We start from the raw sequence: 57671 nt of genomic DNA on the forward strand, positions 1-57671 counted from the left end.
AAAGCAAGTAACGTCTACTTCTGCACTTGGCTCTGTGAATGGGAAGTTGTGTGGTCTAAACTTAGTTTTTGTATGCTCACCAAATAACTTCTTAACGAACATATCTAAAGTTCCTTTTAATTGTGCCATTGTTACATCTTTACCAACTACAAGCCCTTCAACTTGATGGAACATTGGTGAATGTGTAGCATCTGGAGCATCAAATCTGAAACATCTTCCTGGAGATATTATTTTTATTGGTAACTCTTGACTCTTCATTGTTCTAACTTGAACTGGTGAGGTTTGAGTTCTAAGTAATAACTCTTCATTTATATAGAAAGTATCACTCATATCTCTAGATGGATGATCTTTTGGTGCATTTAATGCATCAAAGTTATTTTCTATAGTTTCAACTTCTGGACCTTCTGCTATAGAGAATCCCATTCCTATAAATATTTCATTTACTTCATCTATTATTTGAGATATTGGATGCTTTTTACCAACTTTAACTGGTCTTGATGGCATAGTTACATCTATAACTTCTTCTGCTAATTTTCTTTGTTTTTCTGCTAACTTTAACTCTTCTTTCTTTGAAGATATAGCACCTTCTATAGCCGCTCTAACTTCATTAGCAACTTTACCTATTACAGGTCTTTCTTCTGCTGATAATTTACCCATTTCTTTTAGGATTGATGTTATCTCACCTTTTTTACCCATGTACTTTACTCTTAAACTTTCAACAGCTTCTATACTAGAAGTATCTTTAATTTCATTTAATGCAGCTTCTTGTAAATTAAGTAATTTTTCTTGCATTATATTAATTCACCCTTTCGCAGTTTTTTGTATAAAAAAAGTCCTTCATCCCTATCTAGGGACGAAAGACTATTATTCGCGGTACCACCCTAGTAGCTTAATAATTAATAAATTATTAAACCACCTCTAATAAACTTAACGCGTTTTAACGTTAAAGCCTACTGTAATTTCAGCTTTAATACTCCAGAGGGAACTTCTTTTGAATACTTAGAAAGTACTCACAGCCTACGGTACTTATCTCTGTACTAAGTTAATTCAAAATACTTTTCTCTTTCATAGTATTTGATAATATTGTTTTTGCGTTTAATTATATCATACTATGTATAATGTTTACAAGGTGTTACACTAAGTATTTCTTTATTTCGTACATTAATATTGCAGAGCTTATAGCTGCATTTAATGATTCTGCATTACCATATATAGGTATTTTGACCAACATATCAGATTTTGATACTAGTTCATCATTTATTCCATTGGCCTCATTCCCTATTACTAAAGCTGTCTTGTAATTATATTCAACTGTGTTGTAGTAATTATTTGTATTTAAATAGCTTGATACTATATCAAAATTCTTTAATTTTAAAATTCTTAGAGCTTCTTCTTGAGTAGCATGTATTATATTCATATCAAATATAGAACCCATAGTAGATCTTATAACCTTTGGATTGTATATATCTACACATCCTTTTAATGCAATTATTGCATCTACGCCTGCAGCATCTGCTGTTCTTATTATTGTCCCCATATTACCTGGATCCTGTATTCTATCTAATATTAATACAAATTTATGCTCATCTTTTAAATAATCTTCTATATTTCTTTGTTTAAAGTTTACTACTCCTAAAATTCCTTGAGTGTTTTCCGTATCTATTAATTCATTGAATATTTTGTTAGTAGTTTTATAAATTTTTATATTATTAGTTTTTAGAGTATCTAAAAATTTAAGATGTTCTTCTTTATTTTCAAAATCTTCATTTATAAATACATAATCTAGACTAGCCTTACATTCTATTGCAAGAGTTAATATTCTATATCCCTCTATTATAAATTTAGATTCTTTATTTCTATTTTTAGTTTTAAGTAGTGATTTCGTATATTTTACTTTATTATTGTCTTTAGCTGTTATTATTGTAGGCATTATTACTTTCTCCTAATAAATTCTTCATTTTCTGATGCTATATTACTTATATGGCTATTTTGACCTATTACAACTAAAATACTACCTGCTTTTAATTCTTCATCTGGAGCTGGAGTAACATTTATGCTCTTACCTGTTTTTATAGCTAATACAGTTATCTCAAACCTAGCTCTTAAGTTTAATTCAACCAAAGTCTTTCCTACCCAACTATTTGGTGTTACTATCTCTACTATTGAGTAATCTGGATCTAATTCTATATGATCTAGTATATTATCAGAAACTAAGTTATGTGCAACTCTAACACCCATATCTCTTTCTGGGAATACTACTCTATCTGCTCCTATTTTATATTGAACTTTAGCTTGTAGCTCATCTTTTGCCTTACATACTATATGAGGTACACCCATTTCTTTTGCTATAAGTGTAGCCATTATAGATGCTCTTATATCCGAACCGATGGCAACTATTGCAACATCAAAGTTACCTAGCCCTAAAGATCTTAATGATTGCTCATCTGTTACATCTACTATAGCAGCATGAGTTACTTTATCTGCTATATTTTGTATAATTTCTTCACTTTTATCTATAGCCATTACTTGATGACCTAAAAGATGCATAGTTGTAGCAACTGATGCTCCAAATCTTCCACAACCTATAACTATATATTGCTTCATTTCCTTCGTCCTCTCCACACTTAAATTTTTCTTTACTATAAGTAAAGGTTATATTATCCAACTATTATCTTCCCTTCAGGATATCTTATAGGAGGATTTTTCTTTGTTTTTCTAGACATTATCGCCATAAATATTGTAAGAGATCCAACTCTTCCCATAAACATAAATAGCATTATAAATATCTTTCCTAATGTACTTAAATTAGGACTTCCACCTAGACTTAATCCAACTGTAGCAAATGCTGATACTACTTCAAAACCTGCTTCTATTAAGCTAAAGCTTGGGTCAGTTATAGTTATAATTATAGTTCCAGATAAAACAACGATTATACCTATAAGAAATATTCCTAATGATTTTCTAACTATTGATGTTCCAATTCTTCTTTCCCCTACTTCTATGTCTTCTTTTCCAAGTATAAATGATTTAACAGTTAGAACTAAAGTAGCTATAGTCGTAACCTTTACACCACCACCTGTAGATGCAGGAGCTGCACCAATAAACATTAGTATTATCATTATAAATAAACTATTCTCATGCATTGCTGTTAAATTGACTGTGTTGAATCCTGCTGTTCTAGTTGTTACCGATTGGAAGAACGATGCAAGCACTTTTCCACCAAATCCTAACTTTCCTATTGTTTTAGGATTGTTGTATTCTAATACTAAAATAAGTGACGTACCTACTAATATTAATGCCACTGTTGTAATTAATACTATTTTAGAATGTAAATTTAGTTTAGATAATTTTCTATTTTTTATTATATCTAAAATTACAGGGAATCCTAATCCCCCAAATATTATAAGTAATGAAATTGTAACACTTACTGTAAAGTTATTTACATAGTATGTTAATGATGTAAATTTACCTGAAACTGGCCCCATTAAATCAAATCCTGCATTACAAAAAGCTGAGATAGCATGGAATATACTATACCAAGTTCCTTTTAATATTCCAAATTGAGGTATAAATACTGTTGATAAAATTAATGCTCCTATACCTTCTATGGTAAATGTCATTAATAATACATACCTTGTTAACTTAACTAATCCTGATAAATCAAATTGATTCAAAGACTCTTGAATTAATAGTCTTTCTTTTAGATTTATTCTTTTTTTGGTTATAAGTGCAAATAGCGTGGTTATTGTCATAAATCCTAAACCACCAATTTGAATAAGTAGTATTATTACTACGTGTCCAAACCCATTCCAATAAGTTGCTGTATCTGCCATTATTAAACCTGTTACACATACAGCTGATGTTGAAGTAAATAAGGCATCTATAAATCCGATGCTTTCTCCGCTTTGTGTTGCTATAGGCAGATTTAGTAGAAGCGCTCCAATTAATATAACACTAGCAAACCCTAATACCATTACTTGAGTTGGCTGCATTTTATTTATAAGAGCAAAAAATCGCTTAAATATGGTGTTCATCTATATTTATGCCTCCTTCTCACTTTATAGCTAATAAGTTTTTTCTCATTAGACACATGCTTCTTTTCAATTATTACTATATTATATTCCAAAACCTATATAAAAACAATAAAGGATATGTAAATTAGCCTATTTAAAATATTCACAATTTATAGGCTTCCTTTACATATTTTTAACAAAACGTATTCAGATTATATAATTTTTTATTTTTTATAGAGTATAAAATCTATAATTTTATGGATATAAAAAAAGCCTTTGAATTTTATTCAAAGGCTTTTTATGAACTTAACTATTTAATTAAGCTAATTTTGACTTAGCAACTTCTACTAATTTAGCAAATCCTTGAGGATCGTTTATAGCCATTTCAGATAACATCTTTCTGTTAACTTCAACACCTGCTAATTTTAATCCGTTCATGAATCTTGAGTATGATAATCCATGAGCTCTAGTTCCAGCGTTTATTCTTTGTATCCAAAGTTTTCTGAAGTCTCTCTTCTTTAACTTTCTTCCTATATATGCGTTCTTTAACGCCTTCATTACGAATGTATTAGCTGGTCTGTATAACTTGCTTCTAGATCCTCTGAATCCTTTTGCAAGCTTTAATATTTTCTTATGCTTTTTACGAGCGTTCATTGCTTTTTTAACTCTTGCCATCTCTGTGACCTCCTTTGTTTTTCTCTTTTAAAATTTCTATTTTAATTTAATCCGATTTTTAGTATGGTAATAATTGTGCTATTCTTCTAGCATCACCTTCACTAACTATTCCTGCTTTTCTTAATTGCATCTTAGTTTTAGCAGCTTTCTTAGTTAATATATGTCTTCTGAAAGCTTTAGCTCTCTTTAATTTTCCACTTCCAGTTTTTTTGAATCTTTTAGCAGCTCCTCTATGAGTTTTCATTTTAGGCATTTTTATTTCCTCCTCTCAGTTTATCATCTATTTTTTTGGATCTATGATTACAACCATGTTATTGCCCTCAAATTTTGGTGGCTTTGCTGGTTCTCCAAACTCTTTTACTATATCTATAAACTTAAGCATTACTTCTTTTCCAAGATCTTTATGTCCTAATTCTCTACCTCTAAATCTTAGCTCAACCTTAACTTTATCTCCTTTTTTAAGGAACTTTATAGCGTTGTTAGCCTTAGTATTTAAATCATTTGATTCTATACCTGGTCTAAGTCTTACTTCTTTAACAGTTACAACTTTCTGCTTTTTCTTAGACTCTTTTTCTTTTCTAGCTTGTTCGTACTTATACTTACCATAATCCATTATTCTGCATACCGGTGGTTGTGCATTAGGTGATATCATAACTAAGTCTAAGTTTCTTTCGTTAGCTATTAATTGAGCTTCTCTAGCTGACATTATTCCTAATTGTTCTCCATCATGTGAAAGAACTCTTATTTCTTTTTCTCTTATTTGTTCGTTGATTGCTAATTCCTTGCTAATGGTAGGACACCTCCAAATTTTTTATATAAAATAAAAGGCGAATGATATAATCACCCGCCATATAAGTCAACAAATTTATATAAACCTAAACATATTGAAATAATATATTTAAAGTTTTGAACTTATATTTACCAGACAACCTAAGTCGAAAGGTGAGAAGCGGACTTCTACTTGCTTTTGTTATTAATTACTCTATATAATATATCACTTCTAAATATTATTTGCAACTATTTTTTTATTATTTTTTAAATTTTTTAATTCTCATAATATGTATAACTAACCTAAAATTTATATTCTTAGTAATGATTAAACAAAGTTTTGGTTATACTTAAATATAAACAAATGATTTTTCGATGGTTTTTGGTTTGTTAGAAATTATAAAACCAATAAACAATTTTTTATCTGAGGTGTATGACTATGAAAATGTTAGACAATTTCTTTAAAAAGATTAACAAACCAGTACCTGTATTTGCTCAAACTAAACTTGAGAAAGAATCTCCTAAGGAAGACTCGGCTTCTACTAAACCTAAAACTACATTTTGTGATGTAGCTGGTTTAGATGAAGTAAAAGAAGAGTTGTTTGAAATAGTAGATTTTATGAAGTCTCCTGATAAGTACAAAAAAATGGGTGCTAAAATACCAAAAGGAGTATTATTTTATGGACCTCCTGGTACAGGTAAAACATTACTTGCATCCGCTGTAGCTGGTGAGACAAATTCATCTTTTTTCAATGTTACTGGTTCTGAGTTTGTTGAAAAATACGTTGGTGTAGGTGCTAAGCGTGTAAGAACACTTTTTGAAAAAGCTAGAAAAGAATCTCCTAGCATCATTTTTATAGATGAAATAGATGCTATTGGAGCAAAAAGACATCTTGAAAGTAATAACGAAAAAGATCAAACACTAAATCAATTATTAGTTGAAATGGATGGATTCACTAAAGACTCAAATGTCATAATAATAGGAGCTACTAATAGACTTGATCTTTTAGATGAAGCTCTCCTTAGACCCGGAAGATTTGACAGACATATACACATAGGTTCTCCTAACTATCATACTAGATGTGAAATTTTAAAAGTTCATACAAACAATAAACCTCTTGATCCATCTGTAGATTTGGAATTACTTGCTAAGAAAACTCATGGATTTAACGGTGCTCATCTTTCAAATATAGCTAATGAAGCTGCTATATTTGCAGTTAGAGATAATAGTGATGTTATAACAACTGATCACTTTGATAAAGCACTTGAGAGAGTTATTGCAGGACTTGAATCTAAAAACTCTAAGTTAATAGAAAAAGAAAAACAAATAGTATCTTATCATGAGGCAGGACATGCTATTGTTAGCAATATACTTGGAATTTGTCCTATACAAAAAATATCAATAATACCTAGAGGACAAGCATTAGGGTATGTTCTCCAATTACCTGATGAAGATAGATATATCTACACAAAAGAAGAATTAATTGGTAAAATGAAAATTTTATTAGCAGGTAAAGCATCTGAAGAAATAATTTTTAATCATAAATCAACAGGCGCAAAAGATGACTTAAAAAAGGTAACAGATATAGCAAATCAAATGGTTTGTGAGTATGGTATGAGTAACTTAGGATTTATGACTATAGATGGAAATGTAAAAACATTTATGTCTGAACAAGTTCAAAAAGAAGCCAATGATATTGTCCAAAATTGTTACAATGAAACTTTAAGTCTTTTAAAGGATAATATAAATGATCTACATGTAGTTTCTAAACATTTATTTGATAATGAAACTATGACTCATGAAGAATTAAAGTCTTTGATAACTAAACAATTTATAAATTAATCAAAAAAGGGTATTAATAAAATTTTATTAATACCCTTTTTCTTTATTAGGCTAACTCTATATTAGTTCTTTCTTCTATTTCTTTTAATATAGTTTCTAAGAATTCATTTAAGTCTAAGCTTCCTATTTCTCCATTATCTCTTGATCTAACAGATACTTTCTTATCAGCTTCTTCTTTTTCTCCTACTATTAACATGTAAGGTACTTTTTGAAGCTGAGCTTCTCTTATCTTGAATCCTGTTTTTTCTGCTCTATCATCTATTTCAACTCTTATACCTTTGTCAAATAAAGCTTTTTTAACTTCCTTAGCATAATCATTGTATTTATCTGATATAGGTAATATCTTAACTTGAGTTGGAGCTAACCAAACTGGGAATTTACCAGCATAGTGCTCTATTAATATACCTATAAATCTTTCTATACTTCCGAATGCAACTCTGTGTATCATTACTGGTCTATGCTTTTCACCATCTTGACCTATATAAGTTATATCAAATCTTTGAGGTAATTGCATATCTAATTGTATTGTTCCACATTGCCAAGTTCTTCCTAAACAATCTCTTAAGTGGAAGTCTATCTTAGGTCCGTAGAATGCTCCATCTCCTGGATTTAACTTATATGGTAAATTTAACTCTTCTAAAGCTTCTCTTAATCCATTTTCAGCTACTTCCCACTCTTCATCAGTTCCTATAGAAGATTCTGGTCTAGTAGATAACTCCATATGATATTCGAATCCAAATACCTTATAAACACTATCTATTAATGAAACTACACCTTTTATTTCATCTTTTATTTGTTCTGGTAACATGAATATATGTGCATCATCTTGAGTAAATGCTCTAACTCTCATAAGTCCATGTAATGCTCCAGATAATTCATGTCTATGAACTCTACCTAATTCAGCAACTCTCATAGGGAAATCTCTGTATGAATGTGGCTTGAAGTTGTAGAATAACATTCCTCCCGGACAGTTCATTGGTTTTATAGCGAAATCTTGCTCATCTATACCCACAGTATACATATTTTCTTTGTAGTGGAACCAGTGACCTGAAGTTTCCCATAATTGTCTGTTTAATATTATTGGAGTTTCTATTTCTACATAGTTATCTTTTCTATGAACTTCTCTCCAGAAGTTTAATAATGCATTTTTAAGTTCCATACCTTTTGGTAGGAATAATGGGAATCCTGGACCTTCTTCTGGTATGAAGAATAATTCTAATTCTTTACCTAATTTTCTATGGTCTCTCTTTTTAGCTTCTTCTAACATGTGTAGGTATTCTTCTAAATCTTTATTCTTTTCGAAAGATATCCCGTATACTCTTTGAAGCATTTTGTTCTTTTCATCTCCACGCCAGTAAGCTCCTGTTACATTTAATAACTTAACTGATTTTACCTTCTTAGTTGATGGTAAATGTGGCCCTCTACATAAATCAGTAAAGTCCCCTTGCTTATAGAAAGATATTACTTCCCCTTCTGGTAACTCTGATATAAGCTCTACTTTATAATCTTCACCATTTTCTTTAGCCCAAGCTAAAGCTTCTTCTCTTGGTAATTCAAATCTTTCTATAGCTAAATCTTCTTTAGCTATTTTCTTCATTTCTTTCTCTATTTTTTCTAAATCTTCAGCTGATAATCTATGCTCTAAGTCTATATCATAGTAGAATCCATTTTCTATACTTGGTCCTATTGCAAGCTTAGCTTCTGGATATAATCTCTTTATAGCTTGAGCTAACATATGAGCTGATGTATGTCTAAATACATCTTTTCCTTCTACATCATCAAATTTAAATAAGTTTAATTCACAATCTTCATTTATTTTATAGTCTAAACCTACTACTTCTCCATTTACAGATGCTGCTACTATAGCTCTAGCTAAGCCTTCACTTATAGATTTTGCTACATCCATGATAGAGATACCTTGTTCAAATTCTTTTACTGAACCATCTTTTAAAGTTACTTTAACCATTTTTGTTACCTCCTCTATTATTTTTTTAATTTATTTCCTATTAATTTAGATATACTGATATCTAAATATAATTACCTAAATCATTTTTATTATTTCATGAAATTAAAAAAACTCGACCCAAATATATATATTTGGGACGAGTATAAATTCGCGGTTCCACCCAAGTTGATGTATATAATACACCCTCTTAAGACGACTATAAGGTAGTCAACCGAATACTTTCACATATGCTACTAAATTCTGCTCCAAGGTAGTTTTCAAATAGACATATTTAGACGAGCTTTCAGCCGGTGACTCATCTTCTCTGGAAATTGTTTCTATTTTACTTGTCCTTTTCATCGCAATTTCTATTAAGTTAGTATCATTATATCAGATAGTAATAGTTCTATCAACCATAATATTATAGAATTACTATTATTATTCCTTGCACTATTCCTATTGCAAAACCTAATACAAATCCTAAGATCTCTATATGCTTTAATTCATTTTTAGCAACTTTAAGAATTATTTCTTCTAATTCATATAAGTCAAGTTCATTAATCTTATCTTCTATCATTTGCTGGATATTTATTCTTTTACTAGCCTTATTTATCATTTCACTACTTAAATCATCTATACTATTTTTTATTTCTTCTTCTATCATATCTGATACATAAGATTGTATAAGATTTTTTATTGAACTTGGTGCAAATGACATTTTTTCATTTAATATACTTTTTATTTTAATTTGTATATACTCTGCTATTTTATTCTTATCTTCATCTGTAATAACTTGATTAAGTATTTCATCAATAGATAAAAATTCATCTTGTATAATCTCACCTATATTAGTTGCTATTTCACTTCTTCTTTTTGGTATTATACCGATTATTTCTGTATTAATTATAGGTATTTTTATTGGATTAATAGGCCTAAATATTAACTTTATTGCTATTATATTAGTAATATATCCTATTACGCCCCCTATAATCGCAAGTATTAAAACTTTTAATAAATTATCCATTTTGCAATCTCCTTACTAATATTAATTCTGTCCATATCTTACATAATTATAAGCTTTTTTATTTAATAAATAAAGCTATCTAATTATTGTATAATATTAACATAACTTACATTAGTTAAGAAGAATTATCTATATTCTTTAATTTTGATATACTATACTAACCTTATCTCCAAATATAGATTTTATGGTATTTATCATTTCTTTAGATATATTATTTTTTAATGTATCTAGTATTTCTATTTTCTTAGGGCATAAACTTAGTAAAGTGCTTATTAAAAAATCTTCTGAATTTAAGTTTTCTTCTATAACCATATTTACAATATCTTCATTATTCATTTCATTTATTCTATTGCCATTTTTATCATATATAAGAAAAGTATCTTCGTCTTTTATATGCACTTTCACTAAGTCAATTTTATCATCTTGAATTTCTATAAAATATTTAAGAACCTTTATAAATTCATCTTGGTCCTTTTTAATTATGTATTCTTCTACTGCCCTATCTGTCACAGCTAATATGTATTTTTTAAAATTTTTCATCCTAAAATTAACAAATCCATCTAAATTTATGTAGTCATTTGTCCTTATATAATCTAGCAGCTTTTGCCGTATGGATTCTTCTATAAATGGTTCCTTATTTTTTAATATTTCTAAAGAATATATATATATTTCATCTTTTTCATCTGGATAAATATTACTATATTCCTTATCTATATGGTCTTTTAATATTTTATCTCTTATAATTTTCATTACTATACTAGATATCCCATTTATAGTAGATTTGTTATTCTCATTAATATCAAGTTCAATTTCTACAATTTCATTATCCTCTGATATATTCTTGCTTTTAGAAAAAATATTTTTAGCATAAAGTTTTTCTTCTGATAATAAACTCACTTTTATTGTCTTCATACCTAACTTGTGATCCTTTCTTGATTTAAGAGGAACCTAGATAATTATTTCAAGATAGTTGTTTATATCAATATATCTTATAGATTTTATTATATGTGTTTTTATATTTTTAATTCATATTATATTAATTTTTAAAAAAAAATGATAGCTTTAAGCTATCATTTTTTTGATTATCTTTCACCTTTTTTATAAGGGTTACCAAGTGCTGCTGGTGCTTTAGAACTCTTAACGAAGATAACTAAAACTATTAATGTTACAACATATGGTATCATAGATAATAAGTTTTCATTTATGCTAAATGGTAATGACGGATTACCAAAGAATACTGATAATGCTGTAGAGAATCCAAATAATAGACAAGCTACCATTGCCCATTGAGGTCTCCACTTACCAAATATAACTGCTGCTAATGCTATATATCCTTGACCTGATATTAATGTAGGTCTGAATGAAGAAACAACAGCTAAACTCATTGATGCTCCCCCTAAACCTGCTAATATACCAGATATTATAACTGCTGCATATCTTGTTTTAGCAACACTTATACCTAATGTATCTGCTGCACCTGGATGTTCTCCAACTGCTCTAACTCTTAAACCAAATTTAGTTTTATATAGTACATAATAAACTACTACAACTAATATAAATGCTAAAAATACTGTTGCATATGAATTAAATATTGTATCTAATATACTTCCTGTTTCAAATAAACCATGTAAAGGTCTTGGTATTTTATTTTCCATTGGTATTGTTGGTGTCATTGTTGCACCATCAAACATTATCTTAGATGTAAATAATGCTACCCCAGGAGCTAATAAGTTTATTGCAACCCCTGATATTGTGTGGTCTGCATTACAAGTTATTGTTGCAAATGCATGTATTAAAGCAAATAGTCCACCTGCTAATCCACCAATTAAAAATGCTATCCAAGGATTTCCTATAAGAACACCTGCTGCTGCTGCTGAGAATGCTCCTATTGTCATCATTCCTTCTAGTCCTATATTAACTATACCTGAATTCTCTGAAAATACTCCACCTAATGCTGCAAATATAAGGGGCGTAGAGTACATTAAAGTGGTACTAATGATTAAAGCTAAATCTTCCATTATGCAATTCCCCCTTTATTTTTTTTATCTCTCATTTTTATATATAAGTTTCTTAATACACTACTTAATGCTATAAAGAATACTATAGATCCTATAACTATATTTACTACTTCTGAAGGAGCCCCTATAGCTTGCATCTTAGTTGATCCATACTTAAGCCCTCCGAATAATAATCCTGAGAATATAACTCCAATTGGATTACTATTTGCAATTAAAGCAACTGCTATACCATCAAATCCATAACCTTCTTGAGCTGCTAATATTGTTATGTTATTTGATACACCCATAACTTGTATAGCTCCAGCTATACCAGCAAGTAAACCTGCTATTGCCATTGATTTTAATATTGCTGAGTTAACATTTATACCTGCATATTCAGCACCAAATTTGTTGTATCCAACTCCTCTTAATTCAAAACCTAAAGTAGTTTTAAATAATATGAATGCTATTATTAAAACAAGTATTATTGATATAACTATACCCCAGTTAACTTTAGTAGCTGGTCCTACTAATCCATTTAACCAACTTATACCTATGCTAGCCGAGTCATGTATACTAATTGATGCTTCACTGTTTGGTCTAGCTAACCAAGTATTTTTTATCATATAGTTACTTAAGTAAAATGCTATCCAGTTAAGCATTATAGTTGATATAACTTCATTTATTCCAAACTTAGATTTTAACCAACCAGCAAATCCCCCCCAAACAGCTCCAGCCAATGCTGCTGCTAAAAGAGTAAGTGGTACGTGTATTATTGCTGGTAATTGTACCCCAGCTCCTACGATAGTTGCTACTAAAGAACCTACTATAAATTGCCCTTCAGCTCCTATGTTGAATAGTCCTGTTCTAAATGCAAATGCAATAGATAGACCTGTTAATATAAGTGGCGTTGATCTTATTATAGCCCAAGCTATAAACTTTGGTTTTCCAAATACACCATCTATCATAGCTGAATAAGCTTCTATTGGATTAAACCCTGCTATTATTAATGCTATTGCTCCTACTAATAGTCCTAAAACTATCGAGATAATAGAAAATAAAATAGTATTATCAGCTAAAGATAGTTTTTTCTTATTTACCTTACTATTCATTATCTTCACCTCCAGCCATCATTAATCCTAATGTATTTTCATCTGCATCTTTTGCATCGACGATTCCAACTATTTTTCCTTCATATATTACAGCTATTCTGTCTGATACATTCATAACTTCATCTAGTTCTAATGATACTAATAGTACTGCATTTCCTTCATCTCTTTGTTTAACTAATGCTTGATGAACGAACTCTATAGCTCCAACATCTAATCCTCTTGTTGGTTGAGTTGCTATTAATAATTGTGCCTCTTTAGTAGTGGCTCTTGCTACCTCTATATTGTCAACCTCTCTACCTATTATAACCTTTTGTTGGTTACCTCCAGATAAAGCTCTTGATTTAACAGTATGATCTGTAGGTCTTACGTCAAATCTTTCTATTATTTCATCTGCATATTTTTCTATTGCAGCTTTATTTAATATTCCATTTTTAGAGAATCTCTTATCTTTATAGTTTTGTAAAACTGTATTTTCTGCTACTGTGAAGTCTAGTATTAATCCTCTCTTATGTCTATCTTCTGGTATATTTTTAATACCATTGTTAAACATTTCTTTTGGATTTTTATTTAATAATTCTTTTCCATTTATTTTTATACTTCCAGATTCAGCTTTTCTAAGGCCTGTTAAAGCCTCAACTAATTCTGATTGCCCATTTCCATCTATACCAGCTATCCCTAATATTTCACCAGCTTTTACTTCTAATGATAATTCATCTACTACTGATATTTTTCTATTGTCTTTAACAGTTAAGTTATTTATCTCTAAAACAACATTACTTGGCTTAGCTTCCTTTTTGTCTACTTTAAAGTTAACTTCTCTACCAACCATCATAGCTGCTAAATCATCTTCTGTAACATCTGATACTTTTACTGTATCTATATATTTACCTCTTCTAATTATTGTACAGTGGTCTGCAGCTGCTTTTATCTCTTTTAATTTATGAGTTATTATTATTACTGACTTACCTTCTTTTGTTAAGTTTCTTATTATTTGTATAAGTTCTTGTATTTCTTGTGGCGTTAAAACTGCTGTTGGTTCATCTAGTATTAATATTTCTGCCCCTCTATATAATGCTTTTAGTATTTCTACTCTTTGTTGCATACCAACTGATATATCTTCTATCTTTGCATTTGGATCAACATATAGACCATATTTTTCAGATATAGCTTTTACATCATCAATAGCCTTGTTTATATCTACAGCTCCAAGTCCTTTTGTAGGCTCAGTACCTAATATTATGTTCTGAGCTACTGTAAATGGTTGTACTAACATGAAATGTTGATGAACCATCCCTATACCATTTGCTATAGCAACATTTGGATTATCCATTTCAACTAATTTACCATTTATGTATATTTCTCCTGATGTTGGTTGGTATAATCCATATAATATGTTCATTAAAGTAGATTTACCCGCTCCATTTTCACCTAAAAGAGCATGTACTTCCCCTTTATGTACAGTCAAATTTATATTATCATTTGCGACAAAGTTTCCGAATTTTTTTGTTACATTTTTCATTTCTACAACTTTTTGACTGTAGTTAACATTACTATTATTCATCGCTCTTTCTTACCCTCCTTAATTTAAATTTCTAGTATTTTTATTATACTAAAATATCGTATATATAACAAACTATTTTAACTATTTTTGATAAAAAAGTCATTTTTTATCGCTTTTTGTTGTACATTATATATAAATTAAAACTTATTTATACATCATATTTATCTAATTGTATGGAAAATACGATTTATTACATAGTTTTATTCTTTCCAATTTATATATAATTTATTTTTAAATATTAAAGGCTATCCTATTCTTACAGGATAGCCTTTAATGTTATTTATTTAATTCTTTATATTCTTTTTCATTTTGTGGAACTTTTATTTCACCAGATTTTATTTTTTCTGCTTCTTTTTGAACATATTCTAAAACATCTGGTGGAACATTCTTATCACTAGTTGGAGCTATTCCAACTCCATCCATGTCTAGTGTGTTTACTATAACTTGTCCACCTTTATAAGTTCCATCCATCATAGACTTAACTAAGTTAAATACTGCAACATCTATATTCTTCATAGCTGAAGTTATTACATTGTTTGGAGCTAACTTGTTTTGGTCTTGGTCAACACCTATAGCTTTTTTATTATTTTCTTTAGCTGCTTCTATAGCTCCTATACCTGCAGCACCTGCAGCAGAGAATATGATATCTACATTATCTTTGTGCATTTGATTAGCTATAGACTTTCCTAATGCTGAATCAGTAAAGCTGTTTGCATATTGAACTACTACTTTTGCATCTGGGTTAGCAGCTTTAACACCTGCTCTATATCCGTAATCAAATCTATCTATAACTTCTCCTTCTACACCACCTATGAAACCAACTTTATTAGTTTCAGTCATTTTACCAGCTATTAATCCTGTTAAATAAGCTGATACGTTATCTTCAAATAATAATGATGTAACATTTTTTGGTTGTTTTGGATAAGCAGCATCTATAAGAGCAAATTGATTTTCTGGATAATGCTCAGCTGCTTCTTTTATAGCATCTGCTAATTTAAATCCTACACCTATTATTAAATCCATATCTTGATCTACAAATGTTTCTATATTTGGAACATAGTCAGCATCTTGCTTAGATTCTAAGTACTTAACTTCTATTTTATCTCCGTACTCTTTCTTAGCTTTCTCAAGGCCTGCCCATGCAGATTGGTTGAATGATTCATCGTTTACTCCACCAACATCAGTAACCATACCTACTCTAATTACTTTTTCATTCCCCTCAGCAGCCTCTGAAGAGTCTGCATTCTTGCTAGATGAGCATCCAACTAACATACTAGCACTCATAACTACAGTTAACCCTAAAGTTAATAACTTTTTAAGTTTCATGTATTTCCTCCCAATTTTAAATATAGTGTACTATTTATTTATATTGTACACTATTTTAAAAACTTTTTCTACATAAAAATTTATTTTTATGGCAAATTATATTATTTTTCTTAAAAATTTGTGTTTAAGACTTATTTTAAACATAATAATTCATTTATTAATTAAATATATATGTAAAATATAATTTATATATCACTTTACAGAAAATATTATTATTTAATTTCAAACTATTAGTTTTAAGCCATTTTATTTTATTAAGTCATTATAAGTAGAAAAATAAAAAAAGAGTCTTAAGCTTAAGACTCTTTTTTATGTTACACTATTTATTTTTAATGCATACTATTCCAGTTAATCCTGGACCTGCATGAGAACCAACACAAGATCCTATTTGGAAATATAGTATATCTTTTGGATTAAATTCAGCTTTAACAGCTTCAGTTAATCTTTCTCTTTCTTTAAAATCATCACTGTATCCAATACATATTGTTTGGTCTTGTAGATTTTCTCCACAATTATCTTTTACTAATTCTATCATCTTAGATATGACATTCTTTTTGCCTCTAACTTGGCAAACTGGAGCAACTAAACCATTTTTTATATCTAATATTGGCTTAATATTTAATATACTTCCTATAGCCGCTTTAGTTGAAGATATTCTTCCACCTTTTTGTAGATATTCTAACGTATCTACTGAGAATAAAACATAAGTCTTATCTCTTAACTCTTCTATGGCTTTCATTATCTCATCTATATCATATCCTTCTGATGCCATTCTTGCAGCTTCAACTACTAATATTCCTATAACATAAGAAAATGCTTGAGAATCATATGTATATATTTCTCCATCTGTATCATTTTTAGCCATAACAGCACTTTGATAAGTTCCTGTTGCAACTGATGAACCTGCTATATATAGTACTCTTTTTCCTTGATTAACGTATTTTTCAAATACTTCTTTAAATTGAGCATATGTAGCTTGAGATGTTTTTGGATATACATTCTCTTCCCTAAGAGTTTTATAAAATTCATCATTTGATATATCTACACCATCTTTATATTCTTTTTCATTTAAGATTACAGTTAATGGTACTACTTCTATATCATATTTTTCTATTAATTCATTAGGTATATCTGATAAACTATCACATATTATTTTTATATCTTTCATGTACTTCCCCCTTATTACTTTATAGTAAGGTTAGTTTATTATCTCATTTTTGGATAATCTAATTGTCTTAATGCTTCATAAACAACTATAGCAACTGAGTTAGATAAATTTAACGACCTTGCTTTCTCAATGTCTAACATTGGTATTCTTATACATGTTTCTAAGTTAGCTTCTATTAATTCTTTTGGTAATCCTTTTGTTTCTTTTCCAAAAACTATAAATGAATTATCTACATAATCAACATCTGAGTGAGCTTGATTGACTTTAGTAGTTGCGAAGAAAAACTTACCTTCAGGGTTTTTTTCTACAACTTCTTCAAAGCTATCATAATACTTTATATTGGCTATATCCCAATAGTCAAGTCCGCTTCTTTTTAAATACTTATCTTCTAGAGAAAATCCTAAAGGTTTAACTAAGTGTAAGTTTGTGCCTGTTGCTGCACATGTTCTTATTATGTTTCCAGTATTTTGAGGTATCTCTGGCTCTACTAAAACTATATTTAATGACATATTTTCCCTCCTTACTTATTTAAATAACAACTATACTTACCTATATTAAAGTACGTTCAATTTTATTATGCCTTATCACTTAAAACTCTAATATTCTAAATTATATTATAACAGAAATTACGTTTATAACAATAATGCAGTCTTCTAATTTAATTCTTCATAAAAACATAAAAACCTCTTGTATTTAAAACAAGAGGTCCTATTTATTTTCTTTATAGTACTTACAATACTTTTGTATAGGACATATTTCACACTCTGGCTTTCTTGCCTTGCATATTCTTCTTCCATGAAAAATTAATAAATGATGAGAATGAGACCATCTTTTCTTAGGTATAACTTTCATTAATGGAAATTCTGTTTTTTCTGGAGTTGTCGTATTTACCATACCTATTCTATTAGCAACTCTAAATACATGAGTATCTATAGCTAAAGCATCTTGTCCAAAAGCATTACTAAGTACAACATTAGCTGTTTTTCTTCCCACTCCAGGCAACTTAATTAATTCATCTAGACTATCTGGAACTTGTCCATTATAAAGTTCACAAATTTTAATTGATGTTTCTTTTATTTTTTGAGCTTTGCTTTTGTATAATCCACAACTTTTTATTTCTTCACTAATTTCTTCTATGCTTAATTTAGCAAAAGCTTCTGGAGTATTATATTTTTTAAACATCTCTTCTGTTACCTTATTTACTCTAACATCTGTACATTGAGCTGATAGTATTGTAGCAATCAAAAGTTCAAATGGCGTAGTATAATTTAATTCACATTTAGCATCAGGATAAGTTTCTTCTAATATATCTAATATCTTATTTATATTTTTCATCTTAGACTCCCTCATTATCTTGTATATTATTTATTATTTATATTATTTTTATATATATGTGTAAAATTTTAATTATTAATCTCTATATAAAATTTAAATCTATATGTTAATTTTATATACTGTAGTATTTTGATATTCTATAAAAGGAAGTAAAATTTTAAATAATTTTACTTCCTTTTATATCTTACCCATGAAATTTATAATAAAACTAGTCTTTTAACTTCTTATTTATATTGCTAAATTCTTTAAGCCTTTCTATTGTTTTTTTCTTAACATCTTCAAAACTCATATCCGTTAAAATCTCTATAGCTTCTTTTACATTTTCTACTTCGTATATTTTAAATTTATTGTCTCTTATAGCATCACTAACTTCATCACATAAAACTAAATTTCTTCTATTATTCTTAGGTATTATAACTCCTTGTTCTCCACTTAATCCTTTTTTCTTACAAGTATAATAAAATCCCTCTACTTTTTCAGTTATTCCTCCTACAACTTGTATTTCCCCTTTTTGGTTCATAGAACCAGTAACTGCAATATTTTGCTTTAAAGGAATTTTACTTATAGAAGATATAAGTGCATATAATTCTGCTCCTGTAGCACTGTCACCATCTATTCCACCATAGTTTTGTTCAAAGCATATATATGCATTTAGAGATAATAAAAAGTCCGTTGCAAAGTTTTCAGATAGATATCCACCTAATATTAATACGCCTTTATTATGAATTGGACCACTCATGTTTACTTCTCTCTCTATATTTACTATGCCTTTATTTCCAGGGCTAGTAGTTACTGTTATTCTAGATGGTCTACCAAATGAATATTCACCCATATTTAGTACAGAGAGCCCATTTATAACTCCTACTCTACACCCCTCTGTTTCTATTAAAGTAAATCCATTTTCTAAGGATTCATCCATTTTACTTTCTATCCTGCTAAGTCTTTTCCTTCTTTCATTTATTGCTTTTTTTACATCATCTTTATCTACAAACTCTGCATTTCTAATTGTGGCATAAGCATCACCTTCAATTATAATCTCTAGTATTTTGTTAAACTGAGTAGATATTTTAAAACTATCACCTGATAGTCTTATAGAAAACTTTATAACTTCTTCTACTGCTTCATAGGTAAAATGTTTTAATTTATTTTTTTCACATTGTAATGCTATAAATCTAGCTATTCCATCTCTATTAATTTCACTTTCATCCATTTCATTATCAAAATCCACTAATATCTTAAAATACTTACTAAAATCTTTATCATAATGATATAAAAGATTATACATATAATTATCACCTATAAGAATTACCTTTACATCTATAGGTATGCTTTCTGGAGTTATAGATGTTTGCGTATCTATACTTATTTTTCTAGTTTGAATCGTTTTCTTTAGAATATCCCAAGATAACCCATATCTAAGCAGTTGATCTGTGTATAATACTAGATATCCTCCATTAGCTTTATGTATGGCCCCTGGTATAAGTTTTGTAAAATCAGTTTTTATACTTCCATTATTATAATCATATTCTGCTTTTCCAAATAAATTAGATACACTAGGATTTATTTCTGTGATTATTGGTGCTGATTCGTTTTCTTTATCTCCACCATTGTCTACAAATAAATTTACTTTATATTTTATAAAATGTTCTTTATCATATTTATCTTTTAATTCTTCTTCACTCATATAAAATAAATAAACATACTCTAATATATCTTTCCTCATATTATCTAGATATAAATTTACCTTTTCATACTCTTTATACTTTTCTTTAAGGTTATCTATATGTGGATCAATAATATACTTTGCAGTTTCCTCTTCTAGGTCAAGCAATGCATCTTTTGCTGCATCTTCTAAATCCCTTATTTTATATGCAACTTGTATTGCCATATTTTCTAACTCTCTTTTTAATTTATAGAATTCATCATCATCTACTTCTTCTCCATTTTCCTCTATTGGCATAAATACCATTCCAACTTTACTAGTTTTTAGCTTAAATCCTTTTTCTTCTCCATATTTCTTTATCTGCTTAAGCAAAGCATCTTTTTCTATTTCATACTCTTCTACAAGTTGATTTTTGCTTAATTCAAAATCTTCACTTTCAAAAGCTTCTATCAATTCATCTAATAAAGTCTCAATTAATTTCTCTATATCTTTTTTAAATATTTTCCCAGATCCCTTTCTTAATCCTATAGCTATTGGCTCTCTTGGATGCTCAAAATTATACACATAACACCAATCCTTATGTGTATCTTTTTCTAATGAATATTTTTTAAGAGCTTTCATTGCATAAGTAGTTTTTCCTGTTCCTGGTTCTCCAGCTAAATATATATTATACGCAGGGTTGTTTATTTTAAGACCTATCTCCATAGCTTCAATAGCTCTTTCTTGCCCCAATATACTTTCTAGAGGTTCTATTTCTGATGTGTTTTTATACACTAACATATGTATACCTCCTCAACTCTTTTATACATTTTATGTTGTATAGCTTGTAAAAGTTTCGTAGATATATCTATAAAAAAAGTCTTAATCTAAAAGACTAAGACTTTTCTAATATTATTTCTATATTTCTTTTTATTATTTTTTTGCCTCTCCAACTAAAAGCTCTATTTCCATATCTCCTTTTAAACTCTTTGTTTGATATTTCATCAATTTCTTCAAAATCTAAATTTAATATTAAATCTTTCATAAATTCTTCTATATGAGTTTCTTTTATATTTTTATTGTGAGGACATACTTCTTGGCATATATCACATCCAAAAATTTTCCCACTATTTTTAATTGCTTTAACTTCTTCTAAAGATAATTCTTCTTTCTTCTGAGTTATATATGATAAACACTTTCTAGGGTTCATATCATAATTTCCTAAAAGAGCATTTCCCGGACAATATTTTACACATTTTCCACATTTCATACATTCTTTATCCAATGGCTTATCTAAAGAAAATTCATAATTATTTATAATATAACCAATAAATACATAAGAACCATATTTATCTGTTATTATATTATTATTTATTCCAAAATACCCTATTCCAGACAAATAAGCTAATTCTCTATCTACTAATGGACCATTATCTACAAATATTTTATATTCAAATCCTTCGATATTCTCATCTAAATAATCGCATACTTTCTGTAATAATTCTTTCGCTACTATATGATAATCTAAACCTCTACAGTATCTAGATAAATTTGACTCTTTTTCATTATCTATATGGTATGGAAAGGCACATACTATTATAGATTTAGCATCTTTCATTATATTTTTAGGATTAATTCTGTTTTCTAAAATAGGTTCTTCCATTCCAGTAATATGTTCTTTTTCTATTCTTTCTTTTAATTTTTTTTCTAATTCATAGTTTACATTAACTCCTGTTATGCCTACTGTATCTAAGCCCAATGATTTAAAGTACTCTTTTAATTTTTCTTTATTCATAAAATTCCCTTCCATTAATTTTTTATTAGCTTTATAATATTTAAGATGTAAGGATGGTGATAAATTGATTAAATTAACAATCCCAGGTAGACCAATAAGTAAGTCTAATTTTAAACTTCACAACGTCCATGGTCAAGCATGGATGCCATCAAAAGGTAAACACTCTAAATATTTAGCCTATGAAAACATGATAGCAGGTTATATAAACCAACAATATGATGGAGAAACTATAGAAGAAGATTTAATAACTATTTTAAAATTATATTTCCCTAATAAACGTATGGGCGATTTACATAACTATCCTAAAAGTATATGTGATGGAATAGAAAAAAGTGGAATAATAAAAAATGATAAACAGTTAAAACCTGTATTATTATTTGATTTTATAGATAAAGAAAATCCTCGTGTTGAAATAGAACTTTATCCTGCTTCTGAATATGATGTTTCTTATAGCATTCTTAAAAAATAAATAGTAACATAAACTTTTTGATTTTTACTTTGATTATTTTTTCTAAAAACTATATAAGCTATAAGATTTTATATCTAAAAAGAGAACTTAATCTAAATTAAGTTCTCTTTTTATTAACCAAGTTTAGCGCATACTTCTTTTAACATTTCTCTTATTGGTAAATTATATGGACATTTAGTTTCACATAACCCACAATTTACACATTCATTAGCTTTACCAACTGTAGATGCATATCTTTCTTTTGCCCATTTTTTAAGGTTATATCTAGTATAATATCCTTCTAGTAAAAAATTGGCTGGGATATTTACTCCTACTGGACATGGTAAGCAATATTCACATCTTCTACAAAATCTTTTGCCTAATGTACTTTTTATTTCTTCTATTTTTTTATTGTCATCTTCATTTAATTCTAGATTATTAAGTACCGCACTATTTTGCTTTACCTGCTCTATACTTTCCATACCTGGTATAGCAACATCAATATAATCTTTTGATAATATATACTTAATAGCTAAAGTTGCATCATCTAGTGCTCCTCCTGCTAAAGGTTTCATTACTATTATTCCTATACCCTTCTCATTAGCTTTTTTAAATACTTCATCTGCTTGATTCTCAACTATATTATAAGGAAACTGTATAGTTTCAAATTTATCATTTTCAACTACCTTTTCTATAGTTTCTAAACTATGGCTAGTTATTCCTATATGTTTTATTTTTCCTTCTTTTTTAGCTTCTAACAAAGCTTTATATGCTTTATTATCTGCAAATATTTCATCATATTCTTCACTTTTTACATTGTGTAGTTGATATAAATCTATATAATCTGTTTTTAAGTTCTTAAGACTTATTTCTATATCATTTTTCATAGCCTCATAGTCTCTAGACATACTCTTTGTGGCTATAAAAAATTTTTCTCTTTTTTCTTCAATTGCATTTCCTATATACTCTTCACTAACTGTATATCCTCTAGCTGTATCTATAAAGTTTATTCCTTGTGCTTCAAGTTCATTTATTACTTTATTAGTCTCTTCTTGGGTAATTCTTTGTATAGGTATTCCCCCAAATCCTACTCTTTTAACCTTCATATTAGTTTTACCTAATTCTCTCAATCTACTTCCCTCCACTTAAACTTTACTATTTAGTTTCTATTATATCCCTTAGCATTTTTATTTCTTTTTTATGACCTTCATCTTCAAGAGGTGTTTCTAAGAAAAATGGTAAATCCTTTATCTTTGGATGTGTCATAAAATTAATAATAGCATCTAATCCTATTTTACCTTCTCCTATTACTGAATGTCTATCTTTCTTTTCACCAAATCCCATCATACTATCATTTAAATGTATTGTTTTCAATCTATCTAATCCTATGATTTCATCAAATTGATTTAAAACTTCATCTAAGTTATTTACTATATCATATCCTGCTGAGAATATATGGCAAGTGTCTAAACATACCCCTAGTTTTTCATTATGTTCTACACCATCTATAATTCTTTTTATTTGTTCAAACTCAAATCCTATTTCAGTACCTTTTCCAGACATAGTTTCTAAAAGAACTGTTATATTTTCATTTCCTGTTAAGGCTTCATTTAGTGCTGCTATTATCTTATTTATTCCAGCATCAATCCCTCCACCAACATGGCTGCCTGGATGGAAACATATATACTCTATTCCTAAAGAATCCATTCTTTCTATATCTTCTTTTATGACTTTTCTTCCAAATTCATATACATCATCTTTAGCAGCTGCCAAGTTCATAGTATATGGTGCATGTGCCAATAATGGGCCAAAGTTATTTTCTTTTCTTATTTCTTGAAAGTTTGCTATATCTTTTGTATCAAATTCTCTGGCATTTCCTCCTCTTGGATTTCTACTAAAGAATTGAAATGTGTTAGCTCCTATTTCGACTGCTGTTTTTGCAGCTTTTGCATATCCTTTTGCTATTGATATATGTGGTCCTATTATAATCATATTTACTCTCCTTATGTCTTTTATCATATTTTGATTTATTTTATATTTTAATTATACCCAAAAAAATAAGTATCAACAAAGGTCGATACTTATTATATGCTAATCGCTTCTTCTACTGGTATTGCCAATACTGATATGTTATATCCTATTTCATTTTCATCAGTATTTCTAGAATCTACGATTTCTTGTATTTTTATCTTAATTGCATTATTTAACTCTATAAGTTCACTTTCCGTAAGTGATATATTTTGATATTCAACTATACTTTCATCAAGCAACCTATTTCCCTCTGCTGCACTATAAAATAATTCGCTCATGTTTTCAAACTTAGATATACTAAGTTGTTCTTCATCTGTTAGTGAGAAGTTAAGAATCTTTTGCCCAATAACTATATTTTTTGCACTCGGGTAATAGTACTTCTCTACTATTCCAGATTTTATCTTTTCTTCTACTAACTCCAAAATTCCTACCTTATAAAGAGTTTTTATATGATAGTTAATTTTTGCATGAGGCTCATCTAATAATTGTGATAATTGCTTTGCTGATAGTGGTGATTTATCAAATGTTTTTAAAATGTCTATTCTTCTAGGATGTGCAATTGCTTTTATACATTCTAAGTCCCTAAGCACTAGTACTTCCTTCATTCCCCCACCCCTATAAAAAAATTGTTTTATTTATAAGATAATTATATATTAAGGACTTGTAGTTGTCAAAAAATTCTATAATTTAAAATATGTTAAGTTCTAACTTTTGAGATAATTCTTCTAGTATCTTTATACCAGCTATACTATTTCCCTTTTTATCTAGAGCTGGTCCGTATACTCCAATACCCATAGTATTTGGAACAGATGCTAGTATTCCTCCACCAACTCCTGATTTTGCAGGTATTCCAACTTTTATAGCAAACTCTCCTGATGCGTCATACATTCCACATGTAACCATAAATGTCTTAACTATCCTTGATACTTTTTCATCTATTATTCTTTCACCAGTTTCTATGTCTACACCATAAGATGCAAGATTAACTCCTATTCGTGCTAAATCTAATGTGTCAACTTCTATCGAACATTGTTTAAAGTATAAATCTAATAATTCTTCTACATCTCCTTGTATAAACCCGTCATTTCTTAAAAGATAAGCCATAGCTCTATTTCTATCTCCGGTCATTTTCTCTGACTTATACACATCATAATTTATTCCCAAGTTATCATTTTTAGCTAATTTTCTAAAGAACTTTAACATTCTTTCTTCTTTTTCTTCTAAACTAGCACCTTTTATTAAAGATGTAGTTACTATAGCACCTGCATTTATCATTGGATTACTTGGCTTTTTAGTATCATTTGTTTCTAATTTCATTATTGAGTTAAATGGATCACCACTAGGTTCTTTACCTACTTTAGAAAAAACATATTGCCAGTCATTATCCATCAACGCCATCGCAAGAACAACTATTTTAGATACACTTTGAATCGTAAATTTAGTATCCCAATTACCAGCTTTATATATGTTGTTATCTTTATCTATTACACATATACCCAGATCATCTCTTTTGGCTTTCTTTAATTCTGGTATGTATCCTGCTACCTGTCCATAATTTGTATATTTCCTATTTGAATTTAATACTTCTTCAAGAATCTTTTCCATACTTCTCCTCCTAATTTAATTACGTTTCCAAATATCTAATAAATATATAATACAGAAACCCCTGATATTCTGTCAACATCAGGGGTTTTATAGTATTAATCAACTATTTTACTTCCACCTACAAACTCTCTCAATATTGATGTTGGTGGTATATCTGATATGTCTGATAACTCAACAAAATATTGAAGAAACTTTAAAAGTCTATTAGCTTCTATATATGAACTATTTTCCTTATCAATTTCCTCTAGTAATGGTTTTGCGTACTTTTTCAATACTGCTAATTCATAAATACATGCAGAGTTAAATATTATATCCGCTTCCTCTTGATATGGGAATATATTTTTCTTCTCTCCACGTCTTACTGATTCCCACTGCATTATTGTCTTTTCTGCGCTATAACCTCTAAAATTATAATCTCTAACCATTCTTCTTATTAACCTTAAATCCGTTGTAGGTATTCTATTATGGTCATCTAAATTAATTTGAGTTAGGGCACTTATATAAATTTTAAATTTATCTTCATCTGGTATTGATGATGTTAGCATAGGATTTAATCCATGTATTCCTTCTAATATTATTGGCTGATTTTCTTTTATTTTTAACTTCTTTCCTTTTTCTTCTCTTATTCCTAATTTAAAATTAAACTTAGGTAAACTTATTTCCTTACCTTCTAGTAAATCTTTTAAATCTTTATTAAATCTCTCTAAATCTATTGCATATATAGACTCAAAATCATAATTTCCAAATTCATCTAGTGGAGTATGCTCTCTATTAACAAAGTAATCATCTAAAGATATTGATACAGGATTTAGATTATTGACTCTAAGATGTATTGATAATCTATGAGCAAAACTTGTTTTACCTGATGATGAAGGAGCTGCTATTAATATAACTCTCTTATTTTTTTCTTTTATAATATCTGCTATTTGAGATAATTTTTTCTCATGTAGAGCTTCTACTGTTCTTATAATTTCTCCATACTCTTTTCTTTCTATTACCTCATTAAGTGTAGTTACTTTACTTACTCCCATAAGCTTTGACCAATTCTCCGCTTCATGATATACACTCGATAACTTAGGCTGTTCTTTAAATTTAGTTGGTATATTTTTATTTTCTTCACTTGGACCTAATACTATTATTCCATTTTTATATGGTTTTAAATCAAATGTCTTTATATATCCCGTAGATGGTAACATATATCCATAGAAATGATTTATATGATTGTTACACTTATATATCTTTACATCATCATGTTCCTTGTATTTAAGAAGCTCTGCTTTCTCATACATTTTATTATATTTAAATATTTTTATTGCTTCTTCTTTATTAGTGTCTATTCTTTCTATTTTATAATTAGACTCTATTATATCTTTCATTTTTTTGTTTATAGCTTCTACATCTTTCTCTATCAATTCTCCATCTTTATGAACTTCACAATATAATCCCTTTGATAGAGAATGTTCTATTACTACTCGACAATCTTTAAATACTTCGTTACAAGCCATTATAAATATAAATGACACAGTTCTAAAGTATACTCTTAATCCATCTTCGCTAGTTGTATCTAAAAAACTTAATTTACAGTCTTTGTTTATACTATAATTTAATTCTCTTAGTTTGTTGTCTATAACTCCTAATGTTATGTATCCTTTATAGTCTTTATCTATTTCTTTTACTATACTTTCTAGTTTTACTCCTGGAGAATCTTTTTCTATTTTATAAACTTTTTCATTTCCTTCTACATTGATAGTTATATTTTTCATAGTAATCTCCTTTCTTTTATACTTAAAAAGAGGTATTTAAACCTCTTTTTTAATCTCTTTTATATATTCTATACTTTCCTTTATATCATGATATTTTATCTCTAATATTAAGAACTCTGGTTCTAAGTCAATGATAGTTTTAACTTCTTTTTTATCTAATATACCTTTATTTATCCCTATATGTATATCTTTCTTTCCATCATTGTCACTTAAATGAACTATTCTAATCTTGTTATGTAATTTGTCTATATAATTATCCCTATTGATTAGATTATGGCCTGTATCATAACAAAACCATAATTTTTCATTTTCTACTTTATTAAATATATATTCAAAATCATATAGTTTGTTACCTACATTTGATAAATCACCATTATTAGAATAAGTATTTTCTATTGATATATTAGCTTTCGTCTTATTTATAATATCATTTAACATACTACATGATATATCTAAATATTTTTCTCTATTTTTATCTAATCTATCAGATATAACATACCCTAGGTGAAGATTGTAGTAACAAATATTTAAATGTTTTAATTTATAGTTCATTTCTTCTACAAATCTTACCCAAGATTGTCTAATAAATTCTATATTCTCACACAAGTTTAACTCCATAGGTAAATGAATACTTAAAGATACATTTAATTCTTTAAGCTTGTCTATATATTTGTATATCTCATCACACTCATATAAGTTATCTATACCAAGTTCTATATGTTTTATTTCATCTATCTCTTTGCACAAATTTATTGCTTCATCAAGATTATATAATAATGCTGATATACCAATTTTCATGTAATTCACCTATTTTACAGTTCCTATTTTATTAAATGGATATAACCTTATCATTACCTTACCCATTATATTTTTTTCATTTACTAACCCGACATCTTCATATCTACTATCTAAACTCTTCTCTCTATTATCTCCCATTGCAAATACTTCACCCTTTGGAACTGTCATATCTATATATCCATCTGTATAATTATCATGTATATATGGTTCATCTAATAACTTTCCATTTACATATACTTTGGAATTTTCTATCTTAATATGATCTCCTCCGGTTGCTATAACTCTCTTTACTAAGTCTTTAGGTTTTCCATTGTCTTGAAGTAAATTCGTATGGAATACTATTATGTCTCCCTTTTTTGGCTCTCCTATTTTATAAGCCATTCTATTAATTATTAAATAATCATTTTCCTTTAAAGTAGGATACATAGATTCTCCCTTAACTAAAGTAGGTCTTATAAATTGAGTTATTATAAATGCAAAAATAAGAGCAGTAGCTATTACCTTAATCCACTCTATTGCTTCTTTTTTTAATTTTTCACTCATTCTAATAATCTCCTCCTAAATTTTAATTTAGTTAATAATTGGTGTAACTTCCTATCATTTGTATAGCCATCTCATTTATATTATCATATTTATCCATTTTTATACCTAAGTCTAGTAATTCACATGCTTTAACTAAGTCCTGAACTACTTCCATGGGATTGCCATATAACTCTTCAATATCTTCTTTGCTAACCCCTTTAAATCCATGTCCAACTGGGCTTTCATGTCTAATCTTAATTAAATTTTCTAGTCTTTCTCCATTTAATATATCAACAACCTTTTCCATTCTTTTTGTTTTTTTAATATACCTATTTATATAGTTAGTCACCCCAGTTATTAGATTTCCATTATATATATTATACTTCTTTTTTAATGTATATAGAATATTTTTCTTTGATACCATATAACCATGCATATTTACTTTATATTTTTTATTTTCCTTAGTACTTACAAATATATATTTAAATAATGCTTCCTTTAATCTATATAACCTTCCCAAAAAATCAATATACTCTTCATTAACAATTTGTATCTTCATATTTTCTATGAGCTCTGATAATATGTCTTCAGGTTCTCCATTTTCTAGATTTTCTAGGTTAGAAACCAATCTTTTTATCTCTCTTCTACTTAACATCTCACTGCTCATCTTTTTTAAACTTATCGATGCTTTTTTAAAGTCAAAGTTTATAGCATACTTAGATGATTCCATTAATAGGTATAGATCTCCTTCGACTATACCAACTTCTTCTAATACATCAATTACCGCATCATAATCATATCTTTGTAAAAATTTATATATAACATACTCTTTACTTTTATCTAATGGATTCATATTTCCCTCCTAGTTGTACCTCTTTTTAATACACATATGTTTATTATTAAACTAGAAGGTTTATATTATGTAAAAAAGCTCATATTAAATATAATATATTAAGGCTTTTTTGAATAATATATATAATAATTATATTTATCTATAAATTTAAAATAAGTGTGTCTACATATATACTATAAAAAGGTACTAAGTTATAACTTAGTACCTTTTTATAGCTACTTTAGTATTTTATTCTAAGACCTTTCGGATAGTGGTTTTTTAATACTCCATTGGATTCTTTTCCCCACCCTAGTGGTATATTTTCTACTGTTACTAATACCCATCCTCTACTTTGTCCTGTATTTATGGTATTTCCTCTTAAATAATTTAATACTTCTTCATCTTGTATTGATAAATTCTCTGTATACTTAACTTGATTTGGATTTAAATAATGAGACAATGCATGTGATGGCTCAAACCTATTTTTCTTTAGTATTCCCAAATGAAGTCCATATCTTAAAACTTTTAATTTTTTAGTTTCTGGACTTTCTTCTGGCAATAGATATAAGTTTTCTCCTCTTATATCAAATTTATTTCCTATTGACTCATTTAAAAATTTCTTTTCAAATTCTCTAAAATCCTTTAATTCTGTATCTAATCTTTTAACTTTTAATTCTTTAGTTTTTATATCCTCTTCTTCATTTTTTTGTATTTTAGCTACAAAGTGACCTTCTCCTTTTATCTTGTGAGGCCATAATCTTTCCATCTCTATAAGCTTAGCATTTTCATATTCTTCTATAAACTCATTTATAACTGTTTCATTTTCTTCTTTCGCAAATGTACATGTAGAATATACTAACGTACCTCCATTTTTAAGCATCTCATATCCATCTCTTATTATTTCTCTTTGAATAGATTGACATTCTAATACTTTTGCATAGCTCCAATCACTTATAGCAACTTCATCTTTTCTAAACATTCCTTGCCCTGAACAAGGAGCATCTATTACTATTTTATCAAAGTATCCTCTAAATACCTTCTTTAGATTATTTGAGTCTGTATTTGTTATTATACAATTTTTAGCTCCAAATCTCTCTAGATTTTCTCCTAGTGCTTTTATTCTCATTGGGTTTATTTCATTTGATACTAATAATCCTGTATTATTTAGTTTTGATAGTATGTATGTTGATTTTCCTCCTGGAGCAGCACACATATCTAGAATTTTTTCACCTTCTTTAATATCCAACTTTGGCACAACACTCATAGCTGATGGTTCTTGTAAATAATATGCTCCTGCCTCATGTAGTGGATTTTTGCCGGGTCTATCTATATCTTCATCATAATAAAAGCCTTCATTTACCCAAGGTATTTGTTCTAGTTTAAATAAATTTAATTTATCTAAGTCATTTTTACTTATTTTTAATGTATTAACTCTAAGGCCGGTAGTTTTTTTATCATCATATGTTTTTATAAATTCATCATACTCATCTTTTAGTATTTCTTTCATATCACTTAAAAATCTTTCAGGTAGCTTTGTCAATTCTTATCGTCCTTCCTCGTTCTCTTTTTTCTTCTCTTAAATCTATTTTTTGAACTAATTATGTATTTATCTAATTTGTCTAAGTTTAATTTACATAAAAAAATTATATAAACCACAAACAATATAATAGACCATCTATACTCTATCATCAATATAAAATCAAAAACTCCATGTATTAAAATTGGTATTAAAACAGATAGTATTAAATATTCTCTTTTTTTAAATTTCTCTGTACTAAATTTATATTTAGATATATAGTATCCCATGGTTATTGCAAATAACATGTGAGCTGGTGTAGATATTATAGCTCTAATCAATCCAACCTCCATCACTGTGCTTTTATCTTCTTTTAAGATATATAATACATTTTCTAGTGTTGCAAATCCTAATGACAAAAACATGGAGTAAATAATTCCATCTAGTTTTTCATTAAAATATTTTTCTCTTAAAAGATTTGGAATCAATACAATTGCCTTTAATCCTTCCTCTGTCATACCTGCTACTATAAAAGATATATATATTATACTTGTATATCCTGTTAATATATCTAATTTCAATAATAAAAGCTCTACAATAAGAGCAATTATCCCCATAAATACTCCTAATAAAAAAAACTTTGCTAACCTATTTATAGGTTCTTTGTCATATTTATCTTTTAGGTATATCCAAAATATATAAGCTATAGTTGGTGCTATGGCCAATGTAAATATATTTATGTTCATATAATCACTTCTTTCTTTTTTGTATAATCTATATTATTTCCATTTTCCTTAACAAAATAAGATGTTTATTCATACTATAAAATAATAAGATACTATTTTTAAGGGGTGATTGCATGCAAGATGGTTTCTTAACGGTTAGTGTTATAGATAGCAATACTAATCAACCAATAGAAAATGCTACTGTTAATATCTACTCTATTCCAGAGTCAGAGCAACGTTTAACTAAAGTTTACGAAAACTTAAAAACAGACTCTTCTGGTCAAATCACAGGTTTAACACTAGATGCTCCAGATGTAAATTATTCACTAGATCCTTCTTCACCTATAAGACCATATAGCATTTATTCTGTTGAGGTGTCTAAAGATGGTTATGAAACAGTTTTAATAGACGGTACGCAGATCTTAGCTACTGTAGAAGCTCGACAAACAGTTCCTGTTAATTTAAAAACTAGATCTAGAAATTCTTATTCCAGACAAAATGAACAAGTATTTGATATTCCAGACCATACCCTATATGGAGATTATCCGCCTAAAATCCCTGAAAGTAGTTTAAAACCTCTACCACCTCCTACTGGGTTTGTTGTTCTTGATAATCCAGTAGTTCCAGAATTTATAGTCGTTCATGATGGAATGCCTGAAGATACTTCAGCTCCTAACTATTGGATACCTTTTAAAGACTATATAAAAAACGTAGCTTCTTCTGAAATATATTCTACGTGGCCTGAACAAACTATTTATGCTAATGTAATAGCTATAGTTTCATTCACTTTAAATAGAGTATTTACTGAATGGTACAGAAATAAAGGCTATAGCTATACTATTACTTCTACTACTGCTTTTGACCATAAATTTATTAATAATAGAAACTTCTTTGATACTATTAATGTTGTAGTTGATGATATATTTAATACTTTTATAAAAAGACCACCTACCTCTAGACAGCCCCTTTTAGCTCAATATTGTGATGGTGTAAAATCTCAATGCCCAAATCAAATGACTCAATGGGGAAGTAAATACCTTGGAGATGAAGGTAAAGACTATGAAAGTATATTAAGATCATTTTATGGTGAGCAAATAATCTTTGAAAAAGCACCTATCGTAAGTGGTGTTCCTATATCTTTCCCTGGCCAAATTTTACAAGTAGGTTCTAATAATAACTATGTTAAAACTATTCAAAACCAACTTAATGCAATCTCTAATTCATACCCTCTAATACCTAAAGTTAAAGAAGATGGCATTTTTGGAGAATCTACTGCTGAGGCTGTTAAAGTATTTCAAGGAATTTTTGGCCTACCTAAAAATGGTATTGTTGATTTTAAAACATGGTACGAAATATCTAGAATATATGTAGCTGTAACTAAAATAGCTTCTTTAAATCCTACAATATAGATATAAAATATATTTCTAAATAATAAAAGCTTTACTGATTATGATCTAATTTTTATTAGATATAAATAGTAAAGCTTTTTATTATTATCTATTTTAGTATTTCTAAGTATTCTTCTTTTAACATATGACTTATTATACTATTATTTATTTTAAATTCTGGTATCCCTGCTGCAAATGGTGCAATTTTATATAAATCAAAGTAAATAACTATATTATTGTCCTCTATATAAAACTTATTGTCTTTTTCTATTGATTCAAATTGATATATACCTTCATACTCCTTATTATTTTTAACTAATTCCTCTATTTGCCTTCTAATCTCATTATTTATTACTTTTATATAATCTGAGTTTGGCTTAAATAAATCGCTTAATTTTAATATTTTTCCACTTCTCATGTCTATATTATAACTTATATCTTCATAGTCTTCATGAGCTCCTCCACTATATTGATGGTAAGTTACTTTTATACTTAATATATCATCACTATTTTTTTTAACTTCATAATCCACATTTGCAACAAATTTATCTTTTGATACATCAACATTATCAAAATAGTTTTTAGCGCTCTCATAAACTTTATTATAAAAATCCATTATATCTTTTCTAATTTTATAATTTAATTCTTTATCTATATCCTTATTTGAAGATATTATTATAGGAATATTTAATATACTATTTATATATTTATTATTTTGAGTAATTGTTTGCGTATCTACATTTGCAATTATATTTTTTGTGTTTATTGATTTTACCTTGTTATTAAAAACATCATATGGAACTTTAAATTCATATTCTCTCATCTTACCATCTTTATTTTGGTCCAATATTATTGATAATCCCCCGTCTACAATTATAAAATTAGTTTCCTTATCTATAATTACTAGATTTTTGTCTATATCTATTTTATTTTCATCTATAGTCTTATTTATATAAGATTTTATTAATTCTTTATAGTTTTCATCTTCTCCTAAAAGATTATCTATATATATTCTTTGCCCTGTCTTTAAATCAAAAACATAACTTTCTTTGTTGGTTGAAAATTTATTTTTTCCACTTTTAGTTTCTTTTACTATAACTATATTGATTACATCTTTACTTTGAAACGCTAAATTATATTCTAATAATATATTAGTTTTTTGTTTATTATTTTGTAATTCTATATCTTGCCTCTTATGATTTATATAACTATTTATATTATTTCTGATAAAAGAATTAATGTACCTTTCAGCATTTTTATTATCACAATATAATTTAGGCATTCTAACTGTTATTGATAAATTTTTACATTCTATTTTACTTCTTTCTTCAGTAACCTTTACTGTTTTTATACTATCTACTATGTTAGCTTTTACTTTACTTGATATATCTACTAACTCAGTATTATATAAAAGTATTAAAGATAGTAATGCTATACATATTAATGACATAAATACTCTTATATTTCTTTTTTTATTCATTTATAATTCCTCCAAAACATAATTGCATTACTATGTTTTGAATTTATTATATTTTTATTCTACTAAAAACTTTTTAATTTTGATTTATTTGCCATTGCTAGTATAAGCCCTAGTGCTATAGATGCAAATGCAGACACTATAACTTGATATTGTGGTTCAAATAAAAATACAATCGTATGGCAAGGTATCCAGAAAAATGGTATAGTTTTTAACACTGTGAAATCAATGTACGTATACCAGTCGATTTTATTTGTTATATCTCTAAGACTTACTCTTCCTCCATTTTTATAATGTCTTATATCTATGTACGTATCTGTACACTTATGAAATAAAAATACTGCTGGTGATTGTAATATATTCATAATCGCACTTGTCAAAAATGCATGTGCAAAAATAGACTCTTTAAAAGGAAGCTTTCCCATCTCTTGAGCAGCCTCTACACCTTTAGAGAATACTGGCAATCCTAATGTTATAACAATACCTATTACACCCCAAATAATCGCTCTAAACATAACTCCATTTGGTTGCTTCCAGTACCCATAACTTATTCTCATACCTAGTAACTCTCCCATTGTAGCTAAGACCGCAAATTTAATAAATCCACTTACATATGGATACTCTCCTGTTACAGTAATGAATAAATCCCTACTAACTGGTATAACTAATATAAGTATCCAGATAAGAAGAATTCCTCCCCATATAAAATCCCCTTTTTTCATTAATGTCCCCCCTTGATATACTTTACATTTACTTAGTATATTTTCTTCATTAAGTATTAATACTCCTCTAATTTACACAATTTGCTATATCATAATTTGACTATATTAATACAACTTAATATATATTTAAAAATATATGACAAACTATCTTAAAGAATATAATCAATATACTTTTTATAAAATACAAAAGAGTATTGAATTTAATTCAATACCCTTTTGTATAAAAAAATATTTTACTTACTTTCTAATTTTTCGTATAAATCTATAAACTCTTCTGCTAACTGCTGAAAATTCATGGCATTCATCAAATGATCTTGTGCATGAACTAATAAAACACTCACTTCTGTTTTGCTTCCATTAGCCTCACCTTGTATAAGCTCTGTTTGGAATCTATGAGCTTTAGTTATTACTTCCTTAGAATTTTTCATAGTTTCTCTTGCTGCTTCTATATTCCCCTTTTTAGCTTGGGCTATTGCTTCAAAAGCTAATCCTTTTGCGTCCCCTGCATATCCTATTATGCCAAATGATATTTCAAATATTTTTTCATCCATTTAAAAAACCTCCTAAATGTCCCTGTAACTACTCAATTCAAAGTTATCATTTAAATACTTTTTAACTTCCTCTGATGTCAATATCTCATGCTCTTTTGTTCTTTGCATTGCATAAGATGTAGAGTTTAAAATATATGCATCTAAGTATGCTGGATGAGTCATTATATCTAAAGCGTCATATTCTTTTAAAGTATTTATATTCTTCTTAAAGTAATCAATTTCCACATTATCACTATAAAAAGTATCTAACATAGGTACTACTTTTGAATATTCTAGATTATATTCAAATCCACCTCTTATTGGTAACTTATACTTTTCTATTATCCTTTCAATAACTGGCTGTAGTTTCTTTAAAGTATGAACATGGTGATGACTATCAAGATGAGAAATTTCAGTGTATTTCTTTACTTTTTCTATTTGAGCACAAAGTTCTTCATAAATTTCATCTAAGTTCATCTTATCTATTACATCATTAGTGATTCGCCTAAAAAATCTTCCATTTCCGTCTACTAGGCTTTCCAAATTAGGAAGTACTGGTCTATTACAACTAATAGTCATATGGACTCCACATGCCAAACCTGGATTTTCCTTTAAAAGTTTCATAGCATGCTCAAATCCTGGCATATTAGCCATAACTGTTGTAGATTTTACTACTCCTTCTTTATACGCTGATATTATCCCGTAATTTACAGCTTTACAATATCCAAAATCATCTGCATTTACTATAAGTTTAGTCATAAATTTCACCTACTTATTAAATTGAGGTAAGTACTCTTTATGAGCCTCTAACATCTCATCTAATATAGTTTTTGCTAAATCATCTGAAGGTATTAATGGGTTGATACAAAGTGCTAATAATGCACTTTCGTAATCTCCATATACGGCTGCTTTGGCTGCCAATATTTCAAAAGATTTTATATCACTTACTAAACCATCAGTACACTGCGGAAGATATCCCATTGATAAAGGTTTTGGTCCTTCGCTAGTTATTACACTACTAACTTCAACAGCTTGATCATCTCTAAAGTTTCTTATGGCTCCATTATTTAATGTATTAACTACTTGTATATCCCTTTTATCATTGTATATAGAACTTATTAAGTTACAAGCTGCATCACTATAATATGCTCCTCCCCTTTTCTCAAGTTGAGGTGGTTTTATGTCTAAACTTTCATCTTTATAAAGTTCAAATAGTTGCCCTTCTAATTCTTTAACAACTTGACCTCTTGCTTTACCTTTTTTAAATTCTTCTAATTCTTCATCTAGCATCTCTTTAGTTTTATAATAATATCTATGGTATGGACAAGGTATAGCACCTAAAGCTTTAACAAACTCTGGGTTAAAATCTATTGCCTTTATATTTTCCATACTTATTTTAGAACTTACAAACTTATCTATTGCTTCCTTTGTGACATCTTTGCCATCCAAAATAACATTAAGCCCATATACCATATGATTAAGTCCAGCAAAATCCATATATATTCTATCACTTTCTACTTCAAATAACTTTGCAACTCCATTTCTAACACCTATAGGAACATTACATAATCCTACATAGTTTTTGAAGTTTGTGTATTTAAATACTGCTTCAGTTATTACACCTGTTGGATTTGTAAAATTTATTAACCATGCATTTGGACATAACTCTTCTATATCTTTTATTATATCTAGTATAACTGGTACAGTGCGAAGGGCTTTAAACAGCCCTCCTGCACCATTAGTTTCTTGACCTATTACTCCATGTGATAAAGGAATACTTTCATCTTTTATTCTAGCATCTAATAATCCAACTCTTAATTGAGTTGTTACAAAATCTGCACCTTTTAAAGCTTCTCTTCTATCTAATGTAAGGTTAATTTTAATATCTAATCCAGATTTTTTAATCATTCTCTTGGCAAGATTACCTACTATTTCTAATTTTTCTTTCCCTGCTTCTATATCTACAAGCCATAGTTCTTTAACTGGTAGCTCACTATATCTTTTTATAAATCCTTCTATTAATTCGGGGGTATAACTTGATCCTCCCCCTATTGTAACTATCTTAAGACCTTTTTTCATAATCTTCTACCACCCAATCTCTATGATTATTAACTAACCTTGTTGTTTAGCTAATCTTTTTTTTGCCATTCTTTCATCTGCAACTACAAATGGTAAATATATAACAACAGATATTATTAAGTTAACTGCTGCTAATGCTCCACCAGTCCAATGCCCTGTAGCCATTATTCCACTAAATATTGGAGGAGTTATCCAAGGAATTTTTGCCATTAAAACTGGTGCTACTATCCCACTGGATATAGCTAAGTATGAAGTTATTGTACATAATACTGGCGCTAGTACAAATGGAATCATGTATATTGGATTTAATACTATTGGCATACCAAATATCATAGGCTCACTTATATTGAAACATGCTGGTGGTCCACCTAAAGCTATCATTTCTTTACGTCTTCTACCTGCTATTATTAATGCTATTATTAATCCAAGTATCATCCCTGAACCACCTAAGTATACAAATGCATCTAAAAATGCTCCTGCAAATACATGGTAACCTTCTGTTGCTCCTGCTGATGCTAACTCAGCATTTTTACCACCTAATTCCATTAATATTGGCTCTACTGCAGGAAGTGCTATGTTTGCACCATGTAATCCAAATATCCATAAAACATGGATAAACAATACTGTAAACACAGCCCCTCCTAAAGAGTCAGCCATACCAGTTAAAGGTTTCGATAAATATGTTGATAATAAATCATTTATAAATAATCCGTTTGATAAAAGTTTTACTATTATACCTATTATACCTACTATAAATAACGCTATTACTCCTGGTAATAATTTTGCAAATGATCTAGAAACTGCTGGTGGTACACCATCTGGCATTTTTATAGTTAACCAAGTTACTTTAGATAATCTTACATAAATTTCTGTTGTTACTAGTGCTACTACCATAGCAGTAAATAGTGCATTAGTTGACACATAACCCCAAGGTATAAACCCCCACCCTGAAACTGCCTCTCCTGCCTCAGTTACTATGTCTGCAGTTTGAGGAGATAACACTAAAAATCCACATAATGCTAGAAGTCCTGCTTGTAAACCATTTGCTTCATATGATTTTGCTAAAGAATAGGCTACTGACACAGCTAAAAATAATGACATCATTGCAAGTGATCCCCACCATAAATCGCCTCCAAGTGCAGATATTTGTTGACCAACTGTAGTGTTAGCTAACATATCTTGGTAAGGTTTTAATGGTAAGTTTTTTATAAGTGATCCAAATGCCCCAACCATAGTTACTGGTACCATAGCAATGAAACCATCTCTTATTGCTACTAAGTGTCTTTGTGAGCCAACCTTAGATGCTATTGGAACTAAATGTCTTTCCATAAAGTTCATTAATGCTTCCATTTTGATTATCCCCCTTTTTAATTTACTTTGAATTATATAACTCCATTGCTCTATCTAATACAGCTTTACCATTACATGTTCCATAGTGCATCATATTTATAACCTCTACTGGTACATTGTGTGGCTTAGCCATCTCTGTCGCTTTACCTAATATATATCTAACTTGCGGTCCTAATAATAAAACGTCACAATTTCCTATTTCCCTATCTAAGTTAACTTCTGATATAGCCCATATTTCTGCCTCTATATCTTTTTCCTTTGCTGCAGCCTCCATTTTTGTAACTAGTAAACTAGTTGACATCCCCGCTGAACAAGCTAACATTATTTTTACCATTTTTTGTACCTCCCCAAAATATATTTTATTAAAATTTAAATGTCTATACATTTATTATATATTAAATGTATAGACATTTCAAGAAAACATTTTCACACTATATGTATTTTTATTTAGATATAGCGTTAACGGTTAAAGTATAACCATAATGGTATGTATGAGAGTATTCAAATGCTTCACCGTTATCAAGTCTGCAAACTTGCTTTATATATAATAACGGTTCTTTTCTATCCAATTTTAGATTTTCTTCTAACTCATCATTAGATATGACAGCCTCTACTTCTCTTTCTGATATAGCTATCTTACGTCCGCTAACTTCTTCAACATATTCATATAAAGAACCCTTGCAGTGAGTTTCATTTATATTTGGAAATAGTTTATCTGGCATATATGTAATCATATACGATAATCTCTTATCATTTGCTAGTCTAACTCTCTTTATCTCCCAAACATAATCACCTTCACTTATATTTAGCTTTTCAGAAATTTCATCATCTGATTCTATTTTTTCTAAACTAACTAATATACTTGATACTTTATATCCTTTGCTATTCATCTCTTTTGTAAAACCACTTATAGAAGATATATTGTCATATACCTTACTTCCTAAAACTATACTTCCTATACCCCTCCTCCTTGCTATATATCCATCTTTAACTAGATTATTAAGTGCTGATCTAACAGTCATTCTTGTTACATTAAATTCTTCGCATAATTGATGTTCTGATGGTATTAAATCTCCTTGATTTAATTTTCCTGAATTAATTAATTCTTTTACATAGTTCTCTATTATTTTATATATAGGTTGACCCATAACTTTCCTCCCTCGGCTTTAGACATGAACTTATTGCCTATTTAATTGTATATACATTTAATAATATATTAATTTGTAACTTTTATAAACTCTTTTGATATAATTTTTATAATAACACTCCTTTATTATATCTTTTATATAGTCTTTGGTTAATATTTCAAATCAAATTATTCAAAGTATACAAAGTTTTTAATTGCTTTACACTTAAAATAAGACCACCTAAATTTATAGGTAGTCTTATTGATATAATCTATATTAAGCTTTTTTTAACTTAACAACAGTTTCAACATGAGGTGTATTTGGGAACATATCCATACATTTAACTAATTCTACTTCGTATCCATAGTTTTTAAATTCAACTAAATCTAATACTAATGTCTTTGGATTACAAGATATATATATTATTTCCTTAGAATCAAATCCACATATATCTCTTATAGCATCTTTGTGTACACCTGGTCTTGGTGGGTCAACTATTATTAAATCTGGCTTTTCTTTTAATTTGTTTACTGTTTTAGCAACATCTCCTGCTATAAATTCACAGTTTGTTAAACCGTTTAATTTTGCATTTTGATTGGCAGCTGCTACAGCTTCTTCTATTATTTCTATACCATAAACTTTCTTAGCAGATCCTGCCATAACTTGTCCTATAGTACCAGTTCCACTGTATAAGTCAAATACTACCTTGTCACTGTGGTCTCCAACAAACTCTCTAGCTATAGAGTAAAGCTCTTCTGCTCCTTTAGTATTTGTTTGGAAGAATGAGAATGGAGATATTTTGAATTTTAACCCTAATATTTCTTCTTGTATATAATCTCTTCCATAAAGAACTCTTAATTCATCACAATTTACTGCATCTGCTAATCCATCATTTATAGTGTGTAGTATACTTACTAATTCTGCATCTAAACCTAAATTTAAAAGCATGTTTTTATACTCAGTCATATCAAAGTCTAGTTGAGAAGATGTAACTATGTTTACCATCATCTCTTTAGTATTTATACCTTTTCTAACTACAAGGTTTCTTAAGTATCCTTTGTGATTAAATGTTCTGTAATATGGTATTTGCTTTTCATTAAAGTAATCTACAGTAGCTTTTAATATATTTATGAAGTCTTGGTCTACTAAATAACATCCATCAACAGTTATTATATCTATATGCTTTCCTTTTTTGTGAAGACCTAAAGATAGTGGACCATCTTTAACCTCATCTCCAAAAGTATATTCCATTTTATTTCTGTACATTCTTTGCTCAGGACTTCCTTGTATTCCTAAGAATTTGAATCCAAATAACTCTTGTTGTAAGAATAAATCCATTACTTGTCTTTCTTTTATTTGAAGTTGTTTTTCATAAGGAACTGATAATATACTACATCCTCCACATTGATTGAAATGTTTGCATGGCTCTTCTGTTTCTAGCGGTGAGTTTTCTAGAAGTTCTAGCATTTTAACTTCAGCTTTTTTACTTCTAGCTTTTTGGACTACTGCTTTAACTTTTTGTCCAGTTATTCCGCCCTTCATATATATATCTTTTCCATCATATAAACTTACAGAAGTTCCACCGAACTCCATTTTATCTATTTCAAACTCTATTATGTCTCTTCTTTTCACTAAAACTACCTCCGCTCAATTGTTATCTTTCTTCTAATAATTTTATTTCATCTTCTGTTAATTCTCTATATTCTCCTAGCTCTAGATTTTTATCTAGCTCTAATTTTCCCATAGACAGTCTTTTTAAGTATACTACTTTTTTACCTACACTCTCAAACATTCTTTTAACTTGGTGGAATTTTCCTTCATGTATAGTAAGTTCTATTTCTGATATTTCATCACTCTTTAATATTTTAAGTTGTGACGGCATAGTTTCATATCCATCATCAAGCGTAACTCCTTTTGAGAAAGCAACTACATCCTCTTTTGTTACAATTCCTTCTATTTTAGCATAGTAAGTTTTTGGTACATGCTTTTTTGGTGATAATACCCTATGTGCAAGTTGTCCATCATTTGTTAATACCAATAGCCCTTCTGTATCTTTGTCTAACCTACCTACTGGAAATGGTTCAAAAACATAGTATGATGAATCTATTAAGTCTAATACTATTGGGTCATGCTTATCAAAAGTCGCCGATATATATCCATCTGGTTTATTTAACATTATGTACACAAATTCTCTATAGTTTACTTCTTCTCCATTAAAAAGTATTTTATCATTTTCTGGGTCAACTTGAATCCCTGGATTATTTATATTTTTTCCATTTACAGATATCATACCTTGCTTACAGTATTTTTTTATTTCCGCTCTACTACCATATCCTATATTAGAAAGTATTTTATCTATACGTAATTTTTTAGCCATTAAAAATGTTCTCCATTTTCATAGTATTTTTCCTTTTCAAAAACAGTAAATGCTAAATCCATACTTTCTACTTTTAATCCATCCCTTATACTATCTGTTATTATTTTAGCTACTGTGTCTTGGACTTCTTGTCCTCTATCAAACCAAGCTACTTCCACAAATGGATATACATCTGCTATTTTTCCGTCTCTTATTGCTACAGATTTTATACATTCTATTTCAAAATAATCTCTAGGACATTTTACTGCTTCCACTAATTTATCTATCATATTTTCACTTATTTTACATATATCATTTTCATTTATACCTCTTACTTTTATTTGTGGCATATATAATTCCTCTCTTTTCTTAAAATTTATTTAGTTATAGATATTATTATACTTTTAATTACTAGTTATTACAATTTACTATGTACTTTTTTTGTATTAGGGTTATAATATTAATTGATGGGTAAATTTTATATTTGATTATTTTTAATAATTAATTGTATGGAGGGTTTATATATGTTAGTTTCAGCTAAAGACATGTTACAAAAAGCTAGAGAAGGAAAATACGCAGTAGGTCAATTCAACATAAATAACTTAGAATGGACTAAGGCAATATTATTAACTGCTCAGGAAAACAATTCTCCAGTTATATTAGGAGTATCTGAAGGTGCTGCTAAATATATGTGTGGTTTTAAAACTATAGTCAATATGGTTGAAGGAATGATGGAAGAATTAAACATAACTGTTCCAGTTGCTGTTCATTTAGACCACGGAAGCTACGATGGAGCTAAAAAAGCTATGGAAGCTGGTTTCTCTTCAATAATGTTTGATGGTTCTCACTATCCAATCGAAGAAAATATAGCTAAAACTAAAGAAATGGTTGAATTAGCTCATGCTAAAGGTCTTTCTTTAGAAGCAGAAGTTGGTTCTATAGGTGGAGAAGAAGACGGTGTTGTTGGTGCTGGTGAAGTTGCAGATCCAGCTGAATGTAAATTAATAGCAGATTTAGGAATAGATATGCTAGCTGCTGGTATAGGTAATATACATGGTAAATATCCAGAAAATTGGGCTGGATTAAACTTTGATGCTTTAGCTGCTATAAATAATGCTACAGGAAACATGCCATTAGTATTACACGGAGGAACTGGTATACCTGCTGAAATGATACAAAAAGCTATATCATTAGGTGTTTCTAAAATAAACGTTAATACTGAGTGTCAATTAGCATTTGCTGATGCTACTCGTAAGTATATAGAAGCTGGTAAAGACTTAGAAGGTAAAGGATTTGACCCTCGTAAGCTTTTAGCTCCAGGGTTTGAATCTATAAAAACTACTGTTAAAGAAAAAATGGAATTATTCGGATCAATAAATAAAGCTTAATTCCTTTTAAAAATTAAATGAAAAGAGCATCTTTGTATACAGATGCTCTTTTTTATTTCTATATTAATCTTTTATATTATTTATAATCCTTAGCTATAGAATTTTGATGCTCCTACTAACTGTCTTTTTCCTACTATTTTAGATAGGTTAGCTAATGATGCTATTTTTATATCCTTGAAGCTAACTAAAAATACAAATTTAAAATCTGTAAAAGATTCATCTATATTATAAATATCAAAGAAACATCTTACATTATCAAATAAATATTTATCCTGAAGTTCTTCTTCAATTTCATCTGTAGCATCTTTTAAATATGCTCTTACATCTTCAAATAATACTTGGAAATAGCTTTCGTCTAAGTCTTCTCCTATTTCATCTAGTACATCTTCTATATCTTGCATATTAAATACATCTTGAGACAGTTTGCAGTCAAATGCCATTATACCATCTTGATTAATTGTATTTGATATATCTCTTGTATATTCTATATCTGGTCTTATTTTGATGATTTCTTTAACATCATTGCTATTTATGCTTATATTGCCTTTTCGATTTTCTACTTTTAATTCGACCATAAGACCACCTCCCCCTATAGTATTGCTATGTTTACTTGTACAATTCTATGAATTTATCTATATCTTTCCAAGTGTCTACTCTTGTTATATTATCATGTTCTACACCTTGATTATAGTTGGTATTTATTAGTAGTATTTTCATACCTTCACTTGCAAGTTGCATTGCATTTGATGGATTGTCTTCTATAAATATATTGCATTCTAATTCTTTAGCTTTAGCTATTTTATCGTGACTACCTAATAAGTGAACATCTATATCAGAAAATCCTTTATCGTTTAACCATCTTGTAGTTATCTCTGTAAGACTTTTATCTCTTGCCGTTACAAAATATAAGTTGTGGCTATTAGCTAACCACTTTTCTATAACGTCCTTAGCATATTCTACTATTTCTGCTTCTTCATAAGAATGCATACAGCTACTATGGAATTTATTTAATATTTCATCCATGGTATCACCATATAATTGTTCCCAGTTATAAGTTACACATTCTTCTTCTTTTATATTTTTATTATATATCTCATTTAAGTACGGAATAAAATGATATGGACTTGTTATAGTTCCATCTATATCTATACATATATTTAATCTTCCCATACATACCTCCCTGATTAACGTTATAATCGAAAATTATATCATATGTTATATTATAAATCAAAATTTATGCATTATAGTATATTTAAAGCTTATCATAAAAGATAAGCTTTTGTTATTTTATATTTAGACTTAGCTTATCTATTCTATCCTTAAAATTTGCTATGTGCTCATCAGATAAGCTTAAATACTCTGTTATTTTTCCAATATATTTTGGATTCTTACTTTCTACTAAGTTTATAGACTCGTTCATAGCCTTTTCTCTTAGCTCATAAGCCTTTTTAACATCATCTCTTGCATTGCTTAGTATTGTAGTATATTGTTCATCTGAAAGACTAGGTATATCCATACTTTCATAAAGTTCTATAACTTCTTTACATTTTTTGCTGGCATATTTTAAGTCATTTTCTATAGTCGGTAATTTTTTTATACTCTCAGATATATTTTTTGTATAAGGAATACAATCCCTCATAGGAATTAATGCTTTTCTTTCTATATTGTAAATTTCTTTTTTGAAATCACTAATTATTTCTTTATCAGTTTTTTTAATAACTTCTACTTCTTTATCCTGATTTAATTCTACTTCTTTTGATTCTAGTGCTACTTCATTTGATTTATCTCCTTTACTTTCATACACTTCACTGTCTTGCTTATCTACTTTATAAATTTCATCAATATTCTCTTCTTTGCCTACATTATCCTTATATTCGTATGGCTCATCATTAACATAACTGTAATAATATATAGCTTCTCTGATTTTATTTAATCCACTCATATAAAGATTTGTTGCTACTATCATTGTAACTAATACAACATAAATACTACTATATATGTACGATCTTCTCAAATTTTTATAATTTCTAAATAATATTATCAAGGGGATAAGATACAAAAATAAGAATACTAATATCCATCTCATCATTAACATCTCCTTCTTTTGTATATTTAAACAAAAATCCCCCAATTTTCATATTTTAACCATATATAATAGTATTTACAATTTTAAGATTATTAATCTAATATTTTTATTAATTTAAAATCAGTGTAATCACAAGATGCTAATATATATTCAATTCCATTTCTTACACCTCTTAATCCCATTTTAAATGATTCTTTTCCGTGCAAGTGTCCATATATAACTTTTTCAACTTTATATTCTTCATATAATTTAGTGAATAACGATTCTTCAAGTTTATCATTAGTAGGAGGATAGTGAGTGATAACTATAAATTTAGTATGTCCTTTCTTCTTAGCAGCTTCTAAAGATATTCTTATCCTATTTTCTTCTCTCTTATATATTTTAGCGTCATTTTCATCAAACTTAAAATCATTCGGACATATCCATCCTCTTCCTCCACAAATAGCATAATCTTTGTATTCATAGAAATTAGTTTGTAAAAAGTTCATATTATCATACTGCTTATTTAATGCTGTTACAGTAGTCCACCAATAATCATGATTGCCTTTTATAAATATCTTTTTCCCCGGCAAATTATCTATTATATCTAAATCACTTCTTGCTTCGTCTAGATTTATTCCCCAAGAAGTATCTCCTAATACTAATACTAAATCTTCATCACTTACTTTCTCTTTCCAGTCTTCTATTAACTTTTCCTCATGACCTATCCAATTCTTTCCAAAAACATCCATAGGCTTATTTACTGATGTTGAAAAGTGTAAATCTCCTATTGCATATAAGTTCATGTCTTTTTTCCTTTCTTATGTAACTTTTCTTATATATTCTATATTAATACCTATAGTTTAAATTTAAATTCAATTACTATACTATTATATAAAGAAAGTTATCCATGAATATGGATAACCTCTATCTAACTTTATTATTGTTATTGTAAAATTCTAATAAATTATCTACCTCACTTTGAAGATGTAATATTTCTTCTATATCTTGTTCATTATCTATTTTATCTAGCCTTCTTTGATATATAAGCGCTTTATGTGTTTCTCCTAGATTATATAATTCTTGAATCTTACTAAGTACATCTCTTACTGTAACTGATTTTACCTGGCACATAACTTGAGCTTTCATTATATCTTCTCTTATCTCGCTCATTTCTTGATCTAATAGGAATGCTGCATCAGATGCTCTTCTTAATCTAACTGCTAATTCCTCTGGTATGTAATGTTCATATTTATATTTTAAAGAATGTTCTATAGTTGCCCAAAAGTTCATAGCTAAAGTTCTTATTTGGATTTCACACAATATTTCTTTTGAACCTGCTATCGTATTTATAGGATATTTTATTATAACATGATAACTTCTGTATCCACTATCCTTAAAGTTTTTTATATAATCTTTTGCATATACTATACTCATATCACATCTATTTTGTATAAGTTCAACTACTGTATATATATCTTCTACAAACTTACACATTATTCTTATACCTGCAATATCTTCCATCTCACCCTCTATATCTTCAATTCCTAGGCGCTTTGATTTAGATATTATAGAAGCTATTTTTTTAGTCCTTCCTGTTACAAACTCTATAGGACAGTATTCTCCTTTTGCTAAGAATTCTTTTCTTATATTCTTAAACTTAACTTTTAATTCTTCTACTGCATGGTCATAAGGTGTTAGTATTTCATCCCATTTTTCAAATTCCATCGTACTCACCCTTTATCTTATTTTGAGTCTTTTTTAACATATCTATTTTAGCATAATTTATTTTTTTTTGGTACAATAAAGCAATTCTCCATCATTTAATATATAGTCTATTTCATCTAAATCAGCTAAATAGCTTATCATCGAAACTAAAGATGACTTAAAAAAATGATATTCTTTATAATTGCACTTTAAATTATTATCTATTATAATTTTTTTTAATAATTCTTCTAACGTTATTGGTACATTTAAATCTTCTCTTACTTTATTTAAGTACTTATCAATAGCATTTAAATGCATTTCTGTTATAAACTTAGAATCTTTTTTACTTATTACTTCTTTACTATGCCCTAAGACTAAATAATCAAAATCTATTTCTTTTAATTTCATTATTGAGTCTATTTCTTTCTTTATATCATACAAAAATAAGAAATCATACTTTTTAAGCATATCTAAGCCTATTAGAAGGTCTCCAGTAAATAAAACTTTATCTTTAGTTAATATTCCTATGCTTCCTTCAGTATGTCCCTTTAAATCTATTATTTCAAATTCTTCATTATTTAATAACAGACTTCCTTCTTTTGCTATTTTATCTACTTTTATTTCATCTAATGATTTATTTTTTAATTTATCCACAAAAAATCTATTATATTTACCACCCATTATATATTTGCCAAATAGATAAGGCTTTTCTATATATAATTTAGCTTCATCTGATGATAATATACAAATATCATTATAATACTCTTTAAATTGGTTACACGCTCCATAATGATCATCATGTTCATGTGTATTTATTATAAAATTTACCTTGATATTTTTTTCTTCTAACATATTTATAATTCTCTTAGGTCTTGAACCAGCTAACCCAGGATCTATTATCAAAGCTTTATTATCATCAAAAATATAAACACCAGTGTTAGTTCCACCCTTTATATAAAATGTGTTTCCTTTTATTTTTTTAAGCTCCATTTAATCACCTAATTATAATAGTATCTTTTTTAATCTTTTTAATGCTATCTCTCTTACCTCTTCATCTTTTGATAATCTTATTTTTATATTGTAAGCAGTATCATCTTTTAATAAAGCTTCTATAAAATATTCAACTATACCTCTATCTTTAAAATCTATATCTATAATACCTTTAGAATATAACTTAGAATCTAGTATCATTAGCTCATCTGCAAAACTTAATCTAGTCGATTTATCTAAATATCCATTTTGGGGTTTAAAATCCTCACAGTATTTTATTTTGTAATTAACAACTTTTTCACTTATATCAAATCCATACTTTGATTTCATAAGATCACTATATTCTCTATTCCTTTTAGTTATATTTGATAAATTTTTATTATAATCCTCTTTTTTCCAATGACCAAAAATTCTACAATTTAGTGGCCTCACTTCATATATTAAACATCTGTTATTTTCATCTTTAAATGGACACGCACTCTTTTTAGTAAATTCTAAAAAATAGTAGTCTATAATTTTACTTAAACTTGTCTTTCTTAATTCATCTTTGTCTAATAAGTAGCTATATATATTAATAAATTCAATTAAATTTATACCTACTGATTCCATACAACAATTACCACAGCCAGTACAATCTCCACTTGGTAGTGATTTGTAAGTATCATTTAACTTATCAAACAGCTCATTTTCCTTACAATAATTTATACAATTTAAAATATCATTTCTATTTATACTAGCCATTATTATTACTCCTTGTTATAATTATTAGGTTAATACAAAAACTTATTATATCACACTTTTTATTAGTGTGATACGAATTAGTTAAGTGAAGAAAAATATTTACTTAAGAAATAAATATTCAATTTAACATACAGGAGGTAATCATGACTAGATATACAAAAATAATAAACATGATGGATAGTTATTATACAAAGGATTATGAAAAACAAAAGAAAAATATAACTAAAGTTAGGGAAGTTAGAGAAGAAACAGTTAGAAAGTTCTTCTTACAAGGTGACTGTGAAGTTCTAGTTGTGCTAGAAGAAAGTGGTAGAGAAATTCTTATAGATGATTTTTCATCTGATGACGATATAAGAAAATACCTTGGACCTAAGTTTATAAACAAGAAGAGATAGATTTAAAAATATTTTATAAATTTATGTATAGATTAAAGTTATCTGTCCATAATAGTAATATAAAATTAAATATTTAACTCAATCTCCCCCAAATTAAGTCTTCGTTCCCCCAACGAAGGCTTTTTATTTTTCAAAACATTTTACAAATGTATAGTTAGCTATCATTCTATAATGTATAATATATAAAAAAACTTTCGGTAGAAGAGGTTGTAAAATGGTAACTTTCGGTAAATTAAACTTAGATACAGACTTTGAATACAGAGTCATAAGGGAAGAAGAAAATGATTTAGACTTATTTATAGACTTAAACTATCGCAGCTTAGATATTAAACTAGAAGATTCAAATTTCTTTAATTCAAGAGTACAGTTTCCATTTGTTAGGTCTATTATATTAAGATTAAACAAAGAGAGCGATATTATTACTATGCATTTAATGAGAGACATTGATTTATTCTCTGCTTTTGCCAATTTTGAAATTAATATCTCTAATTCTATAATAAGCATAAAAAATGAATATGAAAAAGTTGTTATGTACAAGTCTATAAAATAAAGAGGGAGCCTTAATAAGGCCCCTCTTTATTTTATATTTTAATGTTCAATATACTTTCTTAATTTTTGAACTATTTACTTAGTTTTCTTATCTCCATATATTGTCTTATATATTTCTACTAACTCTGATACTAATGGTTGTCTTGGGTTAGCTGGAGTACATTGGTCATCAAAAGCATCTAATGCTAACTTTTCTATAGCTCCCATATATATTTTTTCTTCTATACCACATTCTCTTATAGTCATTGGCATATTTAATTCTCTCATTAAGTTTCTTATAGCTTCTACTAAGCTCTTAACTCCTTCTTCTGTAGTGTTAGCTTTTAATCCTAACATCTTAGCTATCTCAGCATATTTCTTATCTGCTACAAAAGATTTGTATCTTGGGAATGCAGCAAACTTAGTTGGCATAGATGCATTGTACTCTATTACGTATGGTAATAATATAGCATTTGCTCTACCATGAGGTATATGGAATTCTGATCCTAACTTATGAGCTAATGAATGGTTAATTCCTAAGAATGCATTGGCAAATGCCATCCCTGCCATACAAGATGCATTGTGCATTTTTTCTCTAGCTTCTTTACCTTCTTGAGTATTTGCTCCTTTATATGATTTTGGTAGATATTCAAATACCATTTGTATAGCTTTCATAGCTAAAGCATCTGTATAATCAGTTGCCATTACAGAAACATAAGCTTCTATAGCATGAGTTAATACGTCTAATCCTGTATCTGCAGTAACAGCTGCTGGCACAGACATTACAAATGTAGGATCTATTATAGCTACATCTGGAGTTAACTCATAGTCAGCTAAAGGATATTTAATATTATTAACTTTATCAGTTATAACTGCGAAAGAAGTAACTTCTGAACCAGTTCCTGAAGTAGTTGGTATAGCCACCATCTTAGCTTGTCTTCCTAATTTAGGGAATTTATATATTCTCTTTCTTATATCCATAAACTTAAGTCTTAAATCTTCAAAGTCTGCTTCCGGATTTTCGTAGAATAACCACATACCTTTAGCAGCATCCATTGCAGATCCTCCACCTAAAGCTATTATAGTATCTGGCTTGAACTTTCTCATAGCATCAGCACCATTTAACACTGTATCAACAGATGGATCTGGCTCTACATCAGCAAATACTTCTATCATAACTGGGTTTCTTCTTTTTCTTAAATGATATTGTAATTTTTCAACATATCCTAATTGAACCATCATTCTATCAGTAACTATCATTACTCTCTCAACTTGTGGTAGTTTTTCTAAGTATTGTATAGATCCAACTTCATGATATATTCTTTCAGGTACTTTAAACCATTGCATATTTACTCTTCTCTTAGTAACTTTCTTAAGGTTTATTAAATTTACCGCTGATACATTATCTGTAGTTGAGTTATTACCCATAGATCCACATCCTAGTGTTAATGATGGTGTATTCACGTTATATACATCTCCTATTGCTCCGAAAGTAGATGGCGCATTTACTAATAATCTTCCTGTTCTTACTTTCTCGCTAAATTTTAGTATTATGTCATCATTTTCTGAATGTATAACCGCTGAGTGACCTAATCCACCAAATTCAGTCATTTCTACACATCTTTGTATTCCTTCTTCAGCATTTTTAACTTTTAAGCAAGCAAGTACAGGACTTAACTTTTCTTTTGATAATGGGTAATCCATACCTACACCTTCTATTTCAGCTACTAACATTTTAGCATCTTTAGGTACTTCAAATCCTGCCATTTGAGCTATCTTATAAGGACTTTGCCCAACTATATTAGGATTTAATGTTTTAGTTTCTGGATTTATAACTGTTTTTTCTAATAATTCTCTTTCTTTTTTGTTTACAAAGTAGCAATTGTATCCCTTCATTATATCTACTACTTCATTGTATATTGGCTCTTCTATTATAACTGCTTGCTCTGAAGCACATATCATTCCATTGTCAAATGTTTTTGATAATATTAAATCGTTAACGGCTTGTTTTATATCTGCTGATTTTTCTATAAAACAAGGTACGTTTCCTGCCCCAACCCCTAAGGCTGGTTTACCTGAAGAGTAAGCTGCCTTAACCATTCCAGGTCCACCAGTAGCTAATATTAATGCTACTTTGTTATTTTTCATTAAAGCACTTGATGCTTCTAATGATGGTTCTTCTATCCATTGTATACAATTTTCTGGAGCTCCAGCTTCTATAGCTGCATCTCTTAAAATTCTAGCAGCTTCTGCTGAACATTTTTGAGCTGATGGATGGAAGCTAAATATTATTGGATTTCTTCCTTTTATAGCTATTAATGATTTGAACATTGTTGTTGAAGTTGGATTAGTAACAGGTGTAACACCTGCTATAACTCCTATTGGTTCTGCAACCATCATGTAGTTTTCTTCATCATTTTCTTCTACTACACCAACAGTTTTTGTATATTTTATACTATTATAAACATATTCTGTAGCGAATATATTTTTAGTTACTTTATCTTCAAATATTCCTCTTTCAGTTTCTTCTACTGCCATTTGTGCAAGTTCTATATGCTTATCAAGACCAGCCTTAGCCATAGCTTTTACTATCTTATCTACTGCTTCTTGGTCTAATTTTAACATTTCCTCTTTAGCTTTATTTCCTTTTGTTACTAAATCGTTTATCATACTTTCTACAGTTAGTTCTTGCTTTTCTTTTACATTTTTAACTTTTTTTAAATCTTTAGTCATTATGCTTTCCTCCCAGGCAATTTATATAAAACTGTGTTAGTTATTTAACAAACTATCTATGTTTAGATAATACATCACATAAATAAAACTGTCAATATTTTTTGTTAAATTTTTATCTTATTTGTTTTATGAAATCGTTTTTATAGTTTGTTTTAATTTTCTGCATCTTTGTTTATAAGTTAAAATTTATTTTAAAATCTTACTTTAAGTATTTAAAATTCATTTAATTCTAATAGTTAATTTTTAATCAAACTATTTATTTTTGTATTTTTACATTAGATTGAATATTATAGTAATTTTTAATTTACTTATTTTAATAATATTTCAATATACTATATATTTTCACAGGAATACCCTATTTGTTATCGCTATTACTAAAATTGGCAATAATATAATATACTTTTTTAAATTTTTTATTTTTTAAACAATTTTTTTAGTTATTTTGATATAATATCTTTGTTATTAACAAATATATTTATAATACATATTAAATATTGGTACTATTAATTATAGATATAGTGTTTTATTCTCTTATATAGAGGTTTATTTTTAAAATTAATACATAATTTTGTGAAAGGAGTTTTTTTGTATGACATTACTAGTTTTCGGGCATAAAAATCCAGATACAGATTCTATATGCTCTTCAATTTCATTAGCTTACCTAAAAAATCAATTAGGTGAAGAAGCTACTGCTTATGCTTTAGGGGAGGTAAGAAAAGAAGCTCAATACGCTTTAAATCACTTCAATGTTGAAGCTCCTCAAATATTAAATATAGATGATTTAACTAATAAAAATGTAGTTTTAGTTGATCACAATGAATACGCTCAAAGTGCAGATGCTATAGAAAATGCTAATATAGTAGAAATAATTGACCATCATAAAATAGGTGGTATAACTACAGATGTACCTATATCATTTAGAGTAATGCCTGTTGGATGTACTTGTACTATAATTTACAACATGTTTAAAGAAAATAATGTTGAGGTTCCAAAACATATAGCTGGACTTTTATTATCTGCTATATTATCAGATACATTATTATTTAAATCTCCAACTACTACAGAAAAAGATAAGTTAGCTTGTGAGGAATTAAGTAAAATAGCTGATGTTGATATGGAAAGCTATGCTATGGATATGTTTAAAGCTGGTACTTCACTAGATGAATACAGCATAGAAGAAATAGTTAATATGGACTTTAAAGAATTTGATATGAGTGGAAAAAGAGTTGGTATAGGTCAAGTATTCACTTTAGATATAGATTCTATATTTGATAAAAAAGATGAATTTTTATCTTATATAAACTCTACTGATTACGATATGTTAGTTCTTGCTATAACTGACATAATAAAAGAAGGTTCTTACCTAATATACAAAGCTGAAGATAAAGTAATATCTGAAGCATTTAATGTTGAAGCTCATCAAGGAGTATTTGCTGAGGGTGTAGTTTCTAGAAAGAAACAATTAGTTCCAAATTTAACTTCTGCTATTAAGAATAATTTATAATAATAAATAAAAAGTATTTATAATGATTTTATAATCTTTTATAAATACTTTTTTGTTTACTATAATATATTTAATATATAGAAAAAGGAGCTATCTTTAATATAGATTAGCTCCTTTTTCATATGTTATAAATTTAAATCGTCTACTTATAAATAATGTAGATTAATAAAATGGTTTAATTTCTGTATTTTGTGTGTTTTGTGTGTTTCGGTTAGGATTAAACCTTATAATATTTTAAAATAATTTAGTTAGATTGTAAATAGTTATTTTTTACCTTTTAGAAACTAACTAGCATTTTTCAACATCTGAATAATCTTTTCCAAATGTCTCCACTGTTACAGACTTCATAATTTGAGGAGTCTTAGGCTTGTCAGCTCTATCTGTCGCAGTTGTAGCTATTTCATTAACAACGTCCATTCCTTCTATTACTCTACCAAATGCAGCATATTGTCCATCTAAATGTGGAGAATTTTTATGCATTATGAAAAATTGTGATCCAGCTGAGTTTGGAGCCATAGTTCTAGCCATAGATAATACTCCAGCTTCATGCTTTAAGTTATTAGTGAATCCATTTCCTCTGAATTCTCCCTTTATAGAATATCCTGGTCCACCCATTCCATTTCCATTAGGGCATCCACCTTGTATCATAAATCCTTCTATTACTCTGTGGAACCCTACTCCGTTGTAGAATCCTTGGTTTACTAGTGTTACAAAGTTTTTAACTGTGTTAGGAGCTATATTGGGATATAATTCAGCTACTATTTTCTTTCCATTTTCCATTTCTATAGTTACTATTGGGTTTTTAGTTTCCATTTTTTTAATTCCTTTCTTCTTATCTTTATGTATTTTCTATTTATTATTATATACTAACTTTGAAATAATTCTCTACATATTTGAATTATAAAGTAATTATTTTTGTATAAGTAAAATAAGCTACTATATAATAGTAGCTTATTTTTCTTCTCCATCTAATTGTGGAGTATCTTGATATTTTATATCTAATAACTCTAATATTTGCTTAGCTCTTTCTTTTGTAGAGCCTTTAACTTCTACAAAGTTTACATTCTCAGCTTTTAAGAAACTTAATATAGCTTCATCTATTTTAAGAGCGATTTCTTCATCTTGCCATCTTACACCATCTTGCACATATCCAAACTCTCGTGGCACATATATTATAGTGTCATAGTTTTGTATATCTTCTATTGCTAGACAGTATAAATCTTTAAGTATTTGTATTTCTTTTTTACTTCTTTCCTTATTTCCTAACATAAATCTTCCATATATGTAAGGTACGAAAGTAGCATAGTCTGTTAGAGCATAATCAAATGTTGATAACTCATCTTCTATTCTCTTTTGCCCTAAGTATATTCCGTATTGTTCAGATATAGTCTCTATCATACCCTTATCTTTTAAATAATCAGTTGAGTATTCTAAAGCATATCCTACATTTAATCCTGCTATTTTCATTTCAACGTATAGGTGTTGTATTAGTGTAGTTTTACCACATCTAGGCCCACCTAAAACTGCTATTCTCTTAGTTGCCATTATTTATATCAACTCCATAATTTATATTCTTTTTAAGGAACTTTTATATTATACTAATATTTAGCAGTTTATTCAATGTTTTTGATACAATTCTATATATTTACATAGAAATGTTCATATTTTAATATTTACTCTAAAAAAACTATTCTATATGCACATAGAAAAATTCTTTCCTATTTCATATCCTTCATTGTATATTTTTTTACAAAATTCTTTTTCAAATCTTAATGTAGCATTTTTTTCAAAAGGTTTTTTAGGCTTTATTATAAAAATATTGTCTTTACCAAATTTATCGCTTATTTCTGCAGGTAGTTCATATTCTGTATGTGTATCTATTATTATTATTTTATCTAAGTCTTGTTCTACTAATGGCTGTATTAATGTATTATTAACTAATCCTCCATCAAGATTAAATCCATCATATAGCCCTTCACTTACATCTTTCATAAACTGCTGTCCTAGCGGTAAAGTTGCTTTTGGGTTACATGGTAATAAAGAACTATACTTAATACTTTCTAAAGCTTTAGACTTATCTACATCTTTTATATTCATTACCTTTTCATTTAGATTTTTATTTTTTATTTCTATATAATTAACATAAA

58 protein-coding genes and 2 other annotated features (2 of these 60 running past the window's edge) are annotated in these 57671 nt (G+C 28.3%); of the genes, 7 read left to right on the forward strand and 51 right to left on the reverse strand.

What is annotated here, in order from left to right:
* The 7 genes from pheS to infC all read right to left on the reverse strand — a co-directional run.
* Window positions 1–792: the 5' portion of a phenylalanine--tRNA ligase subunit alpha gene (gene pheS, locus I1959_RS11255; RefSeq protein WP_092923498.1), read on the reverse strand. The gene continues 228 nt to the left of window position 1, outside the view; the window shows 792 of its 1020 coding nt (coding positions 1–792); the start codon lies at window positions 790–792; its stop codon lies off the left edge, out of view.
* Window positions 793–846: 54 nt separating this feature from the next.
* Window positions 847–1078: a binding site (T-box leader), on the reverse strand.
* Between the two features lie 54 nt (window positions 1079–1132).
* On the reverse strand, window positions 1133–1930 hold the full coding sequence (locus I1959_RS11260; protein ID WP_092923495.1) for a TrmH family RNA methyltransferase: 798 nt from the start codon (window positions 1928–1930) through the stop codon (window positions 1133–1135).
* 2 nt (window positions 1931–1932) lie between these two features.
* The gene (locus I1959_RS11265; RefSeq protein ID WP_092923492.1) at window positions 1933–2604 is read right to left on the reverse strand and encodes a potassium channel family protein; all 672 of its coding nucleotides are present in this window, start codon (window positions 2602–2604) and stop codon (window positions 1933–1935) included.
* Between the two features lie 53 nt (window positions 2605–2657).
* The gene (locus I1959_RS11270; protein ID WP_242871291.1) at window positions 2658–4034 is read right to left on the reverse strand and encodes a TrkH family potassium uptake protein; all 1377 of its coding nucleotides are present in this window, start codon (window positions 4032–4034) and stop codon (window positions 2658–2660) included.
* Window positions 4035–4331: 297 nt separating this feature from the next.
* A complete protein-coding gene (rplT, locus tag I1959_RS11275) occupies window positions 4332–4688 on the reverse strand; it encodes a 50S ribosomal protein L20 (protein ID WP_092923489.1) in 357 nt (118 codons plus the stop codon).
* A gap of 58 nt (window positions 4689–4746) precedes the next feature.
* Complete coding sequence (gene rpmI, locus I1959_RS11280; protein WP_092923487.1) at window positions 4747–4941, reverse strand: 50S ribosomal protein L35; 195 nt, start codon at window positions 4939–4941, stop codon at window positions 4747–4749.
* 27 nt (window positions 4942–4968) lie between these two features.
* Window positions 4969–5496 (reverse strand): translation initiation factor IF-3, encoded by a 528-nt coding sequence (infC, locus tag I1959_RS11285; RefSeq protein ID WP_442971103.1) that lies wholly within the window; start codon window positions 5494–5496, stop codon window positions 4969–4971.
* A gap of 399 nt (window positions 5497–5895) precedes the next feature.
* Between infC and I1959_RS11290 the strand changes: the two genes are divergently transcribed.
* Window positions 5896–7299, forward strand: coding sequence for an ATP-dependent metallopeptidase FtsH/Yme1/Tma family protein (locus I1959_RS11290; protein WP_166506025.1), 1404 nt, complete (start codon window positions 5896–5898; stop codon window positions 7297–7299).
* A 46-nt stretch (window positions 7300–7345) separates the two neighbouring features.
* On the opposite strand, the gene thrS is transcribed toward I1959_RS11290, so the two are convergent.
* From thrS to queG, 12 genes are all read right to left on the reverse strand, one after another.
* Window positions 7346–9265: a threonine--tRNA ligase gene (thrS, locus tag I1959_RS11295; protein WP_092923477.1), complete on the reverse strand. Its 1920-nt coding sequence runs from the start codon at window positions 9263–9265 to the stop codon at window positions 7346–7348.
* 129 nt (window positions 9266–9394) lie between these two features.
* Window positions 9395–9613 (reverse strand) — a binding site (T-box leader).
* Between the two features lie 52 nt (window positions 9614–9665).
* Window positions 9666–10268 (reverse strand): DUF445 domain-containing protein, encoded by a 603-nt coding sequence (locus I1959_RS11300; RefSeq protein ID WP_195238325.1) that lies wholly within the window; start codon window positions 10266–10268, stop codon window positions 9666–9668.
* A gap of 138 nt (window positions 10269–10406) precedes the next feature.
* A complete protein-coding gene (locus I1959_RS11305; protein ID WP_092923471.1) occupies window positions 10407–11180 on the reverse strand; it encodes a putative sporulation protein YtxC in 774 nt (257 codons plus the stop codon).
* Between the two features lie 170 nt (window positions 11181–11350).
* Window positions 11351–12286 (reverse strand): ABC transporter permease, encoded by a 936-nt coding sequence (locus I1959_RS11310; RefSeq protein WP_195238327.1) that lies wholly within the window; start codon window positions 12284–12286, stop codon window positions 11351–11353.
* Window positions 12286–13377: an ABC transporter permease gene (locus I1959_RS11315; RefSeq protein ID WP_195238329.1), complete on the reverse strand. Its 1092-nt coding sequence runs from the start codon at window positions 13375–13377 to the stop codon at window positions 12286–12288. Before I1959_RS11315 ends, I1959_RS11310 begins: the two co-directional genes overlap by 1 nt.
* Window positions 13370–14938, reverse strand: a complete 1569-nt coding sequence (locus I1959_RS11320; protein WP_092923462.1) for an ABC transporter ATP-binding protein — start codon at window positions 14936–14938, stop codon at window positions 13370–13372. Before I1959_RS11320 ends, I1959_RS11315 begins: the two co-directional genes overlap by 8 nt.
* A gap of 276 nt (window positions 14939–15214) precedes the next feature.
* On the reverse strand, window positions 15215–16264 hold the full coding sequence (locus tag I1959_RS11325; protein WP_166506026.1) for a BMP family lipoprotein: 1050 nt from the start codon (window positions 16262–16264) through the stop codon (window positions 15215–15217).
* A gap of 319 nt (window positions 16265–16583) precedes the next feature.
* Window positions 16584–17432: a DegV family protein gene (locus I1959_RS11330; protein ID WP_092923456.1), complete on the reverse strand. Its 849-nt coding sequence runs from the start codon at window positions 17430–17432 to the stop codon at window positions 16584–16586.
* Window positions 17433–17470: 38 nt separating this feature from the next.
* The gene (trmL, locus tag I1959_RS11335; RefSeq protein WP_092923453.1) at window positions 17471–17941 is read right to left on the reverse strand and encodes a tRNA (uridine(34)/cytosine(34)/5-carboxymethylaminomethyluridine(34)-2'-O)-methyltransferase TrmL; all 471 of its coding nucleotides are present in this window, start codon (window positions 17939–17941) and stop codon (window positions 17471–17473) included.
* Window positions 17942–18140: 199 nt separating this feature from the next.
* On the reverse strand, window positions 18141–18767 hold the full coding sequence (gene nth / locus I1959_RS11340; RefSeq protein WP_092923450.1) for an endonuclease III: 627 nt from the start codon (window positions 18765–18767) through the stop codon (window positions 18141–18143).
* A 208-nt stretch (window positions 18768–18975) separates the two neighbouring features.
* Complete coding sequence (locus I1959_RS11345; protein ID WP_166506027.1) at window positions 18976–21210, reverse strand: Lon protease family protein; 2235 nt, start codon at window positions 21208–21210, stop codon at window positions 18976–18978.
* A 94-nt stretch (window positions 21211–21304) separates the two neighbouring features.
* Window positions 21305–22204, reverse strand: a complete 900-nt coding sequence (gene queG, locus I1959_RS11350; RefSeq protein ID WP_166506028.1) for a tRNA epoxyqueuosine(34) reductase QueG — start codon at window positions 22202–22204, stop codon at window positions 21305–21307.
* Between the two features lie 64 nt (window positions 22205–22268).
* Here queG and I1959_RS11355 point away from each other — a divergent pair, with 64 nt between their 5' ends.
* A complete protein-coding gene (locus I1959_RS11355; protein WP_092923441.1) occupies window positions 22269–22673 on the forward strand; it encodes a RusA family crossover junction endodeoxyribonuclease in 405 nt (134 codons plus the stop codon).
* Between the two features lie 113 nt (window positions 22674–22786).
* Here the strand turns inward: I1959_RS11355 and I1959_RS11360 are convergent, their stop codons facing one another.
* The 10 genes from I1959_RS11360 to I1959_RS11405 form a co-directional block, all read right to left on the reverse strand.
* The gene (locus tag I1959_RS11360; RefSeq protein ID WP_176579621.1) at window positions 22787–23782 is read right to left on the reverse strand and encodes an aldo/keto reductase; all 996 of its coding nucleotides are present in this window, start codon (window positions 23780–23782) and stop codon (window positions 22787–22789) included.
* Between the two features lie 25 nt (window positions 23783–23807).
* Window positions 23808–24644 (reverse strand): deoxyribonuclease IV, encoded by an 837-nt coding sequence (locus I1959_RS11365; RefSeq protein ID WP_166506029.1) that lies wholly within the window; start codon window positions 24642–24644, stop codon window positions 23808–23810.
* A gap of 92 nt (window positions 24645–24736) precedes the next feature.
* Window positions 24737–25288 (reverse strand): ArsR/SmtB family transcription factor, encoded by a 552-nt coding sequence (locus tag I1959_RS11370; protein WP_092923432.1) that lies wholly within the window; start codon window positions 25286–25288, stop codon window positions 24737–24739.
* A gap of 82 nt (window positions 25289–25370) precedes the next feature.
* Window positions 25371–26288: a glutaminase A gene (gene glsA / locus I1959_RS11375; protein ID WP_166506030.1), complete on the reverse strand. Its 918-nt coding sequence runs from the start codon at window positions 26286–26288 to the stop codon at window positions 25371–25373.
* A 95-nt stretch (window positions 26289–26383) separates the two neighbouring features.
* Complete coding sequence (locus I1959_RS11380; protein ID WP_195238331.1) at window positions 26384–28051, reverse strand: nucleoside kinase; 1668 nt, start codon at window positions 28049–28051, stop codon at window positions 26384–26386.
* Window positions 28052–28087: 36 nt separating this feature from the next.
* Window positions 28088–28849 (reverse strand): sugar phosphate isomerase/epimerase family protein, encoded by a 762-nt coding sequence (locus I1959_RS11385; protein WP_092923424.1) that lies wholly within the window; start codon window positions 28847–28849, stop codon window positions 28088–28090.
* Window positions 28850–28858: 9 nt separating this feature from the next.
* Entirely contained in the window at window positions 28859–29392 is a 534-nt protein-coding gene (gene lepB, locus I1959_RS11390) for a signal peptidase I (RefSeq protein WP_092923421.1), read from the reverse strand.
* A 31-nt stretch (window positions 29393–29423) separates the two neighbouring features.
* The gene (locus tag I1959_RS11395; protein WP_092923418.1) at window positions 29424–30224 is read right to left on the reverse strand and encodes a hypothetical protein; all 801 of its coding nucleotides are present in this window, start codon (window positions 30222–30224) and stop codon (window positions 29424–29426) included.
* A gap of 220 nt (window positions 30225–30444) precedes the next feature.
* Entirely contained in the window at window positions 30445–31743 is a 1299-nt protein-coding gene (locus tag I1959_RS11400) for an RsmF rRNA methyltransferase first C-terminal domain-containing protein (RefSeq protein WP_092923415.1), read from the reverse strand.
* Entirely contained in the window at window positions 31740–32465 is a 726-nt protein-coding gene (locus tag I1959_RS11405; protein ID WP_092923412.1) for a PrsW family intramembrane metalloprotease, read from the reverse strand. Before I1959_RS11405 ends, I1959_RS11400 begins: the two co-directional genes overlap by 4 nt.
* Before the next feature lie 113 nt (window positions 32466–32578).
* Between I1959_RS11405 and sleC the strand changes: the two genes are divergently transcribed.
* Entirely contained in the window at window positions 32579–33853 is a 1275-nt protein-coding gene (gene sleC / locus I1959_RS11410) for a spore cortex-lytic germination protein SleC (protein WP_092923409.1), read from the forward strand.
* Between the two features lie 88 nt (window positions 33854–33941).
* Here sleC and I1959_RS11415 read toward each other — a convergent pair whose 3' ends face one another.
* The 11 genes from I1959_RS11415 to I1959_RS11465 form a co-directional block, all read right to left on the reverse strand.
* The gene (locus I1959_RS11415; protein ID WP_195238333.1) at window positions 33942–35312 is read right to left on the reverse strand and encodes a DUF3298 and DUF4163 domain-containing protein; all 1371 of its coding nucleotides are present in this window, start codon (window positions 35310–35312) and stop codon (window positions 33942–33944) included.
* A 62-nt stretch (window positions 35313–35374) separates the two neighbouring features.
* Window positions 35375–36031: a hypothetical protein gene (locus I1959_RS11420; RefSeq protein WP_092923403.1), complete on the reverse strand. Its 657-nt coding sequence runs from the start codon at window positions 36029–36031 to the stop codon at window positions 35375–35377.
* Window positions 36032–36264: 233 nt separating this feature from the next.
* The gene (locus tag I1959_RS11425) at window positions 36265–36582 is read right to left on the reverse strand and encodes a PTS lactose/cellobiose transporter subunit IIA (RefSeq protein WP_092923400.1); all 318 of its coding nucleotides are present in this window, start codon (window positions 36580–36582) and stop codon (window positions 36265–36267) included.
* 12 nt (window positions 36583–36594) lie between these two features.
* Window positions 36595–37320: a chitin disaccharide deacetylase gene (gene chbG / locus I1959_RS11430; protein ID WP_092923397.1), complete on the reverse strand. Its 726-nt coding sequence runs from the start codon at window positions 37318–37320 to the stop codon at window positions 36595–36597.
* A 9-nt stretch (window positions 37321–37329) separates the two neighbouring features.
* Window positions 37330–38640: a 6-phospho-beta-glucosidase gene (locus I1959_RS11435; protein ID WP_166506035.1), complete on the reverse strand. Its 1311-nt coding sequence runs from the start codon at window positions 38638–38640 to the stop codon at window positions 37330–37332.
* Between the two features lie 33 nt (window positions 38641–38673).
* Complete coding sequence (locus I1959_RS11440) at window positions 38674–39990, reverse strand: PTS sugar transporter subunit IIC (protein WP_195238335.1); 1317 nt, start codon at window positions 39988–39990, stop codon at window positions 38674–38676.
* A 22-nt stretch (window positions 39991–40012) separates the two neighbouring features.
* Window positions 40013–40324: a PTS sugar transporter subunit IIB gene (locus I1959_RS11445; RefSeq protein ID WP_092923391.1), complete on the reverse strand. Its 312-nt coding sequence runs from the start codon at window positions 40322–40324 to the stop codon at window positions 40013–40015.
* A gap of 109 nt (window positions 40325–40433) precedes the next feature.
* Window positions 40434–41138 (reverse strand): GntR family transcriptional regulator, encoded by a 705-nt coding sequence (locus tag I1959_RS11450; protein ID WP_195238337.1) that lies wholly within the window; start codon window positions 41136–41138, stop codon window positions 40434–40436.
* Between the two features lie 255 nt (window positions 41139–41393).
* Window positions 41394–42749: a 23S rRNA (uracil(1939)-C(5))-methyltransferase RlmD gene (gene rlmD, locus I1959_RS11455; RefSeq protein WP_271893587.1), complete on the reverse strand. Its 1356-nt coding sequence runs from the start codon at window positions 42747–42749 to the stop codon at window positions 41394–41396.
* A 22-nt stretch (window positions 42750–42771) separates the two neighbouring features.
* A complete protein-coding gene (locus I1959_RS11460; RefSeq protein ID WP_092923382.1) occupies window positions 42772–43494 on the reverse strand; it encodes a pseudouridine synthase in 723 nt (240 codons plus the stop codon).
* Window positions 43494–43823 (reverse strand): DUF1904 domain-containing protein, encoded by a 330-nt coding sequence (locus I1959_RS11465; RefSeq protein ID WP_092923379.1) that lies wholly within the window; start codon window positions 43821–43823, stop codon window positions 43494–43496. The genes I1959_RS11460 and I1959_RS11465 overlap by 1 nt, the downstream gene beginning before the upstream one ends.
* A gap of 174 nt (window positions 43824–43997) precedes the next feature.
* Between I1959_RS11465 and fba the strand changes: the two genes are divergently transcribed.
* Window positions 43998–44861: a class II fructose-1,6-bisphosphate aldolase gene (fba, locus tag I1959_RS11470; protein WP_092923376.1), complete on the forward strand. Its 864-nt coding sequence runs from the start codon at window positions 43998–44000 to the stop codon at window positions 44859–44861.
* 89 nt (window positions 44862–44950) lie between these two features.
* Here the strand turns inward: fba and I1959_RS11475 are convergent, their stop codons facing one another.
* The 7 genes from I1959_RS11475 to I1959_RS11505 all read right to left on the reverse strand — a co-directional run bounded on the left by I1959_RS11475 (window position 44951) and on the right by I1959_RS11505 (window position 50364).
* Entirely contained in the window at window positions 44951–45436 is a 486-nt protein-coding gene (locus tag I1959_RS11475; RefSeq protein WP_092923374.1) for a hypothetical protein, read from the reverse strand.
* Between the two features lie 31 nt (window positions 45437–45467).
* Window positions 45468–46031: a 5' nucleotidase, NT5C type gene (locus I1959_RS11480; RefSeq protein ID WP_092923372.1), complete on the reverse strand. Its 564-nt coding sequence runs from the start codon at window positions 46029–46031 to the stop codon at window positions 45468–45470.
* Between the two features lie 112 nt (window positions 46032–46143).
* Window positions 46144–46827 carry a hypothetical protein gene (locus I1959_RS11485; RefSeq protein WP_243240039.1) on the reverse strand — a complete coding sequence of 228 codons (684 nt, stop codon included), beginning with the start codon at window positions 46825–46827 and terminating at the stop codon, window positions 46144–46146.
* Between the two features lie 212 nt (window positions 46828–47039).
* The gene (locus I1959_RS11490; protein WP_092923369.1) at window positions 47040–47732 is read right to left on the reverse strand and encodes a metallophosphoesterase; all 693 of its coding nucleotides are present in this window, start codon (window positions 47730–47732) and stop codon (window positions 47040–47042) included.
* Between the two features lie 121 nt (window positions 47733–47853).
* The gene (locus I1959_RS11495) at window positions 47854–48654 is read right to left on the reverse strand and encodes a GTP pyrophosphokinase (protein WP_092923368.1); all 801 of its coding nucleotides are present in this window, start codon (window positions 48652–48654) and stop codon (window positions 47854–47856) included.
* A 57-nt stretch (window positions 48655–48711) separates the two neighbouring features.
* A complete protein-coding gene (locus tag I1959_RS11500; RefSeq protein WP_092923365.1) occupies window positions 48712–49623 on the reverse strand; it encodes an MBL fold metallo-hydrolase in 912 nt (303 codons plus the stop codon).
* A 12-nt stretch (window positions 49624–49635) separates the two neighbouring features.
* Window positions 49636–50364: a YkgJ family cysteine cluster protein gene (locus tag I1959_RS11505; protein WP_092923362.1), complete on the reverse strand. Its 729-nt coding sequence runs from the start codon at window positions 50362–50364 to the stop codon at window positions 49636–49638.
* 143 nt (window positions 50365–50507) lie between these two features.
* Here I1959_RS11505 and I1959_RS11510 point away from each other — a divergent pair, with 143 nt between their 5' ends.
* Complete coding sequence (locus tag I1959_RS11510; protein WP_092923359.1) at window positions 50508–50759, forward strand: hypothetical protein; 252 nt, start codon at window positions 50508–50510, stop codon at window positions 50757–50759.
* A 214-nt stretch (window positions 50760–50973) separates the two neighbouring features.
* A complete protein-coding gene (locus tag I1959_RS11515; protein ID WP_092923356.1) occupies window positions 50974–51309 on the forward strand; it encodes a hypothetical protein in 336 nt (111 codons plus the stop codon).
* Window positions 51310–51383: 74 nt separating this feature from the next.
* On the opposite strand, the gene adhE is transcribed toward I1959_RS11515, so the two are convergent.
* Window positions 51384–54020, reverse strand: coding sequence for a bifunctional acetaldehyde-CoA/alcohol dehydrogenase (adhE, locus tag I1959_RS11520; RefSeq protein ID WP_092923353.1), 2637 nt, complete (start codon window positions 54018–54020; stop codon window positions 51384–51386).
* A 589-nt stretch (window positions 54021–54609) separates the two neighbouring features.
* Between adhE and I1959_RS11525 the strand changes: the two genes are divergently transcribed.
* Window positions 54610–55524 (forward strand): manganese-dependent inorganic pyrophosphatase, encoded by a 915-nt coding sequence (locus I1959_RS11525; protein ID WP_195238339.1) that lies wholly within the window; start codon window positions 54610–54612, stop codon window positions 55522–55524.
* Between the two features lie 288 nt (window positions 55525–55812).
* Here the strand turns inward: I1959_RS11525 and I1959_RS11530 are convergent, their stop codons facing one another.
* The 3 genes from I1959_RS11530 to I1959_RS11540 form a co-directional block, all read right to left on the reverse strand.
* Entirely contained in the window at window positions 55813–56337 is a 525-nt protein-coding gene (locus tag I1959_RS11530) for a peptidylprolyl isomerase (protein WP_092923347.1), read from the reverse strand.
* A gap of 138 nt (window positions 56338–56475) precedes the next feature.
* Window positions 56476–57069: an AAA family ATPase gene (locus I1959_RS11535; RefSeq protein WP_092923344.1), complete on the reverse strand. Its 594-nt coding sequence runs from the start codon at window positions 57067–57069 to the stop codon at window positions 56476–56478.
* A 147-nt stretch (window positions 57070–57216) separates the two neighbouring features.
* On the reverse strand, window positions 57217–57671 hold the 3' portion of the coding sequence (locus I1959_RS11540) for a patatin-like phospholipase family protein (RefSeq protein WP_195238341.1). 295 nt of this gene lie beyond the right edge of the window; 455 of the gene's 750 nt are visible here — the last part of the coding sequence; the start codon falls outside the window, past its right edge; it ends in the stop codon at window positions 57217–57219.

The organism is Romboutsia sp. 1001285H_161024_C4 (assembly GCF_015550185.1).
GTDB lineage: Bacteria > Bacillota > Clostridia > Peptostreptococcales > Peptostreptococcaceae > Romboutsia_C > Romboutsia_C hominis.

Bases quoted from the DNA above. Each gene is read 5' to 3' on its own strand.
- I1959_RS11260 (WP_092923495.1), bottom strand. From the start codon at position 1,930: ATGCCTACAATAATAACAGCTAAAGACAATAATAAAGTAAAATATACG.
- I1959_RS11265 (WP_092923492.1), bottom strand. From the start codon at position 2,604: ATGAAGCAATATATAGTTATAGGTTGTGGAAGATTTGGAGCATCAGTT.
- I1959_RS11270 (WP_242871291.1), bottom strand. From the start codon at position 4,034: ATGAACACCATATTTAAGCGATTTTTTGCTCTTATAAATAAAATGCAG.
- rplT (WP_092923489.1), bottom strand. From the start codon at position 4,688: ATGGCAAGAGTTAAAAAAGCAATGAACGCTCGTAAAAAGCATAAGAAA.
- rpmI (WP_092923487.1), bottom strand. From the start codon at position 4,941: ATGCCTAAAATGAAAACTCATAGAGGAGCTGCTAAAAGATTCAAAAAA.
- I1959_RS11290 (WP_166506025.1), top strand. From the start codon at position 5,896: ATGAAAATGTTAGACAATTTCTTTAAAAAGATTAACAAACCAGTACCT.
- thrS (WP_092923477.1), bottom strand. From the start codon at position 9,265: ATGGTTAAAGTAACTTTAAAAGATGGTTCAGTAAAAGAATTTGAACAA.
- I1959_RS11300 (WP_195238325.1), bottom strand. From the start codon at position 10,268: ATGGATAATTTATTAAAAGTTTTAATACTTGCGATTATAGGGGGCGTA.
- I1959_RS11305 (WP_092923471.1), bottom strand. From the start codon at position 11,180: ATGAAGACAATAAAAGTGAGTTTATTATCAGAAGAAAAACTTTATGCT.
- I1959_RS11310 (WP_195238327.1), bottom strand. From the start codon at position 12,286: ATGGAAGATTTAGCTTTAATCATTAGTACCACTTTAATGTACTCTACG.
- I1959_RS11315 (WP_195238329.1), bottom strand. From the start codon at position 13,377: ATGAATAGTAAGGTAAATAAGAAAAAACTATCTTTAGCTGATAATACT.
- I1959_RS11320 (WP_092923462.1), bottom strand. From the start codon at position 14,938: ATGAATAATAGTAATGTTAACTACAGTCAAAAAGTTGTAGAAATGAAA.
- I1959_RS11325 (WP_166506026.1), bottom strand. From the start codon at position 16,264: ATGAAACTTAAAAAGTTATTAACTTTAGGGTTAACTGTAGTTATGAGT.
- I1959_RS11330 (WP_092923456.1), bottom strand. From the start codon at position 17,432: ATGAAAGATATAAAAATAATATGTGATAGTTTATCAGATATACCTAAT.
- trmL (WP_092923453.1), bottom strand. From the start codon at position 17,941: ATGTCATTAAATATAGTTTTAGTAGAGCCAGAGATACCTCAAAATACT.
- nth (WP_092923450.1), bottom strand. From the start codon at position 18,767: ATGAAAAATATAAATAAGATATTAGATATATTAGAAGAAACTTATCCT.
- I1959_RS11345 (WP_166506027.1), bottom strand. From the start codon at position 21,210: ATGTTAGTGTATAAAAACACATCAGAAATAGAACCTCTAGAAAGTATA.
- queG (WP_166506028.1), bottom strand. From the start codon at position 22,204: ATGAATAAAGAAAAATTAAAAGAGTACTTTAAATCATTGGGCTTAGAT.
- I1959_RS11365 (WP_166506029.1), bottom strand. From the start codon at position 24,644: ATGATTATAATAGGACCACATATATCAATAGCAAAAGGATATGCAAAA.
- I1959_RS11370 (WP_092923432.1), bottom strand. From the start codon at position 25,288: ATGAAGGAAGTACTAGTGCTTAGGGACTTAGAATGTATAAAAGCAATT.
- glsA (WP_166506030.1), bottom strand. From the start codon at position 26,288: ATGGAAAAGATTCTTGAAGAAGTATTAAATTCAAATAGGAAATATACA.
- I1959_RS11380 (WP_195238331.1), bottom strand. From the start codon at position 28,051: ATGAAAAATATAACTATCAATGTAGAAGGAAATGAAAAAGTTTATAAA.
- I1959_RS11385 (WP_092923424.1), bottom strand. From the start codon at position 28,849: ATGAAAATTGGTATATCAGCATTATTATATAATCTTGATGAAGCAATA.
- lepB (WP_092923421.1), bottom strand. From the start codon at position 29,392: ATGAGTGAAAAATTAAAAAAAGAAGCAATAGAGTGGATTAAGGTAATA.
- I1959_RS11395 (WP_092923418.1), bottom strand. From the start codon at position 30,224: ATGAATCCATTAGATAAAAGTAAAGAGTATGTTATATATAAATTTTTA.
- I1959_RS11405 (WP_092923412.1), bottom strand. From the start codon at position 32,465: ATGAACATAAATATATTTACATTGGCCATAGCACCAACTATAGCTTAT.
- sleC (WP_092923409.1), top strand. From the start codon at position 32,579: ATGCAAGATGGTTTCTTAACGGTTAGTGTTATAGATAGCAATACTAAT.
- I1959_RS11415 (WP_195238333.1), bottom strand. From the start codon at position 35,312: ATGAATAAAAAAAGAAATATAAGAGTATTTATGTCATTAATATGTATA.
- I1959_RS11420 (WP_092923403.1), bottom strand. From the start codon at position 36,031: ATGAAAAAAGGGGATTTTATATGGGGAGGAATTCTTCTTATCTGGATA.
- I1959_RS11425 (WP_092923400.1), bottom strand. From the start codon at position 36,582: ATGGATGAAAAAATATTTGAAATATCATTTGGCATAATAGGATATGCA.
- chbG (WP_092923397.1), bottom strand. From the start codon at position 37,320: ATGACTAAACTTATAGTAAATGCAGATGATTTTGGATATTGTAAAGCT.
- I1959_RS11435 (WP_166506035.1), bottom strand. From the start codon at position 38,640: ATGAAAAAAGGTCTTAAGATAGTTACAATAGGGGGAGGATCAAGTTAT.
- I1959_RS11440 (WP_195238335.1), bottom strand. From the start codon at position 39,990: ATGGAAGCATTAATGAACTTTATGGAAAGACATTTAGTTCCAATAGCA.
- I1959_RS11445 (WP_092923391.1), bottom strand. From the start codon at position 40,324: ATGGTAAAAATAATGTTAGCTTGTTCAGCGGGGATGTCAACTAGTTTA.
- I1959_RS11450 (WP_195238337.1), bottom strand. From the start codon at position 41,138: ATGGGTCAACCTATATATAAAATAATAGAGAACTATGTAAAAGAATTA.
- I1959_RS11460 (WP_092923382.1), bottom strand. From the start codon at position 43,494: ATGGCTAAAAAATTACGTATAGATAAAATACTTTCTAATATAGGATAT.
- I1959_RS11465 (WP_092923379.1), bottom strand. From the start codon at position 43,823: ATGCCACAAATAAAAGTAAGAGGTATAAATGAAAATGATATATGTAAA.
- fba (WP_092923376.1), top strand. From the start codon at position 43,998: ATGTTAGTTTCAGCTAAAGACATGTTACAAAAAGCTAGAGAAGGAAAA.
- I1959_RS11475 (WP_092923374.1), bottom strand. From the start codon at position 45,436: ATGGTCGAATTAAAAGTAGAAAATCGAAAAGGCAATATAAGCATAAAT.
- I1959_RS11480 (WP_092923372.1), bottom strand. From the start codon at position 46,031: ATGGGAAGATTAAATATATGTATAGATATAGATGGAACTATAACAAGT.
- I1959_RS11485 (WP_243240039.1), bottom strand. From the start codon at position 46,827: ATGATAGTAGCAACAAATCTTTATATGAGTGGATTAAATAAAATCAGA.
- I1959_RS11490 (WP_092923369.1), bottom strand. From the start codon at position 47,732: ATGAACTTATATGCAATAGGAGATTTACACTTTTCAACATCAGTAAAT.
- I1959_RS11495 (WP_092923368.1), bottom strand. From the start codon at position 48,654: ATGGAATTTGAAAAATGGGATGAAATACTAACACCTTATGACCATGCA.
- I1959_RS11500 (WP_092923365.1), bottom strand. From the start codon at position 49,623: ATGGAGCTTAAAAAAATAAAAGGAAACACATTTTATATAAAGGGTGGA.
- I1959_RS11505 (WP_092923362.1), bottom strand. From the start codon at position 50,364: ATGGCTAGTATAAATAGAAATGATATTTTAAATTGTATAAATTATTGT.
- I1959_RS11510 (WP_092923359.1), top strand. From the start codon at position 50,508: ATGACTAGATATACAAAAATAATAAACATGATGGATAGTTATTATACA.
- I1959_RS11515 (WP_092923356.1), top strand. From the start codon at position 50,974: ATGGTAACTTTCGGTAAATTAAACTTAGATACAGACTTTGAATACAGA.
- adhE (WP_092923353.1), bottom strand. From the start codon at position 54,020: ATGACTAAAGATTTAAAAAAAGTTAAAAATGTAAAAGAAAAGCAAGAA.
- I1959_RS11525 (WP_195238339.1), top strand. From the start codon at position 54,610: ATGACATTACTAGTTTTCGGGCATAAAAATCCAGATACAGATTCTATA.
- I1959_RS11530 (WP_092923347.1), bottom strand. From the start codon at position 56,337: ATGGAAACTAAAAACCCAATAGTAACTATAGAAATGGAAAATGGAAAG.
- I1959_RS11535 (WP_092923344.1), bottom strand. From the start codon at position 57,069: ATGGCAACTAAGAGAATAGCAGTTTTAGGTGGGCCTAGATGTGGTAAA.